At 71.0% G+C, this 57671-nt stretch carries 49 protein-coding genes and 2 tRNA genes (2 of these 51 only partly in view); 20 read left to right on the forward strand and 31 right to left on the reverse strand.

Features of this window, described 5'->3' with window-relative positions; translation table 11 throughout:
* The 5 genes in view from AB0G10_RS39320 to AB0G10_RS39340 are tightly spaced (at most 14 nt apart) and all read right to left on the reverse strand, a layout consistent with a single transcriptional unit that may run on beyond the window.
* Nucleotides 1-449: the beginning of a GTPase-associated protein 1-related protein gene (locus AB0G10_RS39320; RefSeq protein WP_360934234.1), read on the reverse strand. The gene continues 1978 nt to the left of window position 1, outside the view; only the first 449 of its 2427 coding nucleotides appear in the window; it begins with the start codon at nt 447-449; its stop codon lies beyond the left edge, outside the window.
* 7 nt (nt 450-456) lie between these two features.
* Nucleotides 457-1656 carry a hypothetical protein gene (locus tag AB0G10_RS39325; RefSeq protein ID WP_360934237.1) on the reverse strand — a complete coding sequence of 400 codons (1200 nt, stop codon included), beginning with the start codon at nt 1654-1656 and terminating at the stop codon, nt 457-459.
* Between the two features lie 14 nt (nt 1657-1670).
* Nucleotides 1671-4304 (reverse strand): hypothetical protein, encoded by a 2634-nt coding sequence (locus AB0G10_RS39330; RefSeq protein ID WP_360934240.1) that lies wholly within the window; start codon nt 4302-4304, stop codon nt 1671-1673.
* A 12-nt stretch (nt 4305-4316) separates the two neighbouring features.
* Nucleotides 4317-5942, reverse strand: coding sequence for an Hsp70 family protein (locus tag AB0G10_RS39335; RefSeq protein WP_360934243.1), 1626 nt, complete (start codon nt 5940-5942; stop codon nt 4317-4319).
* A 2-nt stretch (nt 5943-5944) separates the two neighbouring features.
* Nucleotides 5945-6469: a molecular chaperone GrpE gene (locus tag AB0G10_RS39340; protein ID WP_360934246.1), complete on the reverse strand. Its 525-nt coding sequence runs from the start codon at nt 6467-6469 to the stop codon at nt 5945-5947.
* Nucleotides 6470-6622: 153 nt separating this feature from the next.
* On the opposite strand from AB0G10_RS39340, the gene AB0G10_RS39345 reads away from it, so the two are divergent.
* A complete protein-coding gene (locus AB0G10_RS39345; protein WP_360934249.1) occupies nt 6623-11920 on the forward strand; it encodes a tetratricopeptide repeat protein in 5298 nt (1765 codons plus the stop codon).
* 3 nt (nt 11921-11923) lie between these two features.
* Here the strand turns inward: AB0G10_RS39345 and AB0G10_RS39350 are convergent, their stop codons facing one another.
* A complete protein-coding gene (locus AB0G10_RS39350; RefSeq protein WP_360934252.1) occupies nt 11924-13474 on the reverse strand; it encodes an Hsp70 family protein in 1551 nt (516 codons plus the stop codon).
* A gap of 453 nt (nt 13475-13927) precedes the next feature.
* Here AB0G10_RS39350 and AB0G10_RS39355 point away from each other — a divergent pair, with 453 nt between their 5' ends.
* From AB0G10_RS39355 to AB0G10_RS39405, 11 genes are all read left to right on the forward strand, one after another.
* Nucleotides 13928-15538 (forward strand): glycosyltransferase, encoded by a 1611-nt coding sequence (locus AB0G10_RS39355; protein WP_360934255.1) that lies wholly within the window; start codon nt 13928-13930, stop codon nt 15536-15538.
* Between the two features lie 32 nt (nt 15539-15570).
* The gene (locus AB0G10_RS39360; protein WP_360934258.1) at nt 15571-16344 is read left to right on the forward strand and encodes an HlyD family efflux transporter periplasmic adaptor subunit; all 774 of its coding nucleotides are present in this window, start codon (nt 15571-15573) and stop codon (nt 16342-16344) included.
* 17 nt (nt 16345-16361) lie between these two features.
* Nucleotides 16362-18491 (forward strand): glycosyl hydrolase, encoded by a 2130-nt coding sequence (locus tag AB0G10_RS39365; RefSeq protein ID WP_360934261.1) that lies wholly within the window; start codon nt 16362-16364, stop codon nt 18489-18491.
* A gap of 658 nt (nt 18492-19149) precedes the next feature.
* Nucleotides 19150-20448, forward strand: coding sequence for an urea ABC transporter substrate-binding protein (urtA, locus tag AB0G10_RS39370; protein WP_360934264.1), 1299 nt, complete (start codon nt 19150-19152; stop codon nt 20446-20448).
* Between the two features lie 80 nt (nt 20449-20528).
* Complete coding sequence (urtB, locus tag AB0G10_RS39375; protein WP_360934267.1) at nt 20529-21413, forward strand: urea ABC transporter permease subunit UrtB; 885 nt, start codon at nt 20529-20531, stop codon at nt 21411-21413.
* Entirely contained in the window at nt 21410-22507 is a 1098-nt protein-coding gene (urtC, locus tag AB0G10_RS39380) for an urea ABC transporter permease subunit UrtC (RefSeq protein ID WP_360934270.1), read from the forward strand. The genes urtB and urtC overlap by 4 nt, the downstream gene beginning before the upstream one ends.
* Nucleotides 22504-23307, forward strand: a complete 804-nt coding sequence (gene urtD, locus AB0G10_RS39385) for an urea ABC transporter ATP-binding protein UrtD (RefSeq protein ID WP_360934272.1) — start codon at nt 22504-22506, stop codon at nt 23305-23307. The genes urtC and urtD overlap by 4 nt, the downstream gene beginning before the upstream one ends.
* Nucleotide 23308: 1 nt before the next feature.
* A complete protein-coding gene (locus AB0G10_RS39390) occupies nt 23309-23992 on the forward strand; it encodes an ATP-binding cassette domain-containing protein (protein ID WP_360934275.1) in 684 nt (227 codons plus the stop codon).
* 6 nt (nt 23993-23998) lie between these two features.
* Complete coding sequence (locus tag AB0G10_RS39395) at nt 23999-25768, forward strand: cytosine permease (protein WP_360934278.1); 1770 nt, start codon at nt 23999-24001, stop codon at nt 25766-25768.
* Nucleotides 25768-26334 (forward strand): TetR/AcrR family transcriptional regulator, encoded by a 567-nt coding sequence (locus tag AB0G10_RS39400; protein ID WP_360934281.1) that lies wholly within the window; start codon nt 25768-25770, stop codon nt 26332-26334. Before AB0G10_RS39395 ends, AB0G10_RS39400 begins: the two co-directional genes overlap by 1 nt.
* Nucleotides 26319-26906 carry a TetR/AcrR family transcriptional regulator gene (locus AB0G10_RS39405; RefSeq protein WP_360934284.1) on the forward strand — a complete coding sequence of 196 codons (588 nt, stop codon included), beginning with the start codon at nt 26319-26321 and terminating at the stop codon, nt 26904-26906. The genes AB0G10_RS39400 and AB0G10_RS39405 overlap by 16 nt, the downstream gene beginning before the upstream one ends.
* 370 nt (nt 26907-27276) lie before the next feature.
* Here AB0G10_RS39405 and AB0G10_RS39410 read toward each other — a convergent pair whose 3' ends face one another.
* From AB0G10_RS39410 to AB0G10_RS39460, 11 genes are all read right to left on the reverse strand, one after another.
* Nucleotides 27277-27474 (reverse strand): hypothetical protein, encoded by a 198-nt coding sequence (locus AB0G10_RS39410; protein WP_360934287.1) that lies wholly within the window; start codon nt 27472-27474, stop codon nt 27277-27279.
* A 24-nt stretch (nt 27475-27498) separates the two neighbouring features.
* Nucleotides 27499-29859 carry a DEAD/DEAH box helicase family protein gene (locus AB0G10_RS39415; RefSeq protein WP_360934290.1) on the reverse strand — a complete coding sequence of 787 codons (2361 nt, stop codon included), beginning with the start codon at nt 29857-29859 and terminating at the stop codon, nt 27499-27501.
* Nucleotides 29860-29903: 44 nt separating this feature from the next.
* Complete coding sequence (locus AB0G10_RS39420; protein WP_360934293.1) at nt 29904-31043, reverse strand: hypothetical protein; 1140 nt, start codon at nt 31041-31043, stop codon at nt 29904-29906.
* Nucleotides 31040-31171 carry a hypothetical protein gene (locus tag AB0G10_RS39425; RefSeq protein ID WP_360934296.1) on the reverse strand — a complete coding sequence of 44 codons (132 nt, stop codon included), beginning with the start codon at nt 31169-31171 and terminating at the stop codon, nt 31040-31042. Before AB0G10_RS39425 ends, AB0G10_RS39420 begins: the two co-directional genes overlap by 4 nt.
* A gap of 368 nt (nt 31172-31539) precedes the next feature.
* Nucleotides 31540-31797, reverse strand: coding sequence for a Txe/YoeB family addiction module toxin (locus AB0G10_RS39430; protein ID WP_360934299.1), 258 nt, complete (start codon nt 31795-31797; stop codon nt 31540-31542).
* Entirely contained in the window at nt 31794-32069 is a 276-nt protein-coding gene (locus AB0G10_RS39435; RefSeq protein WP_360934622.1) for a type II toxin-antitoxin system prevent-host-death family antitoxin, read from the reverse strand. The genes AB0G10_RS39430 and AB0G10_RS39435 overlap by 4 nt, the downstream gene beginning before the upstream one ends.
* A gap of 235 nt (nt 32070-32304) precedes the next feature.
* Nucleotides 32305-32616: a hypothetical protein gene (locus AB0G10_RS39440; protein WP_360934302.1), complete on the reverse strand. Its 312-nt coding sequence runs from the start codon at nt 32614-32616 to the stop codon at nt 32305-32307.
* Between the two features lie 226 nt (nt 32617-32842).
* Nucleotides 32843-32919 (reverse strand) — tRNA-Ile (locus AB0G10_RS39445).
* A gap of 51 nt (nt 32920-32970) precedes the next feature.
* Nucleotides 32971-33141: a hypothetical protein gene (locus tag AB0G10_RS39450; RefSeq protein ID WP_360934305.1), complete on the reverse strand. Its 171-nt coding sequence runs from the start codon at nt 33139-33141 to the stop codon at nt 32971-32973.
* Nucleotides 33138-34403, reverse strand: coding sequence for an NAD(P)/FAD-dependent oxidoreductase (locus AB0G10_RS39455; RefSeq protein WP_360934308.1), 1266 nt, complete (start codon nt 34401-34403; stop codon nt 33138-33140). Before AB0G10_RS39455 ends, AB0G10_RS39450 begins: the two co-directional genes overlap by 4 nt.
* A gap of 208 nt (nt 34404-34611) precedes the next feature.
* A tRNA-Asn gene (locus tag AB0G10_RS39460) sits at nt 34612-34687 on the reverse strand.
* A 197-nt stretch (nt 34688-34884) separates the two neighbouring features.
* On the opposite strand from AB0G10_RS39460, the gene AB0G10_RS39465 reads away from it, so the two are divergent.
* Complete coding sequence (locus AB0G10_RS39465; protein ID WP_360934311.1) at nt 34885-35220, forward strand: hypothetical protein; 336 nt, start codon at nt 34885-34887, stop codon at nt 35218-35220.
* Nucleotides 35221-35282: 62 nt separating this feature from the next.
* On the opposite strand, the gene AB0G10_RS39470 is transcribed toward AB0G10_RS39465, so the two are convergent.
* From AB0G10_RS39470 to AB0G10_RS39500, 7 genes are all read right to left on the reverse strand, one after another.
* Nucleotides 35283-36290, reverse strand: coding sequence for a sugar phosphate isomerase/epimerase family protein (locus AB0G10_RS39470; RefSeq protein WP_360934314.1), 1008 nt, complete (start codon nt 36288-36290; stop codon nt 35283-35285).
* A 178-nt stretch (nt 36291-36468) separates the two neighbouring features.
* Entirely contained in the window at nt 36469-37359 is an 891-nt protein-coding gene (locus AB0G10_RS39475; protein WP_360934317.1) for a hypothetical protein, read from the reverse strand.
* A gap of 518 nt (nt 37360-37877) precedes the next feature.
* Nucleotides 37878-39062 carry a Gfo/Idh/MocA family oxidoreductase gene (locus tag AB0G10_RS39480; protein WP_360934320.1) on the reverse strand — a complete coding sequence of 395 codons (1185 nt, stop codon included), beginning with the start codon at nt 39060-39062 and terminating at the stop codon, nt 37878-37880.
* 17 nt (nt 39063-39079) lie between these two features.
* On the reverse strand, nt 39080-40117 hold the full coding sequence (locus AB0G10_RS39485; protein ID WP_360934323.1) for a substrate-binding domain-containing protein: 1038 nt from the start codon (nt 40115-40117) through the stop codon (nt 39080-39082).
* Between the two features lie 13 nt (nt 40118-40130).
* Nucleotides 40131-41156 (reverse strand): ABC transporter permease, encoded by a 1026-nt coding sequence (locus tag AB0G10_RS39490; protein ID WP_360934326.1) that lies wholly within the window; start codon nt 41154-41156, stop codon nt 40131-40133.
* Nucleotides 41153-42850 (reverse strand): sugar ABC transporter ATP-binding protein, encoded by a 1698-nt coding sequence (locus tag AB0G10_RS39495; RefSeq protein ID WP_360934329.1) that lies wholly within the window; start codon nt 42848-42850, stop codon nt 41153-41155. Before AB0G10_RS39495 ends, AB0G10_RS39490 begins: the two co-directional genes overlap by 4 nt.
* 41 nt (nt 42851-42891) lie before the next feature.
* Nucleotides 42892-44088 carry an ROK family protein gene (locus AB0G10_RS39500; protein WP_360934332.1) on the reverse strand — a complete coding sequence of 399 codons (1197 nt, stop codon included), beginning with the start codon at nt 44086-44088 and terminating at the stop codon, nt 42892-42894.
* A gap of 298 nt (nt 44089-44386) precedes the next feature.
* Here AB0G10_RS39500 and AB0G10_RS39505 point away from each other — a divergent pair, with 298 nt between their 5' ends.
* The gene (locus AB0G10_RS39505; protein WP_360934335.1) at nt 44387-45493 is read left to right on the forward strand and encodes a YihY/virulence factor BrkB family protein; all 1107 of its coding nucleotides are present in this window, start codon (nt 44387-44389) and stop codon (nt 45491-45493) included.
* A gap of 70 nt (nt 45494-45563) precedes the next feature.
* On the opposite strand, the gene AB0G10_RS39510 is transcribed toward AB0G10_RS39505, so the two are convergent.
* The 7 genes from AB0G10_RS39510 to AB0G10_RS39540 are packed head-to-tail and all read right to left on the reverse strand — an operon-like array spanning nt 45564 to nt 52112.
* Nucleotides 45564-46373: an ABC transporter permease gene (locus AB0G10_RS39510; protein ID WP_360934338.1), complete on the reverse strand. Its 810-nt coding sequence runs from the start codon at nt 46371-46373 to the stop codon at nt 45564-45566.
* 1 nt (nt 46374) lies between these two features.
* On the reverse strand, nt 46375-47124 hold the full coding sequence (locus AB0G10_RS39515; RefSeq protein WP_360934341.1) for an ABC transporter permease: 750 nt from the start codon (nt 47122-47124) through the stop codon (nt 46375-46377).
* A gap of 1 nt (nt 47125) precedes the next feature.
* Nucleotides 47126-48058, reverse strand: a complete 933-nt coding sequence (locus AB0G10_RS39520; RefSeq protein ID WP_360934344.1) for an ABC transporter ATP-binding protein — start codon at nt 48056-48058, stop codon at nt 47126-47128.
* 10 nt (nt 48059-48068) lie between these two features.
* Entirely contained in the window at nt 48069-48599 is a 531-nt protein-coding gene (locus AB0G10_RS39525) for a hypothetical protein (RefSeq protein ID WP_360934347.1), read from the reverse strand.
* The gene (dnaG, locus tag AB0G10_RS39530) at nt 48596-50461 is read right to left on the reverse strand and encodes a DNA primase (protein ID WP_360934350.1); all 1866 of its coding nucleotides are present in this window, start codon (nt 50459-50461) and stop codon (nt 48596-48598) included. Before dnaG ends, AB0G10_RS39525 begins: the two co-directional genes overlap by 4 nt.
* 34 nt (nt 50462-50495) lie before the next feature.
* On the reverse strand, nt 50496-51710 hold the full coding sequence (locus tag AB0G10_RS39535; RefSeq protein WP_360934353.1) for a deoxyguanosinetriphosphate triphosphohydrolase: 1215 nt from the start codon (nt 51708-51710) through the stop codon (nt 50496-50498).
* Between the two features lie 21 nt (nt 51711-51731).
* Nucleotides 51732-52112: a VOC family protein gene (locus AB0G10_RS39540; RefSeq protein WP_360934356.1), complete on the reverse strand. Its 381-nt coding sequence runs from the start codon at nt 52110-52112 to the stop codon at nt 51732-51734.
* Between the two features lie 306 nt (nt 52113-52418).
* Between AB0G10_RS39540 and AB0G10_RS39545 the strand changes: the two genes are divergently transcribed.
* The 6 genes from AB0G10_RS39545 to AB0G10_RS39570 form a co-directional block, all read left to right on the forward strand.
* Nucleotides 52419-52799, forward strand: coding sequence for a hypothetical protein (locus AB0G10_RS39545; RefSeq protein WP_360934359.1), 381 nt, complete (start codon nt 52419-52421; stop codon nt 52797-52799).
* A 33-nt stretch (nt 52800-52832) separates the two neighbouring features.
* Nucleotides 52833-53972, forward strand: coding sequence for a DUF4388 domain-containing protein (locus AB0G10_RS39550; protein ID WP_360934362.1), 1140 nt, complete (start codon nt 52833-52835; stop codon nt 53970-53972).
* A 48-nt stretch (nt 53973-54020) separates the two neighbouring features.
* Nucleotides 54021-54509, forward strand: a complete 489-nt coding sequence (locus tag AB0G10_RS39555) for a roadblock/LC7 domain-containing protein (RefSeq protein WP_360934365.1) — start codon at nt 54021-54023, stop codon at nt 54507-54509.
* 117 nt (nt 54510-54626) lie between these two features.
* Nucleotides 54627-54998, forward strand: a complete 372-nt coding sequence (locus AB0G10_RS39560; RefSeq protein WP_360934368.1) for a hypothetical protein — start codon at nt 54627-54629, stop codon at nt 54996-54998.
* Between the two features lie 535 nt (nt 54999-55533).
* On the forward strand, nt 55534-56583 hold the full coding sequence (locus AB0G10_RS39565; protein ID WP_360934371.1) for a DUF2786 domain-containing protein: 1050 nt from the start codon (nt 55534-55536) through the stop codon (nt 56581-56583).
* A gap of 157 nt (nt 56584-56740) precedes the next feature.
* Nucleotides 56741-57671, forward strand: the 5' portion of a protein-coding gene (locus tag AB0G10_RS39570) for an MFS transporter (protein ID WP_360934374.1). Its footprint extends 173 nt past the window's final position; 931 of the gene's 1104 nt are visible here — the first part of the coding sequence; the start codon lies at nt 56741-56743; its stop codon lies off the right edge, out of view.

Genomic DNA, 57671 nt, shown 5'->3' on the forward strand with positions numbered 1-57671 from the left:
GCGGCCACCGCGGCCCGGTCGAGGGCGCCGGCCGGCGGCGGTCCCGGCAGCTCGGGCAGCTCGGCGCCGCCGTTCTCCTCGCGGGCCCAGAACGGCGCGCGCCACAGCTCGATCGGCAGCACCGCGCCCAGATCGGCGCCGGGGTCGCGGCTGACCAGCGTGTGCGCGAAGTAGTTCCCGGGCCGCCGGGAGTAGTCCGCGCCGACGTAGACGACGTTCGCGACCAGGGTGACGCTGCCCGGCAGGAAGCACAGGTTCACCGGGGCCCGCCTGATGTTCTCCTCGCTGGGCTCCAGCGTGAGCGCGCGCGGCGGCTGGTACGACGTGAGCGCCTCGGCATCGCGCAGCACGTCCGGCTCGATGCCCGGGCTGACCGCGTGGAACTGGAAGCCCGGCGCGCCGGAGAGCCCGGTGCGGCACGAGGTGTAGTACATCTGACCGAACGCCATGCCGCGCCTACGCCTTCGTCGCCGGGATGGTGCCGAACGTGCTGAGCAGCCAGAGGAACGGGTCCTGGACGCGGCGCGGCTGGACCCCGTACCCGGACACCCGCTGCGCGTCGTGCTCGTCCCTGACCGGGCTCGCGCCCAGCGCGGAGAGGCCGAAGAACCGGTAGCGGTCGAAGTTCTGCTCGAGCACCGTCTGCATGCCCCCGCCCTGCCACTTGTCCAGCAGGGCGGCGATCTCCTCGTGCACGGCGAGGCTGTCCCGGTCGTCGAATCCACCGGCGTCCCGCGGCGAGTTGCAGAGCAGCGCGCTGTCCTCGGGCAGCGTCCCGTCGAGAGCGTCCATCTTGGTGAACGCCACCGCGATCGGCCGCTTGATCCGCTTGCCCCGGGGCGTCTCGAGGGCGTCGTGCAGGAGGTTGGTGATCCGGGACAGGACGCTGGCCGGGTCGTCCTGCGGCGCCCCCTGCTCGGGCAGCAGCGTCCCGGCGCCGGCGAGCGGGCGGGCGCCGCGCATCTGGAGAGGGTCGAGCAGCAGCACGATGCCGTCGGCGGCGCTGAGGTAGCGGACGTTCCGCTCGACGCTCTCGGCCGAGCGCAGATCCTCGCCCGCGGTGTCGAAGAACGAGAACACGCTGCGGTCGACCACCTCCCGGCCGATGCGGCGCCGGCGTACCCGGGAGATGCTGAAGACGAACGGCCGCCGGCCCCGGTCGCCCACCGCCGTACGGGTCTGCTGGTGCAGCCGCCCGTCCTGGTAGAGGGTGTCCTCGTACTCGGTGCGGAAGTGCTCCATGGTGTGCTCGTCGGCGCCGAGCACGGCGAGCCCGAACTGGCCGCCGACCCGGTGCTGGAGCTCGTGCAGCAGCACCGTCATGTAGACCGTCTTGCCGCTCTCCTTCGCGCCGACGAGCGCGATCAGCCGGGTGTCGGCGTCGCCGAAGTGGGTGGGCAGCTGGCTGTGGCAGTGCCCGCAGATCCGCAGGTACGTCTGCACCCGGCAGTCCGCGTGCACGGCCGACCGCTTGCCGCCGTCGGCCTTGAAGGCGGGGTGCCGCGGCGCGGTGTCGCCGGTGTGCGCCGCCAGCAGCGGGTCGACGGACGTCTCGCACCGGCGGCCGTTGCGGCCCACCCGCCCGGCGCAGCGGAACATGATCTGCTGCGGGCGCAGCGGGAGATAGCAGTAGGGGCAGTGCAGTCGCGTCGCCATGCTCCGATCTCCTCTCAGACCCGGCGCCGGGCCAGGACGATTCCGGGCGCCCGGGACGGCTCGGCCAGCTCGCAGCGCACCGACGGCACGAGCGGGGCCGGGACGGCCGGCGTGACGTCGACGGCGTACGGCCGGCCGGCGGCCAGCACCCGGCCGGGGATGTTCGTGAGCACGCCCTCCCCCGCGGTGAGCGCCAGCTCCGGCACCTCGCACGCCTGGTCGGCGCTGAGCAGCAGGGTCCGCCGCGGGCGGGGCAGCCGGGTGCGCTCGAGCCACCACAGGACCCGGGGCGCGCGGCCCGGCACCTCGGCGGTCACCGGCGCCGACAGCAGCTCGGCGTGGCGTTCGCGGACGACGGTGCGGACCGCGATCGACGCCGCGCCGGGGCCGAGCGGCAGCAGGACCCCGCCGCCGTCCCGGACCTCGCGGCGGCCGTACGCCCGCTCGCCCGCCGTCCCGGCCGCGGACCACTCGACCCGGACCTCGTGGGCGTCCTCCGGCCAGATCCACACCACGTGCACGTCGTCGCCGCGGCGGTGCGCGCGCAGGCCGCTCACCGGCGCCGCCAGCTCCAGGCTCACGGTGTTGCCGATGACCGCGACCCCGGTGCCCCGGGTGACGGCGGTCAGGAAGAACCGGCCCTGCCCGGCCGCGGCGGTGGCCGTGCACCGGCCGGATCCGTCCGGTTCGGCGGCGACGCCGACCACCTCGCCGTGCTCGTCGGCCCCGGCGGCCGGGACCGTCTCGCCCGGTCGCCAGGGCGGCTCGGCGGTCGCGCGCCGGATCTCGACCCGCCCGCCGGCCGGCCGAGTCCAGCTCAGCGCCAGGTGGGGCGCGCCCTCGCCGGCGACGACCTCGGCCCGCAGGTCGGGCACCGCGGCCGGGGCGTGGTCGGCGACGATGTGGCCGGCCACCGGCTCGGACTCCAGCAGCTCGCCGTCCGGCCCCTGGTAGTGCGCGGTGACCCGGTAGCCGTAGCCCACACCGATCTCGGCGTCCGGGTCGACGAACCCGGTCGCCGGGCCGGGCCGGGTGCCGACCGGCCGGGGCGGGCCGTCGCCGTCGAGCCGGGTGCGGGTCACCACGACCCGGGCCGCGGCCGGGTCGACCTGCCAGGAGCCGGCGATCGTACGGCCGTCGGTCGTCAGCGTCAGCCCGGTGACCGGCGGCAGCACGGTGACCGGGCCGGCCGTGACGCCCGCCGACACGGCGCTCCCGCGGACCGCGAAGACGGTGTAGCCGACCGGGCGGGCGACCGGCGGCTCGGTGTCCACCACGCCGGTCGCGGCCGCCCCGGTGACCGGGTCGCCGTCGTCCGGGGACACCGCCGGAGGACCGCCGCGGCGCACGACGCGGTACGAGATCTCGCCGGTCACGGCCGGGCTCGGCCGCCAGCGCAGGGCGACCCGGCCCGCGCCGGTCACCCCGGCCACCACGTCGGCGGGCGGCGGTGGCGGGATCCGGGCCAGCCGCGCGGTCAGGTCGGCGTCGTCGGCGGCCGGGCCGGCGGCCTCGGCGAGCAGCCGGGCCGCCTCCTCGGTCCGGCCGTCCCGCTCGGCCGCGCCGGCCTGCGCCACGGCCGCGTCGACAGTGGCCGCCACCCGGCCGACGCGGTCGCGGACATCGGTGTCGACCGCGTTCCCGGAGGCCGCGAGCTCGGCCTGGGCCGCCCGCAGGCGTCCGGCCGCCAGCTCGGCCAGGATGACGGCGTTGACGTCGTCCGGCCGGCCGGCGCCGCGGCCGGGACCGGTCGCGGCGACCGTGACGGCGAGCTCGAGCGCCTCGCCGCGCTCCAGACCGAGGTCTGCGACGGCCTCGGCGGCGAGCGTCGGCGGCAGCCCGTCGGCGAGCGCGGCCCGGACGATCTCGGCGGCCTCCCAGCGCATGAGCCGGTCCAGGGCGCCGGTCGAGTACGCCGTCAGCATCGTGGTCAGCACGGTCTCGGTGGCGGTCTTGCGGGTGTCGTGCGGCCGCTTGGCCTGCTCCTGCTTCGCCCGGTGCAGCAGGTCGGCGGTGAGCCGGTCGCCGTCGCCGCCGACCAGCCGGAAGCCGTCCTTGAGCCGGAACCCGCCGCCGAGCGCCTCGGCCGGGAAGACGACCTGCGCGGAGAGGCGCAGGCCGAGGATCCGCAGGTTGCGCGGCACCGCGCCGGCGGCCGGCACCGGCGGGTCGGCCGGCACGTCCCACTCCGGGTCGATCAGCTTCACGCCGCCGTCCGCGACCGCCTTCCGGACCTCCTTCTCGGAGAGCAGCCCGCCGCCGAGCCGGACGAAGTGGGCGAGGGTCGCCTTCGTCATGTACGGCACACCGGCCGCCACCGTGGCGATCCAGCCGGCGAGCCGCTCCGACGCCCGGGCGCGGGCCTCCTCCCGCAGCCGGGTGAACTCGGCCGGGTTGAGCGAGCCGGCCGCGTCGAGGCTCTTGTGCGCGGTCAGCAGCGCGTCGGCGAGCGGCTTGTAGACGCGGGTGTTGAGCAGCCTGTTCCAGTATTTGACGACCTCCTGGACCCGCGCTTCGAACCGGTCCGGGGCCTGGTGCGCGCCGGTCAGGCCGTACCTGATGAACAGGTCCTGCGGCAGCTCGTCGCCGGCCCTCTTGGCCGGCTCGAGCACCCTGGCCTTGTACTCCTCTTCCCACGCGGCGGCCACGGAGTCGACCCGTCAGGCGCCGACGGCGTACTTCGCCACGGCGGACCGGGCCTCGGCGAGGCGGTCCTCGCTGAGGCCGCTGATCGCCAGCTCCATGACCAGCTCCTTGTCGGTGAGCCGCTCGACCGCGTGGACCCGCAGGGTGCCCATCTCGTCCATCGCGAACGTCACCTCGACCGGGGAGTTCGCCGGCATCGGCGGCAGGTCGTCGATCCGGCCCTCACCGATCTTGGCGTTGTCGGTGAGCCGGCCCGACTCGGCCGCCCCGGCCTGCTCCCAGATCTCGACGGTGATGCCGGTCATCCCCTCGTACGCGGTCCCGTAGGTCTGCGCCGGCGGCTGGGCCGGCAGTGCGGTGTTGGCCCGGAGCAGGTGGTCGACCATGAAGCCCTCGGGGTCGGCGTCGGTGTCGTCGCGGGCCAGGACCTTCACGCCGAACGCGCGGGGCACCACGGCGGTCACCCGCTTGCCGGCCAGCTGCTTCATGCTGTCCACGTCGATGCCCAGGCCGGCGGCCGCGTCGGCCAGCGCCGCCCGCGCCGGTTCCCCGTCGAGCGCCGACTCGGGCAGGGCGACCCGGACCGACTCGATGAGCGCGTAGAGCGCGGCGCCCTTCGCGACGGCCAGGTCCGGGTCGTGGATCTTCGGCTCGAACCCGAACCGGGACCGCAACATCCCGGCCACGGCCGGCATCCGGGTGGAGCCACCGACGAGCAGCACCTCGTCGAACCGCTCGATCCCCTTCTCGCGGGCGGTCGTGACGGTCCGGAGCGTGATGTCGTGGGTGCGTTCCAGCAGATCGGCCGTGGCGTTCTCGAACGCCTCCCGGGTCAGCTCCAGCCGGCTGCTCGCGCCGTTCCACCGCATGTTCTGCCGCCGGCTCTCCAGGCTGCTCAGCGCCCGTTTGACCTCCTCGGCGGCGACCGCGAGCTCCTGCAGGAACTCGTCGCTGGCCGCGGCGTCCGAGCCGGGGTGGTCGGCGGTGAACCGCTGGAGCAGCAGCTCGGCGATCCGCTCGTCCCAGTCGGCGCCGCCGAGGCGGTGGTCGCCGTCGGTGCAGACGACCGTGACGTCCCGGTCGGAGATCCTGATGACGGTGGTGTCGAAGGTGCCGCCGCCGAGGTCGTACACGAGGATCGTGCGCTCCCCGCCCGCCGGGCCGAACGCGTCGTAGTGCAGCGCCGCGGCCACCGGCTCGGGCACGACGTTGAGCACGTTGAGGCCGGCCACCTCCCCGGCCGCCCGGGTCGCCTCGCGCTCCTTCACCCCGAAGTACGCCGGCACCGTGATCACCACATCCCGGACCGGCACGTGGCCGATCTCGCCGGCCGCGCGGGCCAGCTCGCGGAGGATGAGCGCCGAGATCGACACCGGGGTGTGCGTGACGCCGTGGAACTCGAGCTCGGCGTCCTCCTCGCCCATCCGGCGTTTGATCAGGGACACCACCAGCTCGGGATAGAGCCGGGCGGAATTCTTCGCCTCCCGGCCGACGACCACGTTCTCCGGCGTTTCGAAGAAGACCACCGACGGCGTGGAATCCTCGCCGATCGCATTCTTGATCACGACCGGGCGGCCGGTGTCGTCGACCTGCGCGATGCAGGAATACGTCGTTCCCAGATCGATTCCGAAAATCGCCATGATCAGTCGGCCGTCCCCGCGCCGAGCACCACGGCCGGCTCGCGGAAGAGCCGCACCCGCACCGGGCGGCGGACCGCGCCGGTCTCCTGGTCGACCAGCCCGACGGCGAGCGTGCAGGCGACGGTCCGGTCGGCCGCCGGGTCGGGGTTGTCGACGAAACCCGCGACCACGTGCCGGCCCCGCTCGTACGCCTCCCCCGGCTCGGCCGTGACGACGTCCGTCCCGTAGCGGGCCAGCGCCTGCGCGACGTCGTCCGCGAAGCCGGCCCAGAGCTGCTGGTCGGCGGCCCGATCGGGGTCGCCGGCGAGCCTCTCGGCCTGCTGGGCGAGTCCGTCGTAGAGCCTCGCGAGGTCGGTCAGGACGGGCTGGAGGATCGTGCGCGTCAATCCCGTACGCAGCACCTGGTTCTCCTCGTGCAACCGGTCGATCACCGCCTCGCGGCGCTCGGAGCGCCGATGGAACGCATCGAGGCTCTCGCTGATCGAGGCCAGCGTGCCGGCGATCGGGTCGTCGTCCTCATCGGACACGCGGCACCCCTTCCGGGTGATGGCGGAATCGGATGTCAGGCGGGGCCCACGCTAACGCCGCGGGCATTTCGGAAACCATCGGCGGAAGCGGCCGCCAGAAATGGCCGGAGATGCCTGCCATTCCGGCTGCGGAGCCCGAACAATGAAGCGCCGATGACGGGCGTCGTGATGGTCTATGTGGCGTGCTCGGCCGGCGACACCGGGCGGGCGACCCGGTTGTGCGAGGCGCTGGAGAGCCGGGGCCTGCGGACCTTCCCGCCCGGCCGGACCACGGTGACCGAGATGGACGCCGCGATCGAGCGGTGCGGCGCCGCGGTCGTGCTGCTCTCCGACGACGGCGACATCCGCGGATACGCGGCCCTCGTCGAACGGGCCGACCTCGGATCCCTGACCCTCGTGCCGGTGGTCTTCGACGGCGCCCCGATTCCGCCGTCGCTGAGCGGCCGGGAACGGCTCGACTTCACCACGGCGGGCACCCGCGAGGACCACGAACGGCGCTACGACGCCCTCGCCGCGGCCCTGCTCGGCGCCCCGGTCGCCCGGCGGGGCCTGGCGGCCGCGCCCGGCTTCGAACGGACCTCGGAGCGGCCGCTCGACATCCGGCTGGCGATCGGCCCCGGCGAGACGACGGTGGTGCCGCCCTCCGGCGAGCCGGTGGCCGCGGCCCATTCCGGGCTCACCGACGCCCTGCTGCCCCTCGCCGACAAGGTCGAACGACACCGCCGGCTCCGGCCGAGCCGGGTCGAGCAGGACGTCCACGACATCGGCCGCGAGCTGGGCCGGTGCTTCCTGCCCGGCCCGGTCGCCGCCGCGCTCGCCGGGCTGCTCGCCGGGGCCGCCACCCGCAACCAGGCCGCCCGGATCCGCCTCGAGACCGCGATCGCCGGCCTGCCCTGGGAGACGATCATCCTGCCCGGCGAGGAGGTGCCGCTGGCGCTGCGCCCGCAGGTGCGGCTCTACCGCGGCTCGGATCTGGGCCCGACGGCGCAGCCCGACATCCCGGGCCCGCTGCGGATCCTGGCCGTCGTGGCCGGCCCGGACGACGGCGACCAGGCCCTGCTCGACTACGAGCACGAGCTCAGCACCATCCTGCGCCGGGTCGACGGCGCCCGGCGCGGCGGCGCGCACGTCCGGGTGCTGAACTGGGGTTCGGTCGCCGCGATCCGGGAGGCCCTGCACGAGGAGCGGTTCCACATCCTGCACATCTCCTGCCACGCCGCCCCCGGCCGGCTGCTCATGGAGACGGCGGACGGCGGCGCCGACGAGGTGGACGCCGCCCGGCTGGCCCGCGAGGTGGTGCTGCCGGACCGCGGCGTGCCCCTGGTCGTGCTGGCCGGATGCGACACGGCCGGCGCGGCGTCGGCGCTGCCGGGGCTCGCCTCCACCCTCCTCGAGCACGGCGTCCCGACCGTCGTGGCGATGACCGCGGCGGTCGGCGACGTCTACGCCACCGAGCTGCTGTCCACCGTGTACGGCCGGCTGTCCCGCGCCGGTGAGCCGGCCGACCCGCTCGGCGCGCTCGCCGACGTCCGCCGGGAACTGGAGGTCGCCCGGGCGGCCAGGCCCGGCCACGTCCGGGTCCGGCATCCGCCGGAGTGGCCCACCGCCACGATGTTCAGCCGGGTCCGCGAGACCGTCCTCTACGACCCGCGCACCCGGGGATCGGTGCCGCGGCGGGTGCCGGCCGCCCGGGTCGCCGACGGGATCGCCCACCTCGACGACGGCGAGTTCGTCGGCCGCCGCGCCGACCTGCGCCGGCTGCTCGCGGTCCTGAGCGGCCGGGCCGCCGCCCACGGCGTGCTGATCCACGGCATCGGCGGGGTGGGCAAGAGCAGCCTCGCCACGCAGGCGCTGCGGATGGCCGCGACCGGAGGCGACACCGTCGTGGCCGGCCTGCACGGCCGCTGCACCACCGACGAGATCATGGCGGCGGTCGCGGACCGGCTGCTGGTGGCCGAGTTCCCGGACGCCGCCGGCGCGAAGCGGCTCCACCGGCGGCTGACCGACGCCGAGATCGGCTGGCACCTGCGCCTCGAGGTGCTCCGCGACGAGGTGCTCGAACAGGGCATGGAGGTGCTGATCCTGGTCGACGACCCGATCGGCGACATCCATCTCGCTCTCGACGCCGACGTCCGCGACTTCCTGAGCGCCTGGCTGCGGGTGGGCCGCGGCGCCCGGCTCCTCGTGACCGCCCGGCACGCCGACGCGCTCACCCACCCGAAGCTGCTCACCCACCACCTCGGGCCGCTGAGCCGGGCCGAGACCGAGAAGCTGATCTGGCGCCTGCCGGCCGTGTACGCCCTGGACGACGAGCGGCGGGCCCGGGCGTACCGCGATCTCGGCGGCCACCCGCGCACCCTGGAATACCTGAACGCCGTGCTCGGCAGTGGAGCTCTCCCGACCGGGTCCCGCCCCTTCGACCGGGTCGCCGAGCGGATGGAGAACGGCCTGCGCCGGCGCGGGGTGGCCGACGCACGGGAGTGGATGCGCACCGCGTCCGGCGACGTCGACGTGGCCACCGCGGAGGCGATCGCCGAGGCGTCCGCCGAGGTCCTCCTGGACGGCGTCCTGGAACGCCTCGCCGCCACGTTCCCCGAGGCCCGCGCCCTGCTCGTGGCCGCCTCGGTCCATCGCGTACCGGTCCCGGCGACCGCCCTCCGCTGGGTGGTGACCGAGCCGGCCGCGGCGGTCCCGGAGCGCGTGGACCGGCTCCGGCAGCACTACGACCGGCTGGCCCGGGCCCGCGCCGAGGACCCGGACGTCACCCTCGACGACCTCCCGGCCACCGCGGCGGAGCGCGCCCAGCGGAACCGGGATCTGGCGGCGCAGACGCTCCCGGCGGACGTCCCCTGGCTGGACGCGGCCTGCGCCGAGCTGACCCGGCTCGGCCTGCTGACCCCGGTCGCCGGCGAGGACGGCGAGCCCCGCTGGGTGGTCCACCGGTGGACCGCGTCCACGCTCGCCGCCGCCGCTCCCGCCGAGGTGCTTCGGGCGCACCGCCGGGCCGCCGCCTATCGACGCTGGTGGGCGCGTCTGAAGAGCCGAGATCCCGGGTACGACCACAGCGACCTGGAAGAGGCCCACCACCACTGCATCGCCGTCGGCGACCACGACCAGGCCGTCGGGATCGCGGCCGAGCTCTGCCTCGCCCTCGACGCCCGCAGCGCGTTGCGCCAGGAGCAGCGGATCTGCCTCGACACGGCGGAGCTGCTCGGCCCCGGGCAGCCGGCCGCCTGGCTCTTCCACCACCAGCTCGGGGTGATCGCGCTGCGGCTGGGCGACTACGACGACGCCGAATCGCACCTGGAACGCTGCCGCCGGCTCGCCGAGGACCAGGGCGACACCGTGGCCGAGGCGGCGGCGCTCCGGGAGCTCGGCGCGCTCGCCCAGCTCCGGGGCGGCCCGGACGTCGCCCGCGACCGCTACCTCCGGGCGGCGCAGCGGTGCCAGGAGCCGGCCGTCCAGGGCACGCCGGCCGCGCTCACCGTGCTGGCCTCCAGCTATCAGCAGCTCGGCGCCCTCACGCTGGCCCGCGGCGACCACGAGGCCTGGCGGTGGAGCATCGGCGCGCTGCGCATCGCCCGGGAGCTGGCCGGCACCAACGAGCTCGCGGCGGCCGACCGCGACCTGGCCCGGCTCGCCCGGGCCGTCGGCGACCAGCAGCTCGCCGACGAGCACGAGCTGGCGGCCGGCGAGTCCACCGCCGTCGGCCTCGACAGCGTCCGGCTGCTCGCCACCTCCGCGCTGCAGAGCGGCGCGGTCCAGCTGATGCGCGGCGCGCCCGGGATGGCGTCCCGGCACCTGGTGCACGCCTTCCGCGCCGCCCGGACCCTGGACGACCTCCCGCTGCTGGCCCAGTGCGCCCAGCACTACGGCGACGTGCTCTTCGAGGTCGGCGACCACGGGAACGCCCTCCGCATGTACCGGGATCTCGCCACCCTCGCCGACCAGCTCGAGGATCCGGTCCGGTGCGCCATCGCCGAGCAGCAGATCGGCCGGGTCATCGCCGAGCTCGGCGACGAAGCCCTCGCCGAACGCCACTTCGCCGAGGCCGACGCCATCGCCGCCCGGCTGCGCTCGCGCTCCCTGCGCGCCGCGACCAGCCTCTTCCGAGGATCGGCCGTCCTGACCCGCGCTTTCGCGGTGGATGCGGCCGCGGAATCTCTTGCCGGGCGTGCCGACCGGCTCGACACGGCGCGCGAACTCTTCGAGCGAGCGATGGCGGACGCCGAGGACACCGACGACGCCGTCTGGGTGGCGAGCGCGATCCAGCGGGGTGTCGTGGACGCGCGCCGGGGCGATCCGCCCGGCGCCGCCCACTGGTTCGGGCGTGCGCTGCACCGCGCCGCCGCGACCGGCAACCACCGTTCGATGGTGGCCTGCCTGACCGCCCTGGGCCTGCTCGCCCGGCAGGACGGCCGCGACGACGACGCCGTGCGGACGCTCCTCGAAGCGGTGGACGTGGCGACGTCCTGCGGCGACGAGCGGGCCGCCGCGGGCGGCCTCCTGCATCTGGGCCGCATCGCGGGAGACCGGGGGGATCTGGCGGAGGCCGAGCTCTGGTACGGCCGGGCCGTGTCCCTCGTGGATCCTCAGCAGGACGCGGACCTCGTGGCGGAGGCCCGTCGCCAGCGCGGCCGCTGCCGGCTCGAGCACGAACGCTACGAGGAGGCCCTCGCCGACCTCGGGGCGGCCGCCGGCCTGTACCGGGATCTGGAGGCGCCGGCCGCGCTCGCCTGGTGCCTGCTCCACCTCTGCCGGGGGCTGCTGAAGACCTGCGACGACGAGGGCGCCGAGGCCGCCGGGGCGGAGGCCGGTGAGCTGGCCGCGCGCATGCCGGACAGCCCGCTGCGGGTCGTGGCCCTGCTCGCGGCCGGTGAGCAGCGCCACGATCAGGGCGATCCGGAAGCCGCCGCGGTGACCTTCGAGGCCGCGCTGAGCTGCGCGAACCGCATCGAGACGCCACCGGCCGGGCTGACCGCCGACGCGCTGCGGATGCTGGCCCGGGCGTACCGGGCGGCCGGTGATCCGGCCGCGGCGCTGGCCCGGCAGCGGGAGGCGATCGCCGTCGCGGAGGCGCAGCACGACCGCATCGCGATCATGCACGACAGCCGGGATCTCGGCCGCCTCTGCCGTCTCCTGGGCCGGGACGAGCAGGCCCGGTCCTACATGGAGCAGTCCGCCGGGATCGCCGCGGGTCTGCACGACGGGGCGGCGCTGCGGGCGGCCACCGGCGCGGGCCCGGTCGACGCGGCCGACGGGACCTGGCGCGACATCCGGTGGCTGCGCCGGACCCGGCACATCGTGGGCGAGCGCCCGTTCGCCGACGGAACCCCCCGATATCTCGGCCCGTCGGTCGATCAGGTGCTGCGGGAGATGAGCCCGCGCTGGTCGGCGATCACCGGCGTGCCGCTGGTGTGCCGCCCGTTCCGGCTCTCCGCGCGGCCGTGAGCCTCAGGACAGTCGCGCCACCGCCTCGCGGGCCTGCTTGACCCGGCGGTCGTCGAGCCCGCCGATCTGCACCTCGATGAGGATCTTCTGCCCGGTCGTCAGCTCGCTCGCCTCGACGGTGAGCACCCCGGTCTCGTTCATCGCGAAGCTGATGTCGATCGGCGACCCCTTCGGCAGCACCGGCAGCCGCTCGATGACGCCCTCCCCGATCTGCTTGTTGAACTCGACGAGGTGCGAGGCTTCCGCGCCGGCCTGCTCCCAGATGGTGATGTGGATGCTCGTCTGGTTGCTCACGGCGGTGAAGAACTGCTCGGTGATCTTCGAGGAGGGCAGCGGCGTGTTCGCCTCCAGCAGGTGCCGGACCTCGGTCTTCCCGTCCTCCGGCTCGGTGTCGCGCGCCACCACCCCGACGCCGAACGCGCGCGGCACCACGATCGTCACCTTCGTGGCCGGCTTCTCCGGCACGTCCGCCGTCTCGTCCTCGGGACCGCGGATCCGGATGGCCTCCTGCAGGGCGAACATGGCGGCGCCCTTCGCGACCGCCAGGTGCGGATCGTGCACGCGCGGCTCCAGCCCCAGGCTCGCGCGCAGCGCACGGGCCACGGCGGGCATGCTGGTCGAGCCGCCCACGAGCAGAAGCGTGTCGGGCCGTCCGGCGCCCAGCTCCTCGGCGACCCGCAGCGTCCGGGCGGTGATCTCCAGGGTCCGGTTCAGCAGGTCGGCGGTGAGCTCCTCGAACATCTCCCGGCTCAGGTCGACGTTGAGCTTGGCCCCGCCGTGCTGGACGAGCTGCCGCTTGGAGGCCCGCGTCGAGAGCGACTTCTTGAGGTCCTCGGCGATCAGGCCGAGACCCTGCTGGAACGTCTCGCTCTCGTCAGCGCCGGCATCCGGGTGCGCGGCGACGAAGCATTCACTGAGGTACGTCACGACGCGGTCGTCCCAGTCGGCGCCGCCCAGATGATGATCGCCGTCGGTGCAGACCACCGTGACATCACCGTCGTGCAGCCGGATCACCGTGGTGTCGAACGTCCCGCCGCCGAGGTCGTACACGAGAATGGTCCTGTCCCCGGAACCCGGCAACGCCCCGTAGTGCAGCGCCGCCGCGACCGGTTCCGGCACGACGCTGACCACGTTGAGCCCGGCGATCTCCCCGGCCAGCCGCGTCGCATGACGCTCACTCAACCCGAAGTACGCCGGCACGGTGATCACCGCGTCGGCCACCTCGGACCCGGTGGCCTTCTGCGCCGACCGGACCAGATCCCGCAGGATGAACGCCGACACGCTCTCCGGCGTGTACGACACCCCGTCGAAGTCGAACTCGGTGTCCCGGTTCCCCATCTGCCGCTTGATCAGCGCGACGACCCGCTCGGCATCACTCTTCGCCGCGTCCTTGGCCTGTTCCCCCACGACCACGTTGTGCGGCGATTCGAAGTAGACGACCGAGGGCGTGAGCTCCTGCCCCTCCCCGTTCCGGACGATCACCAGCTCCCCATCGTCACCGACGTAGGAGATGCACGAGTAGGTAGTCCCCAGATCAATACCGAAGGTCGTCATGCCACTCCCCGCCGGCCGGTCCTCGCCGGCCTGCTGAGCCCATCGTGCCCGCCCCGCCGTCCTTCCACGACCGCCCGGAGAGCCTCACTTTCCGCCGTTTCGGTCCTCCCATTCCGGCTCCTCCCCTCGTTTCGCCGGCGTTTCCGCTGCATTGATAATTGTCGTCACGCTCACCGGCGAGCCATGTGACCTCACCCACTCACCCATCCGGGATAGTGAATAAAAGAGATCGGACGGTCACCGGGAATTAACGACGCTAATCGATTAGCCGCAGCTCAGATCGATTTCAAAAGATCATTTAATCGTACGCAGAACGCCGCCTTCATGAATCGGTAACCCGTGCCGAATGAAGATGTTCGACACCGATGGGTCGCGCGCCGGCAGATGTTCCTGTTCCCTGGTGCACGGCACCGAATTCACGGCGCTGGATATCGAGTTCTTCCGGGAGACGCCATGACGGCACCGCCGGTTCCGCCGGCCCGAGCAGCCCGCCTGGCATGGCGGCCGCTGCAGCGTTCGACGCGGGTAGCCATCATCGCGGCACTCGCCGCCACACTGTTCTATCAACTGTTCCTGCTCAACCCGGCGTACCGCGGGCCCGGCTGGCTATGGTTCGCCATGCTGGCGGCCGAGGGTCTGACCGCCCTGCACCTGATCGGCACCTGGTGGACCATCCTGGCCCACGACGACCGGGCCGAACCGGTGGACGCGACGGTCTGGCGCAACCGGTTGCGGGCCGGCGCGGACGTGCCGCCCATCGACGTCTTCATCACCGCGTACGGCGAGGAGCCCGTGCTGGTCCGGCAGACCATGCTGGCGGCCCGCGACATGGTCCTGCCACATCGGACGTTCCTGCTCGACGACGGCGACAGCGACGAACTGCGCGAGATCGCCGACCAGGTGGGCATCGGCTACCTGCGCCGGCCCGGCGGCGCGCATGCGAAGGCCGGCAACGTCAACGCCGGGCTGCTCCGCACCGACGGCGAGTTCGTGGTCATCTTCGACGCCGACCACGTGCCCGACCCGAACTTCCTGCTCAGCATCCTGCCGTACTTCCATGACCCGGACGTGGCCTTCGTCCAGTCGCCGCAGTTCTACACGAACAACGTGAATCTGGTCGCCACCGGCTCCGCCGAGGCACAGCGCATCTTCTACGAGCTGGTCTGCCCCGGCAAGAACCACTTCAACGCCGCCTTCTGCGTCGGGACCAACGTGATGTTCCGGCGGACCGCCCTGGACGACATCGGCGGTATCTGGACGGGCAGCAACTCCGAGGACATCTGGACGTCGATCGAGCTGCACAAGCGCGGCTGGAAGTCGATCTACGTCCCGCAGGTGCTGGCTCGCGGGCTGGCCCCGCAGGACGTCCCGTCGTACCTGAAACAGCAACTGCGCTGGGCGAGCGGCGGCTTCGAGGTGCTGCTCCGCGGGCGGCTGTTCAAGCGGGGTATCGGCCTGACCATCGACCAGCGACTGCAGTACCTGTTCTGCGGCACGCACTACCTGCTGTCCCTGGCAATGCTGATCTTCATGCTCTTCCCGGCGCTCTACCTCCTCTTCGCGCTGAGCCCGATCCGCGCCGACGGCCTCGCCTGGGCCACCCACTACCTGCCGTTCCAGGCGGCCGTGCTGCTGGTCACCTGGCTGCAGTCGGGCGGGTTCAAACTGTCGGCGATCGTGGCCAGCATCGGCGCGACGCCGGTCCATCTGCGGGCGCTCGGCGGCGTGCTGCTCGGCCGGCCGGCGAAGTGGAAGGCCACCAACGCCGGGGGCGACGGCGCCCGGTCGCTGTGGGCGGTGATGCCCCTCTTCGCCCTGCTGCTGCTGAACGTCACCGCCATCGTCGTCGGCGTGCTGGTGATGGCCGATCCGGCGCCCACCTGGCTGTCCGTCGGCTGGGCTTCGATGATCGTACTGATCCTGGGCCGGATGATCCTCGAATCGGTCACCGGTGGCCGCATCCGGCATGGCGCGGAGCCGCCGGCCGGATCGCCGGAGGGCCCGCTCCCGCTCACCGGCGGCCGAGCCGTCACCCGGACGCAGCACCTCGCGGCCACCGCCTGACCCGTGTCACACCGCCGAAAGGTGTACGAACCATGAGCGCCACCACCGACCACGCCACCACCTTCGACAACGGCTCGACCACTGTAATTCAGCGCCCCGAACCGGCGGCCCCGCCGCCGAAGCGCCGAGGACGCAGCGCGCTGCGGGTCATGCGCACCGGCCTGGTGGTGCTGATCCTGCTGACAGCGGCCGGCGCGGGCGGCACCCACGTCGTGCGGCAGCGCCTCGCCGAACGCACCATGGTGGACGCCGGCACCGCGGTGCTCACCGCGCAGCCGATCACCGCCGGTTCGGCCGACGCCGCCGTCGTCAACGAGGTCCTGACCACCGAGCGCACGAGCGTCGCCGCGGGCGCGGTCCTCGCCACCATCACCCTGACCGCCGACGGGGAAGGGCCGCGGGTGCAGAAGCTGCGGGCGCCCGCAGCGGGGATCATCACCAGGATCGACGTCGCGCCCGGGCAGGTCGCCCGCGCCGGGGAGCCGATCGTCACCCTGTACGACCCGGCGAAGGTGGCCTTCGCGGTCGACGTGCCGCTCGAGAAGCTGCGGAGATTCCGGCTCGGGATGACCGCCTACGTCACCGGCCCCGGCCTGTCCAGCCGGATCACCACGACGCTGGAGAAGGTCGAGCCCAAGGTCGACGCCGGCCGGCAGGCGAGCGGCGCGGACGAGCTGACAGTCGTGCTGAGGCCCGATCCGGCGGCCCGGGCGACCGTCCGGACGCTGGTGCCGGGGCTGCAGTTCGCCGTCGTCGTCGACACCACCACGGCCGCCGGCAGCACCCCTGCCGTGAACAGCGCATGAGCCGCCGCATCCGGTCCATGACGGGGATCGTGGCGCTGGCCGCGCTGACGGCGTGCACCTCCACGCCGGACACCACACCGGACACCGCGCCTGCGGACCGGGTCCCGGCCGGGCCGGCGCGCGCCGCCGGCACGGTCATGGAGGACGCCGCCGCGTCGCCTCTCGCCGTTCCGGCGGTGGGCGGCAGCGGGAGCATCGCCGGGGAGCTGCCGGCCGGCCTGGCCCCGACCAGGGCACCCGCACAGGCCGGCGCCCTCACCGGCCAGGCGGTGCCGACCAACCAGTGGTGGAGTTCCGCGCTGACCGGGCCCCGCACCCAGCCGATCTGGACGCACCCGGTCGCCGTGCAAGCTGCCGCCGGCGGCCTGCAGATCAGTGGCACGGCCCTCACCGCCTCGGCGAACTCCGTGATCACCCCGTTCGTGCCGGCCCTCACCGTCGGCGCGGCCACCGGCGACGTGACCGTCGCCGGCTACGGCGCCTTCCATGTCGTCCTGCGGGTCGGGCTCGCCGGCGGGGGCCGGGTCGACGTCACCCTCGCGCAGGGCAGCCCGGTGGTGTGGCTGCGCTTCGACGGGGCCGCACCGGCCCTGAACGGCGCCTTCCGCGACGTCGGCAGCTCATCCACCCGGGCCCGGCTCGACATCGCGGGCGGGCGATGGGACGTGCTCGGCGCCGATCTGACGCAGACCGCGACCACCGTCACCGGATCGGGCGAGAGACTCGCCGTCGCCCGGGTGCCGGCCGGCGAAGACCGGGCGAGCTGGGAGAAGGCCAGCACCGCCGACCCGATCGTGCGGACCACGGCCACGACGGCGTACGACGCCGCGGCCGGGACGGTCACGCAGACACTCACCGCACGCCGGGCCGGCGGCGGAACCGGAGCCTGGGCCCTGCTGCCGCACCACCGGGCCGGCCTGGTCGCCGGACCGGCGCCGCTGGCCGGCTCCTATCCGGACGCCCGGGGGACGATGTCCCTGGTCACCGCGGACGCGGTGCAGGTCAGGACCGCTATGCCAGGATTGCTCACCGCGGTGCCGGAGGTGGCCCTGGGCGGCGCCGCGCGCAAGGCCGTGCTGGCCGACCTGGACCGTGACCTGGCCGACCCACCGGGCGCCGGCGGCAGCTACTTCGGGCTCAAGGAGCTCGGCCGGCTGGCCACCGTCGCCGAGGTCGCGGCCGCCGCCGGCGCGGACGCGCAGCGCACGGCGGCGCTCGACCGGCTGCGCCCGCAACTCGTCGACTGGCTGACCTGGACCGGACCGTCCGACGGGCGGTACTTCGCCTACGACCGGACCTGGGGCGGGCTGATCGCCGTCCCGCCCGAGTTCGGCGCACAGGACTACAACGACCACCACTTCCAGTACGGCTATCTGGTCCGCGCCGCAGCCGTGCTGGCAGCGGCCGACCCCGGATTCGCCCGTGCTTACGGCGACGTGGTCGACCTGATCGTCCGCGACTACGCCGGGTCGCTGGCGATCGGCCCACCCAGCGGCCTACCGCCGTTCCGCGCCTTCAACGCCTATCTGGGCAGTTCGGCAGCCTCCGGTTTCGCCCCCTTCGCGGACGGCAACAACCAGGAGTCGTCCAGCGAGGCGGTGGCGTCCTGGGAGGCCGTGGTCCGGTGGGGAACCGTCCGCGGCAACGCCCAGATGATCGAGTACGGCGTCACCCACTACGCCCTGGAGGCGGCGACGGCCCGGATGTACTGGCTCGGCGAAGGCCTGACCCGCGAGCCTGGGTACGCGCACACCACGGCGGGCATCGTCTGGGACGCCAAAATCGACTATGCCACCTGGTTCGACCCCAAACCGGAGTCCGTCCTCGGCATCCAGCTGCTGCCACTGACCGCCGGCGCGTTCTACCGCGGCCCGTCAGCCGCCCGCCAGAAGGAGCTGGGCGACAGGCCCGCGATCTGGGGCGACCTCTTCGCCGCCGACCTCGCCCTCTCCGATCCGCAGGCCGCCCGCCGCCGGCTCGACGCGGGAGTCTCCCGGGAGGAGAGCACCAGCCGGGCGATGGTCCGCTACTGGGTCGAGGCCCTGGCCGTGCTGGGACCTCCCCAGCCCGCTGCCGCCGCGCCGGTGGGGTCGCTGACCTTCGGCCCCGCGAACGCCCCGCGAGTGATCCGAGCGCCCGGCGCCTGACGAACCAGCGATGGGCTGGGCCGGCGCCGTTGCCGCCGGCCCAGCCGGTCCGGGGCCGGCGACGGGCGCCCCGGCGGCGCCGCGGCAGGACCGACGCCCTCGACGCCGAAGCCGCAACACGAGCGGTCCTACCGCCGTCGCGAAGACAAGCGACGGCCACGTCGAGCGGATCCGCCTGTACAAGCGCGCCAAGACCTCGGCCTCCGCGTACACCCTGGCGACAATGCCGCAAATCGGATGCCGTCTGACCATCGCGACGGCCGCCCAGCACGCCCGTCTGATCGCCTGCGGAGGCCGACCGAGGACCCCGCGCGGCGCACGCTCTCGCCATCGCGCCTCGCGGCCGGGACCGAGCCGGCTTCACCCGCTCGCGCGATGTCAAGACCGTGCCATACGCGTCGCATCTTCATCGGGGATGGCAGAACCCTGACATCGCGGGTCCGCGGGTTTTCGCGTCTTTCCAGGGAACATGCCACTCGATCGATGCCGTGGCTACAGAGTTGGAACATCGGAGAAATGTCAGAGCAATGACTCACGGTCAGTCTGCTCTCACTAGCGACAACCGACGGCACCGGGTGGGAGTCCGGGACAACGGCGGCTCGCCCTGAACATTTCATCCGCACGATCACCCCCTTCACCAGGAACGGAGTTCTCACATATGTCCAACTCCAGCAAGCGGATGCGCGCGCTCATGGCGACGGGCGCCCTCGGTACTGCCATGGCTGTCGTGCTCGCCGGCTGTGGCGCCCGGGCCGGTGACGACACGGCCGGCGCCGGGTCGTCACCGGCGGCCAGCTGCGTCGACACATCCGGAGACACCGTCAAGCTCGGCTTCCTCAATTCCCTCACCGGCGGCATGGCGATCTCCGAGAAGACCGTCTCCAATGTGCTGCACATGGCCGCCGACGAGATCAACGCCAGCGGCGGCATTCTCGGCAAGAAGATCGAATACGTCCAGGAGGACGGCGCCACCGACTGGCCGACCTTCGCGGAGAAGACCGAGAAGCTGCTCACTCAGGACTGCGTGGCCGCGATCTTCGGCGGCTGGACCTCGTCCTCCCGTAAGGCCGTCAAGCCGGTCGTCGAGAAGCTCAACGGGCTCTTCTTCTACCCGGTGCAGTACGAAGGCCTCGAGTCGTCGCCGAACATCTACTACACCGGCGCGACCACCAACCAGCAGATCATCCCGGCGATGGACTTCCTCGCCTCCAAGGGTGTGAAGAAGCTGTTCCTCGCCGGCAGCGACTACGTCTTCCCGCGGACCGCGAACGCGATCATCAAGCTGTACGCGGCCAAGCTCGGCATCGAGATCGTCGGCGAGGAGTACGTGCCGCTCGACAAGGACGACTGGACCAGCCAGGTGGCGAAGATCGTGGCGGCCAAGCCCGACTTCATCTTCAACACCATCAACGGCTCGTCGAACGTCGGCTTCGTCAAGGCGTACTACGACGCCGGCCTCACCCCCGCAACGACGCCGATCATCTCGGTGTCGATCGCCGAGGAGGAGGCGCCGGCGATGGGCCACGAGGTCACCGGCAACTACGCGTCCTGGAACTACTTCCAGTCGCTCGACACCCCGACGAACCCGAAGTTCATCGAGAGCTGGAAGGCCTACCCCAACAGCAGCGGCGTCACCTCCGACCCGATGGAGGCCGCCTACATCTCGATGTACATCTACAAGGCGCTCGTCGAGGCGGCCGGCTCGTTCGACGTGGACAAGGTGAACGCCGCGGCGAAGTCGAACAAGATCACGTTCGACGCGCCGGAGGGCACGGTCACGCTCGACGGCGACAACCACCACATCTCGAAGCCGGGCCACATCGGCCAGATCAACAAGGACAACCAGTTCGACGTCGTCTGGGCCTCCGACAAGTTCATCGAGCCGGACCCGTACCTCGAGGGCTACGACTGGTTCCCGGCCGACATCCGTACGCAGCTGGTGGACGCAGCGGGCTGAGCGCCCGGTGGGGTCGTGTGCCGCCCGCGGCACGCGACCCCGCACTCGGACAACATCAACCCGCTACAGGGAGAGAGCACGTGGACGCACTGATCGCCCCACTGCTTAACGGCAGCGCACAGGGTGCGCTGCTCCTACTCGCCGCGCTGGGCCTCTCGCTCACCTTCGGCCAGATGGGCGTGATCAACATGGCCCACGGCGAGTTCCTCATGCTGGGCGCCTTCGCCGCCTACCTCGTCCAGCAGGTGATCGACGCGAGCAACCTGTCGATCCCGGTCGCGCTGCCGGTCGCGTTCGTCGTCGCCGGCCTCTTCGGCCTCCTGCTGGAGGTCACCATCATCCAATGGATGTACCGCAGGCCCCTCGACACCCTGCTCGTGACGGTCGGCGTCAGCCTGATCCTGCAACAGGCAGCGCTGCAGATCTTCCCGTCCCAGGGTGTGCCGGTGGAGAAGCCCTCCTGGCTCGACGGGCAGCTGACCGTCCTCGGTTACCACTGGCCGCTGCGGCAGCTGTTCACCATCCTGCTCGCGACCGTCTGCGTCGCCCTGCTGGCGTCCTGGCTCAAATACACCTCGTTCGGCCGCCGCATCCGGGCGACCGTGCACAACCGGGACCTCGCCGAGACCGCGGGGATCTCCACCCGCACCGTCGACCGCCTCACCTTCTTCGTCGGGTCGGGCCTGGCCGGAGTCGCGGGCGTGGCCGCGTCGCTCATCGGCGGCACGAACTCCCAGATGGGCGCGCAGTACATCATCCCGGCCTTCCTCGTCGTCGCGGCCGGTGGCATCGGCCAGCTCAAGGGCACGATCGTCGCCGCGTGGGCGGTGGGTGTCGCCCTCGCGTACTTCGCCTACTGGACGACCGGCAGCCTGGCGCAGGTGCTCGCCTTCATCCTCGTGATCGTCTTCCTGCAGCTGCGCCCGCAGGGCCTGTTCACGGTGCGAACCAGGAGTCTGGCATGACCAAGTCGAAGTCATGGCTTTCCCTCAGCGGTATCGGGCTGTTCGCCGTCCTGCTCCTCGCGGTGGCGCCCCTCATGCTCACCGATCACTGGCTCAACAATCTCGGCAAGTACTGCTGCTGGGCCATCGCCGCCGTCGGCATCGGCCTGGCGTGGGGCCGGGGCGGGATGCTCGTGATGGGACAGGGGGTGTTCTTCGCCCTCGGCGCCTACTCGATGGCCATGCACCTCACGCTGGAGACCGCCGGTGACCGGGTTCCCGGGTTCATGGTGCTCTACGACCCGCTCGCGCCGCTCCCGGCGTTCTGGGAGCCGTTCCGCAGCGGGACGGTCACCCTGCTGGCGATCGTGCTGCTTCCCGTGATCGTGGCCGGCGCCCTCGGGTACGCCCTGTTCAAGCGCCGTGTGAAGGGCGCGTACTTCGCGATCCTGACGCAGGCGCTCGCCGTCGCGCTGGCCGTTCTGATCAGTTCCACGATCCGCGAGACCGGCGGCGACACCGGGCTCAGCGACTTCAAGTACTTCTTCGGCTTCGTGCTGAACGACCCGGCGAACAAGGTCATGGTGTACCTCATCGCGGCCGCGCTGCTCATCGTGTGCCTGCTCGCGGTGTGGCAGCTCTACCGCAGCCGCTTCGGTGAGCTGCTCGTCGCCACTCGGGACGCCGAGGAGCGTGTGCGATTCCTCGGGTACGACCCGGCCAACGTCAAGCTCGTCGCCTTCGTCGTCTCCGCGCTGATGGCGAGCGTCGGTGGCGCGCTGTTCGTGCCCATCGTCGGCATCATCACTCCCGCCGAGATCGGCGCCGCCGCCTCGATCCTGATGATCGCGGGGGTCGCCTTCGGCGGTCGCGCGTCACTCTTCGGCCCCGCGCTCGGCGCGATGGCGGTCGGATGGGGGCAGTCGAGCCTCGGCTCGACCTGGCCCGAGGGCTGGACCTACATCCTCGGCCTGATGTTCATCGTCGTCGTCCTCTTCCTGCCGAACGGGCTGTCGTCGCTGCCCGCCCGGTTCGCCACTGCTCGCCGGAAGCCGGACGAACTGCCCACCCCGCCGGCGATCGCCGCCGCAGAACTCGAAGAGGTGCGGTCATGACCGACGCTTCGCTCGTCGTCACCGATCTCCGCGTGGAGTTCTCGGGCTTCGTCGCGGTCGGCGGCGTCTCCTTCGACGCGCACCCCGGCGAGGTCCGGTTCCTCATCGGCCCGAACGGCGCCGGCAAGACGACCTGCATCGACGCCATCACCGGGCTGGTCAAGGGCACCGGATCGGCGAGGCTCGGCGAGAAGGAACTGCTCGGCAAGCAGGTGCACAAGATCGTCCGGCTCGGGGTCGGCCGCACGTTCCAGACCGCGAGCGTCTTCGACGAGCTCACCGTGCTGCAGAACCTCGACATCGCCGCCGGGCGCCACCGCTCTTCGTTCGCGCTGCTGCGGGCCCGGCGGGGCGTCGACCCGTCGATCGAGCGGGCGCTGGAGGAGACCGGGCTCGGCGGCGAGCTCGCCACCCCGGCCGGCATCCTGTCGCACGGGCAGAAGCAGTGGCTGGAGATCGCGATGCTGCTCGTGCAGGACGCGAAGGTGCTGCTGCTCGACGAGCCCGTCGCCGGCATGAGCCAGGACGAGCGCACCGCGACCGGTGAGCTTCTGCAGCGCATCGCGGCGAAGCGGATCGTGGTCGTGGTCGAGCACGACATGGACTTCATGCGCCGTTTCGCCACCCGGGTGACGGTGCTGCACCAGGGCAAGGTGCTCTCCCAGGGCGCGGTGGCCGAGGTTCAGGCCGATCCCAGGGTGCAGGAGGTCTACCTCGGCACCGCGGGCGCCGCCACCACGGCCGCCATGTCGGCCGTGCCCGAGCCGGTGGCCGTGACACACAAGCTGACGGAGGACTGACATGCTGGAGCTCACCGACATCGAGGCCGGTTACGGTCGCACGCGGGTGCTGCACGGTGTGACGGTGCCGGCCGGCAAGGTGGTGGCGGTGCTCGGCCACAACGGCGCCGGCAAGACCACCCTGCTGCGCCTCGCGATCGGCCTCATCAAGCCGACGAGGGGCCGCGTGGTGTTCGACGGCGAGGACGTCACCTCGCTCGCCCCGAACCAGCGCGTCGCTCGCGGCATGGCGTACGTGCCCCAGGGCCAGCAATCGTTCGGCCAGCTCACGACGTTGGAGAACCTGCAGCTCGTCGCCGACGGGCGCCGGAACGGCAAGGCGCTCATCGAAGCACAGATGGCTCGCTTCCCCGCTCTGGAACAGTTCGCCGCCCGTAAGGCCGGCCTGCTCTCCGGCGGGCAGCGCCAGCAGCTCGCGATCGCCCGCGCCCTCATCACCCAGCCGAAGCTGCTCATCCTCGACGAGCCCACCGAGGGCATCCAGCCCACGATCGTCGCCGAGATCGAGCAGACCATCGTGCAGCTCGCCGAGGAGGGCATCGATGTGCTGCTCGTCGAGCAGCACATCGGCTTCGCCCTCGAGGCCGCCGAGCGTTATGTCGTGCTCGCCTCGGGCTTCGTCACGCAGACCGGGGTGGGTGGCATGGCAGCCACGTCCACGGTGCGAGCCGCCATGGCGATCTGAGCCGTCATGACCCACGTCCGCAATGCCGTCGTAACACCGGATAGGGAGGATGCCCCCACGCAAGGTGCCTTAGGGGATGCCACTGTGTCGACGGACAACGCGCGCGCGGCCGCAGAGGACAGCCTAGAGGACTACGCCTTCCGATATGTCCCGCGGACCTTCCGGCGCTGGAGCGCAGCCTCCGTCGGCGCGACCGCGCTCGGATCCATCGCATTCCTCGCCGACTTCTCGATCGGCGCGAGCATCGGCATCGACCACGGCACCTCCAACGCCGTGCTCGGCATCGTGTTCGCGTCGGTCATCATTCTCATCGTGGGTGTGCCCGTCGCCTACTACGGCGCCCGCTACAACCTCGACCTCGATCTCATCGCCCGCGGCGCGGGATTCGGCTACTACGGCTCCATCATCACGACGGTGATCTTCGCGGGCTTCACCTGCATCTTCTTCGCCCTGGAAGGCGCCATCATGGCGCAAGGCCTCCAGCTGGCGACGGGGATGCCGCTGTGGCTCGGCTATCTCATCTCGACGGTCGTCGTGATCCCGATCGTCATCTACGGCATGCGTGCGCTGGAGCGCCTGCAGTTCTGGACCACGCCCCTGTGGCTCGCCCTCGCCCTGCTGCCGCTGCTGTGGATCGTCGTCTCCGACCCCGAGGCGGTTCGCGCCTTCACGTCGTTCACCGGCGAATCCGACGGTTCGATCAGCTTCGGCGCCGTGATCTCGAGCGCGGCCGTGTGCTTCGCACTCACCCCACAACTCGCGGAGCAGATCGACTATCTCCGCGCCATGCCGCCGCGAACGCCGTCGAACACCCGCTCGTGGTGGGCGTCGTTCGCGTTCGCCGGCCCGGGCTGGATCGTCTTCAGCGGCACCAAGCAGGTGATCGGGGTGTTCCTCGCCGTCTACCTGCTGGTGAAGGTCGAACCCACTCTCGGGCACGAGGCGACCGAACCGGCCAAGCAGTTCGTCGTGATGTATCAGACTCTCCTGCCCGACTGGCTCGCGATCGTCCTCGCCCTGGTGCTCATCGTGGTCGCGCAGGTGAAGATCAACGTGACGAACGCGTACTCGGGCTCGCTCGCGTGGTCGAACGTCTTCACCCGGGTGGCGAAGCACTACCCGGGTCGCACGATCTTCGTGCTGTTCAACCTCGTGATCGCCTACGTGCTCATGATGCTGGACGTCTTCACCCTCATCTCCTTCGTGCTGAGCCTCTACGCGAACGTCGTCATGGCATGGCTCGTGACGATTGCCACCGATATCGCGATCAACAAGTGGGTGCTGCGTATCTCGCCGCGTTTCCCCGAGTTCCGCCGCGGCATGCTGCACGACTGGAACCCTGTCGGGCCCGTCTCGGTGGGGCTCGCCTCGGTGCTGTCGCTGCTCGCGTTCGCCGGGGTGTTCGGCGCCGCGGTCAAGCCGTTCTCGGTGCTCATCGCGATCGGCGTCGCGGTCGTGGCCACGCCGGCCGTGGCACTTGCCACACGCGGCCGCTACTACCTGCGCCGTCGCTCCGACGGGATCGACTCCCCCCGGTTCGACGACAACGGCAACCCCTCGGGTGAGCGGCTCCGCTGTCATGTCACCGGGTACACCTTCGAGCGGCCGGATATGCTGGCCTCGGCTGAACGGGGACCGCACGGCGAAGTGCAGTACGTCTCGTCGCTGGCGCTCACGCTCGACGATTCCGATCACTACGTGCTCCCCCCGGAAGTCGCCGGGCCCCTACGCCGAGCAGCCACCCGCAGGGCATCCCAACGACGGGGAGAGACGTGATGGAGGAGCCGGTCGGCACCGCGACCGCGATTCTCGCGAGCGCTGCGGTGCTGCTGCGTGAGTGCACGTTCGACGACATCTCCTACCGTGCCCTCGCCGACGAGGTCGGCATCTCGGAGCGTACGATCTACCGCCAGTACCCCACGCGCGCGCACCTGCTCGCCGCCCTCTCGAACTGGATCGAGCAGACCAGCTTCCCGCTGCCGCCGTTCGTGACCGTCTCCGATTTCTGCGCCGCCGCGCACGAGCGCTTCCACGCCTTCGACGCGCTACCGGCCTATGCGTACGTCGGCGCGCGGGCGTCCGCGATCTCACCGACGATCGACACCGAGCCCGCCTACATCACGCGAGCGATCGACGCGATGCTCGAGGTGGCGGCGCCGACACTCAACCGGCGGGACCGGCAGCGGGTCGCGGCGTCGCTGCGCTACTTCTCGTCGTCGATGTTCTGGGCGCGACTGCGCGCCAGCTTCGACCTGGACGCCGACGAGATCTGCGACGCGTTCGACCGGGCGGTGGGCACCGTGCTCGCCAGGCTGCCGGACGCGACGTGGGCGAAGCCGTGACCGAGCCGGCGGCGGTCCCGGCGCTGAGCGGCACACAAGCGGCGATCCTCGCCGCCTACGCCGAACTGATCGAGGAGCTCGGCAGCGACGACGTGTCGTACCGGGTGATCGCGCGCCGGGCCGGCATCGCCGAGCGCACGGTGTTCCGCAACTATCCCACCCGCGTCGATCTGCTGCTGGCGACGGCGGCCTGGATCGAGGCGACGCTGTTCGTCCGCGAGGAGTCGCACTCGATCTTCGACATCCCCCTCGCGATCAGGGACGCGATGCAACGGTACGACGCACGCCCGGAGCTCGCGCACGTCGTCGCCGAGACCGCGATGCGCGGCGTGAGCGGTGCGGCGCCCTCGCCCGGCCGGGCGCACCTCGAACGCCTGCTGGACGCCGAGGTGCCGTCCCTCGACAAGGCGGAGCGCCGGGCGATCATCGCGGCGCTGTCGCACCTCGACTCCGCCGGAACCTGGGTGACGTTCCACCGCGAGTTCGGTATGGACCGCCGAGACATCGCCGACGCCGCTGCCTGGGCGGCGGAGGCGGTGCTCGACAGCATCCGCGATCGCGTCGCCTCATAGCGGGAGCACCCAGCTCGCGGGATGTCCGCGAGCGTGGACGGCTCTCAGACGACTCCGTCAGATAGAAGCTGCGTCTCCGCTACGGCTCGGCGAAGCCCAGCGCCGCCTCCGCGCCCTGCTGGCGAGACCCGGACCGACACCCACAAGCAGCGCACCATGAGCGACTCCGACCACCACCTGACAGGCCTGATCACCTGCCCACGCTGCGGCAATGAACTCAACGAAGCCCGGCGCACGGCAGCACCCGGCCGGCGCAGTGGATCAGCGGGCCGTCCAAGGAATGCGGCCCACCCAGGACCCGTCCGGCAAGGAGCGCGTCCAGAACGTCAGTCACGCTCCTTGGCGAAGACCAACGCAACGTCGTCGACGATCAGAGATCGGTGACCAAGGCGTCGGGAAATGACCGGCTCATCCTGCCGAGCCGCCGATCGACCCGATCCGGTGGCAACCCGCGGCCGATGAGGTTGCGACGCAGTTCGGCGAAGACGTCGGCCGACCAGAGCGGCCGGTACGCGGAGGCTTCGGCGAGGCGAAGCAACGTGTCGCACAGGTAAGCCGGGTAGAGCACGCTATTCGAAAAATCCGAAAGCCGCTACGACTTGGCGAAACCCAGCGCTCGATAGCCGGGCATACGGCGCTGCAGTGAAACGGCAACGATCGGCGTCGCCGGGTCGTGGTAGTCGTGCACCTCCGCGACGTCCTTTCCAGGCGCCGCGCGGATGACCCTGCCTGCGCACTGGACCAGAAGACCGTCGAAGGAGATCGGCCCGGCCAGGAACAGGGTGTCGAGTGCGGGTGCGTCGAACCCTTCGCCGATGAACGGCGTGGTGCCGATGACCAGGATCCCGTCGCCGGCCTTCGCCTCGGCGAGCCGGTCGACAGCCGCACGCCGATCCGCAACGGTCATGCCGCCCTGTAACCGGAGTGCTTGGTGTCCGCGATCCGCGAGGAGCGAAGCCAGCGTTTCGACGTGGGCGACGCGGCGGGTCAGCACGAGACAGTTGCGCCCTTTGGCGAGTGCTGCCGCGACGTCGTCGACGATCTGGGTGTTTCGTGTTTCATCCCCGATGAGGGATCGGTGTACGGCCGCCAGTGCGCCCGGTGACGCCAGGTCCTGCTCATCAGCCCGGAACTGGGTCTCGTGCACGAACAACAGGCGGCGCGGACCGACCTCCTCCTGCCAGACGGCGGCGAGCGTATCCGGGTCCTCGTCGGTCACGGTGTGCCGGACAGGGCCGAGCTGCCAGGTCACGAGTTCGCCCAGGCCGTCACGGCGGGACGGCGTCGCGGTGAGCCCGAGCCAGAACTGCGCACCGATCCGCTTGACCGCATGGTCGTACGCGGCCGCAGCAAGGTGGTGACATTCGTCGACGATCACGTGCCCGTACCCGGCGGTGAGGTCCACGACGTCGACATGCCGAGCCAGCGAGGGCAGCATCGCGACATCCACCACACCGGTGAGCTTGCGCCGGCCGCCACCGATCTGACCCGGTCGTACGCCGAGGAACTGCTCGATGCGCGATCGCCACTGTTCGGCCAGCGCTTTGCGATCGACGAGGATCAGGGTCGAGGTGGCACGCTCCGCGATCATCGCGCAGGCCATGACGGTCTTGCCGGAGCCCGGTGGCGCCACCAGCATGCCGTCGTCGTGGGCGAGCATCGCACCCACCCCGGCGCTTTGCCTGGTGGTCAACTCGGCGGTGAAAACAACCTCGATCTCACGGCCGGCATCCCGCGTATCCGTGATCACCAACCGGGATCCGGCATCCTCGACGATTCGCCCGACGGCGTGCCGCAACCCGCGCGGCAGGACCAGGCGACCGTCCAGCGTGATGTCGTACCCACGAAGAAATCGTGGCGTGTCCCAGGTCGACTTGCGGAGCCGCTGCAACTCGTAGAACTTCGGATTGGACAGTGAGGCCGCATGCTTGAACGTGGCCAGCGCGGCCGCCGGCAGTTGCGAGATGTCGATACTCAGGCCAGCCGCGAGGTCTGCCTGCACCGTCATCGGCAATGGCGGGTGGACCCTCGTTGCATCCGACCTGCTCATCTTCGCCACACCGGCGCCCACAACGGCCTGTTTGGCACGGCGGGCGATTCTTTCCGCGTCGCCGGGGCTGAGCCGGTCGAGGACCGACAGGAAAGCCCACTGGTCCTCGTATGGTTCCAGGGTCGCAAGGTCGAGGAAGAGCGTGAGACCGTCCTTGCGGCGCCGGCCCTGCAGCGGGGCCGCGATCAGGTTCCCAAGACCTCCGTCAGGCAGGACGTCCTGGTTCGGGAACAGGCGGTCGTACGAGCGCAGATCCATCGAGCCGCGCAGCACCATGGCCTCGTGCAGGAGGACCGTCCCGATTGCCCGGGCCGTGGCAGCTGGAATCGGGTGGGTGAAGAAGATCCAGGCGTGCGCCCCGCGTCCCGACTGGGAGATCTCCAGGGCCGCCGGGGTGCCGCTGGCTCGGGCGGCTTTGCAATATGCCAGCGCATCGAGCATCGCGGTGCTGCCGTCGAAGTCCGCGGCCAGGAATTGGCAGGTGTTGTCGGTGAGCAGCGGATACAGGCCCACAAACACGTCGCCGACCAAATGGGCGGCAACCACCTCCTCGGTGAGCGGCAGATAGGCAGCCGTGCGCCGGTCCATCCCCTTGCGCCAGCCGCCCGCCACCGCGGGAGACCAGCCCGCCGTACCGAGCCGGTTGTTCTCCCACCGCTTCGCATAAGCATCCCGCCGCGCCTGGAACAGGTTGGCGTAGAACGCGAGCTTCTCCCGCACCGGCGACGCCATCGTGACCGGTCCTGGCGTGGCCGTCGCGGCGAGTTGCTCCGGGGCAGGAGCGGTGTCCTGGCCCCGCAGATCCAGCAGACGCGACAGCCGCTGGTTCTCCGTCCGTAACCGCTCCAGCTCACGACGCAGCCGAGCGACCTCGTCCTCTGTCACCGCGTCAACGGACACCACCGGCCAATCTTCACACGCCGGTCGCCGCGAGCCCGACAGCCGACTCAGTCAAGCCGGGCTCGGTCAAAACGGTCGATCAAGCTCGGCTTGCGCGCATGCCGCTCCCGCAGCCGCATCATCTGCTCCGCGAACGCGAAGATCTCGCCCTCCCGTACCGCCAGCGCCTGAAGATCCAAAAGCAGGATCACCGCCAAGTCGTAGTCCTTCGGGCGTTTCGTTGCGATCAACTCGTCCACCTCGTTCCACGTGCGGACCGGGTTCCGTGCCATCTTGTCCAGACGTTGTTCGCGGGCCTCGGCGGCCGCTTCCTCACGACGCTTTCGCTCGGCCGCCTCACGCTCCCGCTCTTGCTGTTGCCGTGCAGCGCAGCGTTCCTCGGCGGCGGCGAGCAGGCCCCCGGCGGTCCGTCCTTCCACGGCAGACGACTCCTCTGTCGCACCGTGGAACCGCCGCAGCAACTCCGACCGCAGCAACCCGGCATCGCCACGCAGCACCCGCACCAACATCTCGTCCTTGTCCGCCATCGGCAGGGCCTTCACCCAGAGGCGTAGCGCGGCGGCGGAAGGCTCCTTCTCGGTCAACGGCTGGCTCGCCGCTGCCGCCGCGTTCAGCAGATCAGGGTCCAGGCGAAGGAAGTCGGCCAATGCCCGCAACGGTCCGCTCAGTGTGGCCAATCCGGCCGGGACCGGAGGCTCCGGCTCGTCATCGTCCAGTTCCCGGTTCTGCACGCACAACAGCCAGGCCAGATACAGCAGCCGCCGATCACCGCCGGCCAGTTCCGTGCGGACCGGCACGATCGCCGCAAGCCGTCCCTCCTCGTCCCACCAGTCCTCGTCGCCGTCCTCGTCCTCACTACGAAGATCGATGACCACATGTGTACGGGTCGCCCAGGAGGTAGCCGACTCACCGGCACAGAACCGCGTCGCCGTCTCCGGTGCCAGCGACGCTCGGGGCAGCCGCAGCATGATCCGCCGCGTGCCCCAGTTCGCCAGATACAGATGCGCGTCGAAGTACCGCTCCATCCACTTGGCCGGGTCAGCCTTGAGGTCGCCCCACTGGTAGTCGTTGACGAAACCCGACGACGTGATCCGGCCCCGAGACGACACCGCCCGCAACTCGCCCTGCTGCTTCGCCGTCAACGCCTGGTCGAGCGCTACGAACTCGTAGTACTGGTACTCGCTCACCGGCCCACCGCCCACCACTGGTACGCCTCGATCCCCGACGAACGCAGATCCACCTTCCGGACCACCACCGGAACTACGACCGCCTCGGCGACCAAGGCATCGATCTCGGTATCACTGAGCGAAGACACCCGCGCAGGATAGAGAACCGCCTCCAGCTCTGCACCAGCAGCCGACGACCGCTAACGCCGACCCACCCCGCGCAACCACCGCAACGTGGGGTCTGGGGGTCGCCCCCAGGCAGATATGGTGGGCCGGACGTTGCACCATGCGAACCACTGGGCCGTCACCGGCAACCCGCTGGAGGGACGCTTGACCAGCTCACGGGCCGGTCGGGAGGCAACGCTTCCGTCGGCGTGACGACGCGACAGCCGCCTGATCCGTGTCATAACCGCCGGCACGGAAGACGGTCAAGAGTTAGCCCCGTGACCCTCGGCTCGCCGGGCTGCGCTAGGAGAAGTTGTCGCGAGACGACGTCTCGACCAGGCTCCGGCCGGATTCACCTGTCGCCGTAGTGGTATTTGCAGGCGACGATCTCGACGTCGCCATCCTTGATCCGATAAACGAGCCGGTGCTCACGGTCAATCCGCCGCGACCAGAGGCCGGACAACTCTCCACGAAGCGGTTCGGGTTTACCGATGCCTTCGTAGCCGTTGCGCATGACGTCCGCGATCAGGTCGTTGATTCGCTTGATCAGCTTGCGGTCCGTGTGACTGAGGTACTGCGACCAAGCTGTCGCGGAAAAGATCAGCCTCACGCCACATCCTGCGCCACGGCCGGGTCGATGAGCGCCCGCTCATGGCCCTCGCCTCGGTCCAGCTCGGCCATCGATCGGCGCAGAGCTTCAGCGTTGCTGGGGCTACGGAGCAGGTACTCGGTCTCTTTCATCGACTCATACTCGGCCAGCGGCACGATAACGACGGGTTCGTGCCCGGAGCGGGTCACTACCAGCTCCTCGGCATCGTCGACCACGCTGTCGAGCTCCGCGGCAAGGTTCTGTCGCAGCTGAGTGAAGTTCACCGTTCGCATCTCCACCTCCATGGGACGTACATAAAACTGTACTCCCATGGATAGCAGGCGACAGGGTGCTGACCGCCGAACGTTCTGGGCTGATCGGTGTGTGGGTTGCACCCATGGCACCCGATAGAGACGGGCGAGGCCGGTCTCGCCGCAGCGCCGCGGCTGACATCTTCACGGCGCGTCGCAGCGCCCCACGCGCAGGTGGGCATCCGGGCAGGCAACCTCGCCGTCGTCAGTGCCGTTGTCAGCGCTGGAGGATCTCCACCTGGATCGCCCCGCCGACGCAGCCGGCGGGGCAGATCATCACGAGAGCCGTCATGACGGCGAGGAGGATCCTCGGGCCGCGCTCGATGTGCTGGCGAAGACGACAGCCCAGGAGCAGACCAGCGGAGTTGTTCCGACAGAACTCCACCTCCGCACCACGACGTCGGTTGATCGCCCCGCAGTAGGCCGGCGCTTGGAAGAGGACGAAGAAGATGAGCAAGCCGACGAGGACCGGGTAGATGCCTGGTCCGAATGCATTGCTACCCAGGGACAGGAGCAGAACCGCAAGCACACCGCCATCGAGGACGAACCCACCGCACCCTCGCCCGCGACGATCGAGTACATCCGCGAACACCTGGCCCGCATCATCGCCGAGGGCACCTCGGCAGAACGCAAGTCCACTGTGGAACAATTGATCGCGGAGATCCGGATAACCGAAAACGACAAGGTCATCCCGATCTTCCGGGTGCCCAGCCAGCAGACCGCGCCCGGCGGCGCGGTTCGCGCAATGCCACAACTGGTGGGGCGGGCGGGACTCGAACCCGCGACCGAGGGATTATGAGTCCCCTGCTCTAACCCACTGAGCTACCGCCCCGTACCGGCGGCGATCCTATCCCGTGCGCCACGCCCACAGCTAGGCGATCTATCACTGCACCAGGGATTTCGGCAGGAGGACTATCTGCCGGGACGGGTCGACGACCATGTCCGGGGGCTGTAGGTCCTCGATCGCCGGTAGATCGTCGTCGCCCACGCTCGGCTCCTGAGGGCCGTCCTGCGTGGTGAATTCGGCGTAATTCTCCGGATTGAAGTCGCTCATGACGTGACTCGCGCCCCCAGTGAGGACAGGACCGCGCCGGCCGCCCGCCAGCCGCTGGCGAGGGCGCCCTGCGTGGACGGACTGTCGCGATGATCACCCGCTACGAAGAGGCCGTCGCCGAGGGCTACGGGTTTGCGGAGGCGGGTCTGCGGCACCGGGGCGGCGGGGAGGGCGTGCGGGATGGCGATCACTTCGAGGAGTTCCCAGTCGTCGGTGGGGGTGCCGTAGATGCGGGACAGCTCGACCCGGATGACGGTCTCGGAGGCGCTGGAGGGTGCGGAGACGCCGACGACGTTGGCGGCGATGAGGCTCATGCCGCCGGGGGCGTATTCCGGTGCGGCGTTGCTCATCACCACGGTGCTGGCGACGATCTCCCGGCGGTCGCCGTCGAGGAGCAGGATCGGCTCGTCGATGGGGGCTCGCGGGGCGCCGAAGTAGAACGTGGTGAGGCCATGGGTGTCGGGGCGCGCCAGCAAAGAAGGAAGCAGCTCGGAGGCATGCAGAGCGTCAGTGGCTACGATCACGGCTCGACACCGGATCTCGCCGCCTTCGGTGACGACCATGCCGGGCCCGATGGAGAGGGTGCGCGCCCCGATCAGGAGTTGCGGGAACGGCAGCGGCCCGGCGATCGCGGCCGGCAGGGCGGCCATCCCGGCGGAGGGCACGCCGATCCGCCCGCGGGTGAAGGAGCGCAGTGTCATGGCGGCGACGTGGTTCGAGGTGTCGAGGGCCCGGTCGCCGAAGACGCCGGAGAAGAACGGCCGCAGCACCTCTTCGATCATCCGGTGCGAGATGCCGGCCCTGCGCAGCATCTCCTGGGTGGTGGTCTCCGGCATGTCGAGGAGTTTGTCGACGGGTGTGGTGGCGCATCGGGTGGCGAGGGCCGCGAACTTCAGCCGGTCGCCGAGTGAGCCGACGCCGGAGAGCAGCGTCTTCGGGGTGCCGAGCGGTTCGCGCAGCGGGTTCTCGAGGCGGTGCAGCGCGTTGCCGCGGCGGACCAGGACCCCGGAGGTGAAGTAGCGCATGTCGAGCGCGTCGACGTCGACGAGGGCGGCGAGCCGGGGGTAGGACGTGTTGATCGTCTGGAAGCCGCGGTCCAGGTGCCAGCCGTCGATCACGTCGGTGGCGACGCGTCCGCCGATCCGGTCGGAGGCCTCCACGAGGAGCCATTCCACTCCGGCACGGTCGAGCCGGCGGGCGGCCGACAGTCCGGCGAGCCCGCCGCCGACGATGACGACGTCCACCTCAACCGGCTGCGACATAACCACCTCACTGGCTGCATTCAACGCGGAACTCAGCGTAACCGGGCATGAGGGGCCGAGGAGGCGAAAGGAAAACACCATCAAGATCAAAAGCGGGCGAGCGTACGAGTGTCAGATACGCGTCACCGGGCGGGGGCCGGGCGGGCCGCCGGACTATACAGAGTCGAACAGCAGAAAACCCCAGGCCATCAGGCCTGGGGTCCGGAGGTGGCTCCCCGAATTGGACTCGAACCAATAACCTGCCGGTTAACAGCCGGCTGCTCTGCCAATTGAGCTATCGGGGATTGCTCTGTTCCGCGCCGCCCGGTTTCCCTGGCGACGGAGAACAGACTACATGACCATCCCGGGTCCTCAGCAACGGGGATACCCACCCCTGGAGGGCGACATCGGGGAAACCCGGTGAAGGGGAGTATCGGCCCGACAGGATGGGTATGCACCCCTCCAAGACGCACGCGCGTCATGAACGGAAGGAGCCGCCACCATGCGCGGAAAGCTGATGTTCCTCACCGGTCTCGCGGCGGGCTTCGTCCTGGGCAGCCGTGCCGGCCGGGAGAAGTACGAGGAGATCCGGGCCAACGCCCAGAAGATCTGGGAGAACCCGACGGTTCAGGAGGCGGCCGGGGTCGCCCAGGCGCAGGCCAACAAGCTCTACTCCGAGGGCAAGGACAAGATCCAGTCGTCCAAGCTCGGAGAGAAGCTGAGCACCACGGGCACGACCGGCAGCACCACGAGCTCCGACTCCACGGACGAGCTGCTGGCCCCCAGTGACTCGCTCGCCGGGTCGAAGGGCAGCACCAGCACCGGCACCACGTACTGAGCCGGTTTTGCCGTAGGGCCGTCCCGCACCGACTGCGGGACGGCCCTACGGCATGAAGAGGGTCAGGACGACGACGAGAAGGCGGCGTCGAAGGCGGCCGACGGCGTGTCGAACGCCAGCCCCCGCACGAACTTGAGGGCTTCCGGCGCACCCACGAGACGGTCCATCCCGGCGTCCTCCCACTCGATGCTGAGCGGCCCCTCGTACCCGATGCTGTTCAAGGCTCGGAAGCAGTCCTCCCACGGCACGTCGCCGTGCCCGGTCGACACGAAGTCCCAGCCGCGCCGCAGGTCCGCCCAGGGCAGGTGGGAGCTGAGCCGGCCGCGCCGCCCGTCGCCGGTGCGCACCTTCGCGTCCTTGCAGTCCACGTGGTAGATCCGGTCGGCGAACTCGAGGATGAACCCGACCGGGTCGAGGTCCTGCCAGACGAAGTGCGACGGATCCCAGTTGAGGCCGAACGCCGGCCGGTTGCCGATCGCCTCGAGCGTGCGCCGGGTGGTCCAGTAGTCGTAGGCGATCTCGCTGGGGTGCACCTCGTGCGCGAACCGGACGCCGACCTCGTCGAAGACGTCGAGAATCGGGTTCCAGCGGTCGGCGAAGTCGGCGTACCCGCGCTCGATCATCGAGGCGGGCACCGGCGGGAACATCGCGACGGTGTGCCAGATCGACGATCCGGTGAAGCCCACCACGGTACGAACCCCGAAGCGCGCCGCCGCCCGCGCGGTGTCCTTCATCCGCTCGGCGGCCCGCTGCCGCACCCCCTCCGCGTCGCCGTCGCCCCAGATCGCGGCCGGCAGGATGTCCTGGTGCCGCTCGTCGATCGGGTGGTCGCAGACGGCCTGGCCGACCAGGTGGTTCGAGATCGCGAAGCACTTCAGGTTGTGCTTGGCGAGCTGCTCGTGCTTGCGGTCGAGATACCCGTCCTCGCCGAGCGCCCGGTCCACCTCGAAGTGGTCGCCCCAGCAGGCGATCTCCAGACCGTCGTAGCCCCACTCGGACGCGAGCCGGCACACCTCTTCGAACGGCAGGTCAGCCCACTGACCGGTGAAGAGCGTGATGGGTCGTGCCATTGATCCTCCCTCAGATGAACCGCAAAGGCCGGGCCGGCGAGGGAAGAACCGGCTCATGCGGGCACGCGGGCGGACGGGTGAGAGTCCGGCCGGGTCTGCGCCACCCGGGCCGGCCCGCCGCGTCGGCGATGCCCCACCCGAACTCTACGGCCGCACGCGGCCGGGAGGAAAGACCGGATCAGGGCGCGATGCAGGGTTGCTGCTCCGGCACCAGGCCGAGGGTGGTGAGCTCCTCCAGGACGTACGGGAGATCGGCCGCGCTGTTCGCCGTGTCGACGTCCACGTACTCGGTGCGGGCGGTGTCCGCGGCCAGCAGGTGCCGCAGCACCGGCTGCCAGCCCGCGGCCGGGTCGGTGATCCGCGCGGTTATCACCGAGAGGCCGGCGTCGGTGATCCGGTCGATGCCGGCGGCCGGGTCCGGCCAGTCGCGGACCACGCTCGCGAGGTCGAGGCAGACGCCGAGGCGGTCCTTGTCGACCCGGGTGAGCGCCGCGACGGTCTGCTCCGGGCTGTCCAGGACGCCGCCGGGACCGGGCTGGAAGCCGCACCGGACCGCGCGGCCGACCCGCCAGGCGAGGTCGGCGAGGCCGCCGGAGAGGCGGGACAGGTGCCGGGCGCCGGCCTTCTGCCGGTTCTCGTCCCAGTCCGCGTGCCGGCCCAGGCCGATCGTCGCGATCGCGCCGCGGACCTCCTCGAAGGGCAGCAGATCGACGAGGATCCGGGCGAGGTCGAGCGTGTGGCGGACCCGCGACGTCTCGGACCAGTCCCCCGGGGTGTTCTCGCCGCCGCCCTCGGCGTCGGGCACGCCGCTCAGCGTGACGACCTCGAGCCCCTTGGCGTCGAGGTCGGCACGCAGCCGGGTGCGGGCACGCCCGTCGTCGGCGAGGGCGGCGGCGAGAGGGTACGGAAGCCGGAGGGCGACGCCGAGAAGTCCGGTCCCGAAGCGGGATCTGAGGTCGGAGGCGGCCGCGTCGAGCAGTTCCAGCCCGGCGGACGGCGACTCAGCGTGGTCTAGGCTGATGCCGCAGCTGAGATGCACGATCCGGCCGGAAGGATGGCGCAACCGCATCAATATCCTCCCCGGACGAGGTCTCCCGTGCAGGTGCACGTGCATTCGCTCGTGCTAACGCCTCCAGTATGGACCATCCGGGGACCTGTCTCGGATCGACCGCTGCCGTACTGCCGGGTCGCCATAGCCGCCTCCATCCGTGGAATGCATGTCCTCGGATACGAGAGTGCGTCGCATCACGGATCATCGGCGCACCCCCCGTGCGACACCGTGACCGGCCACAACATGATCGAAATCGGGCGTCACGATTGACATAAGTCAATACACGCGACATGGGTGACCAGCGAGTAGGTTTCGCCGTCACCCCAAAGAAGAGCAGAGTCGGACACCGTTCGTGTTCAGACTCTGAACAAACGGACATGCACCGGCCGCCTGCCCGTGCGTTCGGCGCGTGCCGCGAACCGGTGCGAATGCACACGGGCGGTTCCGCGAAGAGCAGCCCAGCCCGCCACGGCCGGCCGGCGCGGGGCGCAGCCGCGCCGTCCCTCGCCGACCCTGGCGGGACGTTCAGTGAGCGTTCAGGCGGGCTCCAGCACCGTCTCGACGCCGGTCCAGGAACCGGTCGAGGCCGAGCGCTCGACCGCGTCCAGGACGAGCTGCACCTGGAGCGCGTCGGTGAACGACGGCGCCGGCTCCCGGCCCGCCGCGATGTCCTCGATCAGGTCACGGACCTCATGGGTGAACGAGTGCTCGTACCCGATCCCGTGTCCCGGCGGCCACCAGGCCCCGACGTACGGGTGGTCCGGCTCGGTGACCAGGATCCGGCTGAACCCCTGCTCCGGGCCGGGCCGGGTGCCGTCGTAGAACTCCAGCTCGTTCATCCGCTCGAAGTCGAAAGCGAGCGAGCCGAGCGCACCGTTGAGCTCGACCCGCAACGCGTTCTTGCGGCCGGTCGCGAAGCGGGTCGCCTCGTACGTGGCGACCGCTCCCCCGTCCAGCCGGGCCAGGAAGAGGGCGGCGTCGTCGACGGTCACCTCGCCGGCCACCGCCCCGTTGGAGGAGGCGGCCAGGCCCGCCGACGCCGACGGCAGCGGGCGGGACCGCACGAACGTCTCGGTCAGCGCCGACACCGTCGTGATCGACTGCCCGGTGACGAACTGGGTGAGGTCGACGATGTGCGCGCCGATGTCGCCCAGCGCCCCGGATCCGGCGATCTCCTTGCGCAGCCGCCAGACCAGCGGGAACTCCGGATCGACGATCCAGTCCTGCAGATATTGCGCGCGCACGTGCCGGATCGGCCCGATCCGGCCGGCGGCCACCAGGTTCCGCATGAGCGCGACCGCCGGCACCCGCCGGTAGTTGTAGCCGCACATCGCCCGTACCCCCCTGGTCTGTGCCTGGGCAGCGGCCGCAGCCATCTCCCTCGCCTCAGCCACCGAGTTGGCCAGGGGTTTCTCGCAGAGAACGTGCTTGCCGGAGGCAAGCGCCGCAAGAGCGATCTCGGCGTGCGTGTCGCCCGGCGTGCAGATGTCGATCAGATCGATCTCGTCGCTCTCGACCAGCGCCCGCCAGTCGGTGGTGTGGCCCTCCCAGCCCAGCCGGGTGGCCGCACGGGCCACCTCGCCGGCGGAACGGCCGCAGACCACCGACATCCGGGCGCGCAGCGGAAGGTCGAAAGCGTGGTTGACGGTCCGCCAGGCCTGCGAGTGCGCGGCCCCCATGAACGCGTAGCCGACCATGCCGACTCGCAGGTCCTGAGACATGTCGCCTCCTGTTTCGGTCAGAATCCCAGCTTGGCGTACTGCGCGGCGTTCTCCTTGGTGATCGTCTCGGAGGCGAGCGTGATCTCCTTCGGCACCTGCAGCTCCACCAGGTCGGCCATGCCCTTGCCCTGGGCGATCAGCCGGGCCAGCGAGACGGCCGAGGAGGCCATCGACGGGCTGTAGGTGACCGTCGCCTTGAGCACCGAGTCGTCCGCGGCGATGTGATCGATCGCGGACTTCGCGCCGGCGCCGCCGACCATGAAGAACTCGTTGCGGTTCGCCTGCTGGATCGCGGCGAGCACGCCGACGCCCTGGTCGTCGTCGTGGTTCCAGAGCGCGTCCATCCTGGGCAGCGCCTGGAGCAGGTCGGTCGCCGCCTTCTGGCCGCCGTCGATGGTGAAGTCGGCGGGCCGGCGGTTGGCGACCTTGAAGCCGTAGATCGCGAGCGAGTCGTTGAAGCCCTTCGACCGCTCCTGGGTCAGCTCCAGCGAGTCGATGCCGGGGATCTCGCCGATGATCGGATTGCTGACGCCCTTGGCCTTGAGCTGCTCGCCGATGTACGCCCCGGCGGCCAGCCCCATGCCGTAGTTGTCCCCCTTGATCTGCAGCCGGTACGCGTCCTGCGAGGGGAACGCCCGGTCCAGGTTGACCACCGGGATGCCGGCCCGCATCGCCTCCTCGGCGGAGGAGTTCAGCTCCTTGCCGTCGTGCGGGAGCATCACGATGATGGTCGGCTTCTGGGCGATCATCGTGGAGATCGCCGCCCGCTGCGCCGCCGCGTCCGCGCCGGCCTCGGTGACCTTGAGCTCGACGTCTTCGTACTGGGCGGCCTGGGCCTTGGCGTTGTTGGTGATCGCGGCGATCCAGCCGTGGTCGGCGGCCGGGGCGGTGAAGCCGATGACCACCTTCTCGCCGGGAGCGGCGTTCTCGTTGCCGCTGTTCGTGTTGACCTGAGCGTTGTTGGAGGTGTCGTTGCTGGTGCAGGCGGTGAGCAGGGCGCCGGCGCCGACGGCGGCGCCGCCGAACAGAACGCGCCTACGGGACAATGAGGACATTATTGCTCCCGTCTCAGTTCTTCTTCTTGAACAGGTTGGTTAGCGAGGAGAAGCGGAACTGCTGGACCAAGACGGCGGCCACGATGATGGCGCCCTTGACCATGTTCTGGACCTCGGTGGGGAGGTTGTTGATGGCGAAGAGGTTGGTGATGGTGGAGAAGACCAGCACCCCGAAGAGGGCGCCGATGATGGTGCCCCGGCCGCCGCTGAGCAGCGTGCCGCCGATGATGGCCGCGGCGATGGCGTCCAGCTCGTAGAGGTTCGCCATGGCGGCCTGGGCGCTCGTCGCCTGCGAGGTCAGCATGATCGCGGCGATGCCGCAGCAGAAGCCGGAGAGCACATAGAGCAGCAGGGTCTGCCGCTTCACGTTGATGCCGGCCAGGCGGGCGGCCTCCGGGTTGCCGCCGACCGCGACGGTCCGGCGGCCGAACGTCGTGCGGTTCAGCAACACCCAGCCGGCCGCCACCACGACGCCCAGGATGATCACGAGCATCGGGATGCCGAGGATCTTCGTGGTGGCGATGCTGTTGATCACCGAGCTCTCGGAGATCTGGGTCTGCTTCCCGGAGATCTGTGCCGCCAGCCCCCGGGCCGCCACCAGCATGGCCAGGGTCGCGATGAAGGGCACAAGCCTTCCGTACGCGATGAGCACCCCGTTGACGAGACCCACGCCGATCCCGACCACCAGGGCCGTGAAGATCATCCCGGCCGCGCCGAAGCTCTGCGTCGCGACCGTCGTGCTCCAGACCGCCGCGAGCGCGATGATCGCGCCGACCGACAGGTCGATGCCACCCCCGATGATCACGAAGGTCATCCCGACCGTCACCACGCCGATGGCGGACGCCTGCTGCAGGATCGTCAGGAAGTTGTTCCGCACCCAGGTCGGGTCGCTGTAGAGCTCCGGCCTCGTGATGATTCCGATGATCACCAGGATCACCAGGACGGCGACCAGGCCCAGGTTGCGGATCGTGCCCTCGTCGAGGTGCCGGCGCTCGCGGCCGGCGCGCTTCTCGACATGCGCGGTGTCAGTCGTGGTCATGCCGGCTCCCCCTCCAGAAGCGACCCCGCCATCACGAGGTTGAGAACGGTGTCTTCGTCGATCTCCCCGGCCGGCGCCTCGTGGACGAGCCGGCCCTCCCGCATCACCAGCACCCGGTCGGCCAGGCCGAGCACCTCGGGCACCTCGCTGGAGACCAGCAGCACCCCGACGCCCCGCGCGGCCAGGTCCCGGATCACCTGGTAGAGCTCGGCCCGGGCGCCCACGTCCACGCCCCGGGTCGGCTCGTCGAGCAGCAGCAGCCGGGTGTCGCCGATCAGCCAGCGGCCCACCACGACCTTCTGCTGGTTGCCGCCGGAGAGCGTCCGGACCGGCCGGGCCACGTCCCGCGGGCGCAGCTCCAGCGAGTCGGCGGTGCGCTCGGCGGCCGTCCGCTCCCCGCCCGCGTCGGTGAATCCGGCCTTGGCGAACCGGGCGAACGAAGCGAGCGTCATGTTCCGGTAGACCGGCTCGTCCAGCAGCAGCGCCTGGCTCTTGCGCTCCTCCGGTGCCATCCCCATGCCGGCCTTCACGGCGGAACCCACCCCGCGCACCGGCTTGCCGCCGACCCGCACGGTCCCGGTCTCCGGGCGGCGGGCCCCGTAGATCGTCTCGAGCAGCTCGGACCGGCCGGAACCGACCAGGCCGGCGATCCCCACGATCTCGCCGGGCCGCACCGTGAGGCTCACCTCGGCGAACTCGCCGTGCCGGGTCAGGCCGTCGACGACCAGCAGCGGCTCGCCGGCCGGGGCGCCCTCCCGGGGCGGGAAGACGTATTCGATGGAGCGCCCGGTCATCCGGCCGACCAGCTCCCGGGTCGGGGTGGTGCGGGCCGGCAGGTTCGCCGCCGTGGTCCGGCCGTCCTTCAGCACGGTGACCCGGTCGCCGATCTCGCGGATCTCGTCGAGCCGGTGCGAGATGTAGATGACCGCGATCCCGTGCGCGGTCAGCTCCCGGATGATCCGGAACAGGTTCTCCACCTCGTCGTGGGCGAGCACGGCGCTCGGCTCGTCCATCACGATGAGGCGGGCGTCGTGGGACAGCGCCCGGGCCATGCTCACGACCTGCTTAGCGGCGGCCGGCAGAGTCCGGACCATCCGGCGCGGTGCGATCTCGGCGTGCCCGAGCCGGGCCAGGATCTCCCTGGTCCGGGACGCCGACACCCGCCGCCGGGTGAACCCGAACCGGCTCGGCTCGTGCCCGAGGAACGCGTTCTCCGCCACCGACAGGTCGTCGACGAGGTCAAGCTCCTGATAGATCGTCGCGATCCCGGCCCGCATCGCGGCCTGCGGCGTGGCCGGCGCGAACGGCTCCCCCAACCAGGTGATCTCCCCGGCGTCGGCGTGGTGCACCCCGGCCAGCGTCTTGATCAGGGTCGACTTGCCGGCGCCGTTCTGCCCGAGCAGGCAGTGCACCTCGCCGGCCCGGACCTCCAACTGAACGCCGTCGAGGGCCCGTACCCCCGGAAAGACCTTGACCACGTCCTCGAGCCGCAGCACGACCTCGTGGTCTCCCCCCACCCGGCCGGCGTCCCCCACGTCCCCGCCACCCGCCTCACCCACCGCGCCCCGCGCCTCGGCCGCGCCCCGCGCCTCCGCTGCGCCCTGCGTGCCGCCGGCGTCGTGCGTTCCCGCTGCGCCCTGCTCCTCGGCCGCGCCCATCTCCACACTCGCCTCCGCCCTCGCCCCTTCCGGCATTTCCGATTTTTCGCCCGACGGGCGAATCGGCTCCGGGGCGGTCATGACGCGGCCTGCTCGAAGAGGGCGTCGCTGGCCAGCACGGCGGCGCCGGTCACCCCGGCCCGGCTGCCCAGTTCGGAGAGGACGACCGGCAGGTTGCCGGTGGCGAGCGGCAACGAGCGGCGGTAGACCACGCTGCGGATCTCGGCGAGCAGCACGTGGCCCAGATTCGCCAACCCGCCCCCGATGACGATCATCGACGGATTGGCGAAGGAGACCAGGGTCGCGAGCACGCTGCCGACCCGGCGTCCGCCGTCGCGGATCAGTTTGATGCAGGTGATGTCCCCCTCGGCGGCGCCGTCCGCGACGTCCCGGGCGGTGATCACGGCGGTGCGGCCACCGGCGTCGAGGCGGGCGGCCAGGGCCGGTGACTCGCCGGAGCGAGCCGCGGCGGTCGCGTCCCGGGCCAGCGCCGCCCCGCCGAAGAGCGCCTCCAGGCAGCCGGCGTTGCCGCACGAGCAGGCCGGGCCGTTCGCCTCGACCTGGATGTGCCCGATGTCGCCGGCGCAGCCGTCCACCCCCCGGAAGACGCCGCCGGCCAGGTGGATGCCGCACCCGACACCAGTACCGATCTTGACGAACAGGAAGTCGTCGACGGAGTGCGCGACGCCGCCGTGCCGCTCCCCGATCGCCATGATGTTCACGTCGTTGTCGACCACCGCGGGGCAGCCGTATTCCCTGGTCAGAAGCTCGCGTACGGGATAGCGGTCCCACCCCGGCATGATCGGCGGAGAGACCGGCACCCCGTCGCGGTAGCTCACCGGTCCGGGGACGCCGATGCCGACGCCGTCGAGGCGCTCGTAGGCCGCCTCGGTGCGCGCCTTCGCCAGCAGATCATTGACGCGCTGGAGGATCACCTTGGGCCCGGACCGGATGTCGGCGGCTTCCTGGTACGCCACGACGGGCTCGAGCCGCCCGTTCGTGATCTCCACGTCGATCGAGGTGGCGCCCAGGTCGACGGCGGCGAACCGGAGCCGGGGATGCAGCTCGACGAGGGTGGAGCGACGGCCACCGCGCGAGGCCGCCATCCCCGCCTCGACGATCAGTTCGGCGGCGACCAGGCGTTCCACCTCGGCGAGCAGGCGGGGCCGGCTCAGCTCGAGGCGGTCACCCAGCTCGGCACGGGACACCGGACCCTGATCGCGGAGCAGGCGCAGGAGACGCAGGTGGGGAGCTGCTGGCAGGAACACGGGCACCTCCTCCTTCGCGGAAGAACTGGCGTTAACGGCGTGTTACGCCGGTCACACTAGGGCGGTTCCGCCACATCGAGCCATACCTTTTTCTTGATCAACAGAAACTTTTGCAAATCCTGGCGAAAGTCGGGCTTCGTGATCGACAAGTGACCTTGGGCGGATGTTCGCGATACGGCAGAGGGGTGACCGGCCGGGTTAGCACCGGGTACCACGGGGAACCCAGGCGGTAAGGCCGTCGTCGCACGTGAGCGATCCACGGAACGGCCACGTGCAGCCGGTTCTCGCCCGTAGGAGGTCCTCGATGAAACTTCGCCCCACCCATCACGAGCAGTCGGCAGAAGACCAGACTGCCGAGGCGCGCGACAAGGGCGCCGCCGACTACGACACGGCCGCCGCCGCGACCACCAGGACCGCCGAGGACCGCGACCCCGATCTCGCCGCGCCCGGACCCGACGCCGGGCCGGACGGGCCCACGAAGCTGCGGGGCAAGGGCCTGATCGCCGCGGTGAAGCGGACTTTCAAGCAGTTCTCCGAGGACAACATCTCGGACTGGGCCGCCGCGCTCACCTACTACGGTGTGCTGTCGATCTTCCCCGGCCTTCTGGTGATCGTCTCGATCCTCGGTCTGATCGGCTCGGACGGCCAGAAGACGGTGCAGGACGCCGTCGCCGAACTGGCGCCCAACCAGCAGCTGCGCGATCTCGTCGACACCGTGCTCACCCAGGTGCAGGGCACCGGCAAGGCCGGCCTCGCCGCGATCATCGGTATCGTCGTGGCCTTCTGGTCGGCGTCCGGCTACATCGCGGCGTTCATGCGGGCCTCCAACGCGATCTACGACGTGCCCGAGGGCCGTCCGATCTGGAAGACCCTGCCGATCCGGGTCGGCGTGACCGCGCTGGTCGGCGTCATGCTGATCGCCTCGGCCGCCATCGTCATCTTCACCGGTGACCTCGCCCAGGTCGTCGGCGAGAAGATCGGGCTCGGCGACGTGGCCGTGACGGTCTGGAGCATCGCCAAGTGGCCGGTCCTGATCGCGCTGGTCAGCCTGATGTTCGCGGTGCTCTACTGGGCCTCGCCGAACGCCAAGACCGGCGGCTTCCGCTGGGTGAGCCCGGGTGGCATCTTCGCCGTCATCCTCTGGGTGATCGCCTCCGCCGCCTTCGCGATCTACCTGGCGAACTTCGCGAACTACAACGCGACCTACGGCACGCTCGGTGGTGTCATCGCCTTCCTGGTCTGGCTCTGGATCTCCAACATGGCGATCATGCTGGGCGCCGAGCTCGACGCCGAACTGGAACGCGGGCGGGCCATCGCGGCCGGCCACCCGGCCGACGACGAGCCGTTCCTCCAGCTGCGCGACGACCGCAAGCTCAAGAAGGGCAGCGAGCAGGGCCTCTCGCAGGGCTAGCAGCAAACCTCGCCGCGATCGTGGCGAGTTCGGACGTCATGGCGACCCGAACTCGCCACGATCGCGGTTTTCACTTGCAGAGCATGCTGCTCATGCGGCGGCCGGCGACCGTCAGGCCCAGCGCCGTCAGGGCCAGCAGGTAGAGCACGTCGAGGACCTGGACCACGCCGACCGTGCCGGTCGTGACGGCGCGGACCAGGTCGACGGCGCGGTAGAGCGGGGACAGCTCGACGAGCCAGCGCACCGCTTCCGGGTAGGCCGCGGCCGGCACGAACGTCCCGGAGAAGAGGAAGAGCGCGAACTGCGCCGACCCGATCAGGTCGAACTCCTGCCAGGTGCGGATCAGCGTGGCCGTCGCCATCCCCACCGCCCCGAACGCGAAGCCGGTCAGGACGGTGGCCGGGAACGCGGCGAGCGCCCGCAGCGGCGTCGTGAGGTCCATCAGCACCATGATCACCAGGAAGGCCGCCGAGTAGATCGCTCCGCGGATCATCGCCCAGGTCAGCTCGCCCAGCGCGATCTCGATGGGCCGGATCGGCGTGGCCAGCATGCCGTCGTACAGCCGCATGAACTTCATCTTCCCGAAGAAGTTGAAGGTGGTCTCGGCGAGCGCGCCGCTCATCGCCGAGGACGCCAGCATGGCCGGGGCCACGAACGCGGCGTAGGCCACCACCTCACCGCCGGGCAGGGTGATGTCGCCGATGAGCTTGCCCACCCCGATCCCGATCGAGAAGAGGTAGAGCACCGGCTCGAGCAGGCCGCTCAGCATGACGAGCCAATATGCCGAGCCGAGCGCCGCGACGTTCCGCTCGGTCACCGAGGCAGACCGCCGGCCCGCGCCCTCGAAGGAGGCGAGCCTGGGCATCACGAAGGTCAGCACGTCACACCACCAGTCGGCGACGGAAGCGGCGCAGCGCCAGGAACCAGCCGGCCGCGCACCACAGGAGCAGGTAGAGCAGCTGGCCCAGGCCCTGCCAGCCGGGGTTGAGCCCCAGCGTGGCGGACCGGCTCAGGTCGACGCCGTGCCAGAGGGGCAGGGCGTAGGCCACCGCGCGCAGCACCGGGTGCAGCGTCTCGACCGGGAAGAACACCCCGGAGAAGAGCGACATCGGCAGCACCGCGAACCGCATCAGGATCGCGAGGTAGCTGTCGGTGGAGACCGAGGCGCTGTACGCCGTCACCGGCGCGGCCACCGCGAACCCGGTCAGCACCCCGATCGGCAGGACGGCCACCGCCCACGGCGACGCCAGCGCGCCGAAGATCGCCGCCACCAGCGCGAACGCCACCACGCTGAGCAGCACCCGGAACATCATGAAGGCGAGGTGGCCGCCGAGGATGGCGGAGGTCCGCAGCGGTGCGGCGGCCTGGGCGAAGTAGACCTTCAGCCACTCGAAATAGCTGAGCACCGGCCAGGTGGACTCGCCGATCGCGGTCTGCACGGCGGTCGAGGCGATCAGCCCCGGCACGACCCATTCGAGGTACGGCACGCCGTCGATGCCGCCGTCCACATAGCCGCCGACGCCCACCCCGAACCCGACCAGGGTCAGCAGCGGCAGCACGAACGTGGAGAGCACGCTGGCCCGCCACGTCCGGCGGTAGTGGACCAGGTGGTATTCCAGGACGTACGCCATCTCAGTCCACCAGCGTCCGGCCGGTGAGGTGCAGGAAGACGTCCTCGAGGCTGCTGCGCCGGACCAGGGCGCTGGCCGGCTCCAGCGAGCGCCGGCCCACCTCGGCCAGCGCCTCGTCGCCGTCGGCCACGTAGAGCAGGATGCGGTCGGGCAGCACCTCGATCCGATCGGCGAGGCCGGCCAGCTTGTCCGCGTAGCTCCCCTGGTCGTCGGTGGCGAAGCGGAGCTCGACCACCTCGCGCGTGGAGAACTGCTCGATGAGCGAGCGCGGCGAGCCCTCGGCCACGATCCGGCCGCCGTCCATCACCACGAGCCGGTCGCAGAGCTGCTCGGCCTCGTCCATGTAGTGCGTGGTCAGCACGAGCGTGACGCCCTGCTGCTTGAGCCGGAACAGCCGCTCCCAGACGAGGTGGCGGGCCTGCGGGTCGAGCCCGGTCGTCGGCTCGTCGAGCAGCACGATGTCGGGCTCGTTCACCAGCGCGCGGGCGATGGTGAGACGCCGTTTCATCCCCCCGGAGAGCGGGTCGACCAGGCTGCCGGCGCGCTCGGTGAGCTGGACGAACTCGAGCAGCTCGTCGGCCCGGGCACGGGCCACCTTGCGCGGGATCCCGAAGAAGCGCGCGTAGGTGGTCAGGTTCTCCCGGACGGTCAGCTCGGCGTCGAGGTTGTCGAGCTGCGGGCAGACGCCGAGCCGGGCGCGGATGGCCGGGCCGTCGCGGCGCGGATCCATCCCGAGGATCTCCAGCACGCCCTCGCTCGGTGGGGAGACGCACCCGATCATGCGCATGGTCGAACTCTTGCCCGCGCCGTTGGGCCCGAGGAAGCCGAACGCCTCACCGGCGCGCACGTCGACGTCGATGCCGTCGACCGCCGTGAACGACTCGAACCGCTTGACCAGACCGCGCGCGTGGATCGAAGACGAGGAAGGGCTCACGCCCTCGACCCTAGGCGGGGGGTGCGACAGAATTTCGCGCTGCGCCGACCAGCTCGTCGGTCGCGGAGACCACCTCGTCGCGCTCCACCGGGGTCCCGGCGTCGTAGCGGACCGCCCAGGTGAGACCGTTCCGGCCGCTCACCCGCCGCCCGACCACCCGGACCGCGCCCTCCGGCAGCGGGTGGTGGTTGGTGTAGGCGACCGACTTCGTCACCCGGGTCCGCACCTGGTCGGGCACCTCACCCGGCTCCAGCAGCAGGTACGTCACGGCCGGCCCGTCCTCGAGCACGGTGTAGTCGTCCCGCACCCCGGCCACCACGGCCGGGATGATCCGCAGCTCCCGGCCCGACCAGGCCACCTTGTGGATCTCGTGCCAGCCCAGCCGTTTCTCGGCGGCCGGCAGCCAGAGGCCGTGGTTCGTCGCGACGACCACGGCGTCGGCCGACTCGCCCACCGGGCACCACGCCACCACCCGCTCGGAGTCCTCGAGCGGTGGCCGCGACGCGGACGGCAGCGCGGGTCGACGTCGGAAGAGCTTCACAATCCACCTGCCGCCTGATCACGCAGGGCACGGGCCTGCTGTTCCAGCGAGAAGAGCTCCCCGGCCAGAGCCAGGTACTGATCCTTGTTCGCGACCGGGTTGAGCCGCTGCACCTTGGACTTGAGGTCCCGGATCCGGGTGGCGAGCGCCGCCCCCTGGAGCCGGGCCAGGGTGACCTGCACGTACCGCGGGTCGACCTGGCCGTCGACGTAGAGCGGCTCGACCGCGAGCTCGCTCACCAGCATCTGGCCGCCCATGTCGGCGCAGCAGTCCCGGACCTTCTCGATCCAGACCGCGCCGCCGGTGGCCGAGGACGCGCCGCCGGCCTCGCCGACCGCCTCCCGGACCGCGGCGAGCACCGGGTCGGCGTAGTTCTCGGAGCCGAGCGCGTCGAACATCGGGCCGGCCAGCACCGGCTCCTGGAGGGCGAGCTTCAGCGCCTCGCGCTCGACCATGCGCTGTGGCGAGTCGGCCGGGGACTGCGGGGCACGCTGGGGTGCGGCGGCGTCCTGGGAGCCGCGCAGGGCGTTGTTGACGGCCCTCTGCACCGGTTCCAGGTCCATGCCGAGGTCGCCGGCGAGCTTCCGCGCGTACTCGGGCCTCTTCTCCCTGTCTTTGATCTTGGCGACCAGAGGCGCGGCGCGGCGCATCGCCTCGACACGGCCCTCGACCGAATCGAGGTCGTACTTGGCGAGCGTCTGCCGCAGCGCGAAGTCGACGAGCGGCTCCCGGCCGGCGATCATGTCCCGGACGGCGAGGTCACCCTTGGCGAGACGCAGCTCGCAGGGGTCCATGTTGTCGGGCGAGACCGCGATGAAGGTACGCCCGACGAACCGCTGATCCTCCTCGAACGCCCGCAGCGCCGCCTTCTGCCCGGCCGCGTCCCCGTCGAACGTGTAGATGATCTCGCCGGTGAAGCTGTCGCTGTCCATCAGCAGGCGGCGCAGCACCTGGATGTGGTCGACGCCGAAGGCCGTCCCGCAGGTCGCCACGGCGGTCGGCTCGCCCGCCTCGTGACAGGCCATCACGTCGGTGTAGCCCTCCACGATCACGGCCCGGCCGCGCTTCGCGATCTCCCGCTTCGCGTGGTCGATGCCGTAGAGCACGTGCGACTTCTTGTAGATCGGCGTCTCCGGCGTGTTCAGGTATTTCGGGCCGTCGTCGTCCTCGAACAGCTTGCGCGCCCCGAACCCGATCACGTCGCCGGACAGGTCCCGGATCGGCCAGAGCAGCCGGCGGCGGAACCGGTCGATGAGCGAGCCGGACCGGGCCGGCTTGGCGAGCCCGGCCGTGGTCAGCTCCTCGGCGGTGAAGCCCTTGAGGCGCAGGTGCTTGGCGAGCGCGTCCCAGCTGTCCGGCGCGAAGCCGCACCCGTACTTCTCGGCGGCGTCCCGGCCGAACCCGCGCTCGGCGAGGAACTCCCGGGCCTTCCGCGCGCCCGGCGACCCCAGCTGATCGCGGTAGAAGTCGACGGCGGCGGCGTGCGCGGCGAGCAGGCGCTGCCGCTGACCGGTCTGCGGCCGGGGCAGCGTCGAGCCGGGCGCGTCGGTGTCGTAGCGCAGCTGGATGCCGGCCTTCGAGGCCAGCCGCTCCACCGACTCGATGAACGACAGGTGCTCCGCGTCCATGAGGAACTTGATCGCGTCGCCACCCTGCCCACAACCGTGGCAAAAGTAGACATTCCGGGCAGGCGAGACGTTGAACGACGGCGTCTTCTCGTCGTGGAAGGGACACAGGCCCTTCAGGTTGCCGCCACCGGCCGACCGGAGCGTCACCGTCTCGCTGATCACGTCGACGATCGAGGACCGGTCCCGGACCAGTGCGATGTCTTCGTCCTTGACCCTGCCCGCCACGGCATACATCCTGCCTCGCTGGAGGGCGGACCCGCCAGCAGGGTCAGCGGCGCGGCGTGACCAGGTCCTTGTGCCAGGCCACGGCCGCCGGGTCGGTGAGGGACGCCACCTGGTCGATCACCACGCGCAGCGCCGCGGCGTCATCCGCCGCGGCGGCGAAGCGCGGGCCATAGAGGGGGTCGAGCCTTTCCGGGGTACGCAGGAGCGCCTCGACCAGCTCCACCAGGATGACGCGCTGCTCGGAATACCACTCCTCGGCCGCGCGCGTCCGCATGACGTAGCGGAACGCCATCCCCTTGAGCAGCGCGCACTGGTTCCGCACGGTCCGCGGCACGATCAGGTCGGCGTCGTACCGCCGCATCGGGTCGGTGCCGAACCGGCTGTGCGTGGCGCCGACCGCCGAGGCCACGAAGCGGCCGGTCAGCACGCTGGTCATCCGCTTCAGCGCGACCTGGGCGGCGTAACCCCCGTCGTACCCGGCCACCGCGGTCACCGCCGGGTCGGCCAGCAGCTGGTCGAGGGCGGCGCCGAGCTCGTCCGGGCTCTCCTCGGAGTAGGTGGCCGCGACGTCCCGGCACAGCTCGGCCCGCTCGTCCGCGTCGTGCAGCAGCGGGCCCAGATCCAGGTATCCCCCGTGCACCCCGTCCTCGACGTCGTGCACCGAGTAGGCGACGTCGTCGGCCCAGTCCATGACCTGCGCCTCGAGGCAGCGCCGCTCGTCGTCGCGGCCGTTCCGGAGCCAGGTGAAGACCGGCTCGTCGTCGGCGTAGACGCCGAACTTGCGGTAGCCGGGCTTGCGGAACCACGGGTACTTCGAGCAGGCGTCGAGGGTGGCCCGGGTCAGGTTGAGGCCGGCGCCGGCGACCTTCGCCTCGAGCCGGGTGAGCACCCGCAGGGTCTGCGCGTTGCCCTCGAAGCCGCCGCAGGCCCGGGCCGCCTCGTCGAGCGCCGCCTCGCCGTTGTGCCCGAACGGCGGGTGGCCGAGGTCGTGGGCGAGGCCGGCCACGTCCACGACGTCCGGGTCGCAGCCGAGCCGGGCGCCCATCTCCCGGGAGATCTGCGCCACCTCGAGCGAGTGGGTGAGCCGGGTACGCAGGAAGTCGTCCGACCCGGCCGTGTGCACCTGGGTCTTGGCGGCGAGCCGGCGGAACCCGGCCGAGTGCAGCACCCGGGCCCGGTCGCGCTGGTACGGGGTCCGCCCGTACCCGCTGTCCTTCGCGGGCTCGGGCGCCCATCGCTGGGCGTCGTCACCCGTCATGATCCCAGCCTAGGCCGAATGTCAGGCGGGCAGGACGCAGAACTCGTTGCCCTCCGGGTCGGCGAGCACGATCCGGCCGGGGTCGGGCCGGCCGGGATCGGGCCGGCCGGGATCGGGCCGGCCGGGGTCGACCAGCCGGGCGCCCATCCCGACGAGGCGCTCCACCTCGGACTCGTGGTCGTCCGGGCGCAGATCGAGGTGCAGCCGGTTCCGCACCGTCCGGGCGCCGGTGCCGGTCACCGGGACGAACAGCAGGGCGGGCAGCTCGGACGGCGTCCGGCGGATCTCCACCCGGTCCGGCGACTCGGCCACGATCACGTAGCCGAGGGCCTCGGCCCACCACCCCGCCAGCCGCGGCGGATCCTCGGCGCCGACCACGACCTGCTCCCAGCGACTGGGCATCGTCGGACCCCCATCCGGACAGACATCGACAGGTGACGATCAGGTTACGCGACCCGGCCGGGTGACCCCGGGCGGAACAGCGCACCGGAGGTGCGACGGCGCCGGCCATCCGGTCGCAGGATGACGATCCGTGAACCGCCCTTCACACGCGCTCGCCAGCCACTGGACCATGACGCACAAAACGTGCGACTTGTCGGCTCAGTGTCACCGGAGGATGGCCCACGGTGGCGGCGAGGGATCGATGAGACGCCACCGGGGCAACGGAGCCCGGCCGGAACCGGGAGCCACCAAACGCTGAGGAGAGACGTGCCCGGCGTCGACCACTGTCTACAGGAGGCCATGACGATCCCCGGCGCGGTCGGGGCCAGCATCGTCGACTACACCACCGGATTCCCGGTCGCGACGACCGGGGCCGCACCCAACTCGGACCACGAGGCCGCGGCGGCGGGAACCGCGGAAGTGGTCCAGGCCGCGAACAGCCGCTCGCTGTTCGTCTCGGCCATCCCGCACGACCTGCTCGAAGACCTGATCATCACCACCGCCGGCGGCTACCACCTCCTGCGGGTCGTCCAGACCGATTTCGACAGCCGGCTGGTGCTCTACGTCTGGCTGGACCGGGTTCGCGGCAACCTCGCCGTGGCCCGTCGCAAGATGCAACGCCTCGCCGACGAGTTGGTCACGACGTAACCAACCGCACTATCACCCGAACAGGAGTAACTGGTGGCCTCCACGACGACCGCATCGCCCGGGGATCTGCTCACGCAGGTCGCCGGCGAGCGGCAGACCGGAGCCCTGGTGGTGAACGGCCAGCCCGGCGGTGCGGTCTACGTCTTCGAGGGGCGGATCATCTACGCCGAGTCGCCGGCCGCGCCCGGCGTGGGCGAGATGCTCACGTCGTCCGGGCGGCTGGCGGCGCGCACCTGGCAGAGCGCGCTGGACCTCGGCACCTCGACGGCACGGGTCGGCCGGATCCTGGTCGACCAGGGCCATCTCACCCAGGGTGAGCTGGAACTCTGCGTCCTCGGCTCCACCTACGACGCGGCCTACTTCGTGCTGGCCCAGCCGGCCGCCACCGTCGAGTTCCTGCCCGGTGCCACCCACTGGCTCGGCGCGGTCGTCGCCATCGACGCCGCCGCCGTGGCCCGCGAGGTGCTCCGCCGGGTCAAGCTGCTCGACGACATCTTCCCCAACCCGAGGATCGACGTCGCGCCGGTCATCCCGGTCACCCGGGCGCCTCGCGAACGGATCACCCTGACCGCGCCGCAGTGGGAGCTGCTGGCGCACGCCGACGGGCAGCGCACCCCGGCCGACCTGGCTCTGCTTCTGGGGCGCGCGGGCTACGCGACCATCCAGGAGCTGCGGCGCCTTGCGGCGCTGGGGATGATCGAGATTCCCCGGGTACGGGCGGAGTCCACCGATTTCGTCCGTCTCCCCCAGCCACGCGGCGCCACGGTGCCCGTGGGGCGGCCGGTGGCGCCGCAGCCGGTGAGCGCTCCGCCCGTACCCGTGATCAACGGCCTGGACCAGGCAGCGGGCCGCAGCCGTCCCGCCCACGGTGAGCCGGCGCATGCCCGCGCCGCACCACCCGGGCCCTTCGATCCCAAGCCTTTCGATCCCGACCCTCCCGACGCGGATCTGCCGGCGGCTCCGGCGGCTTCGTTGCCGGCGGCTTCTTCCCCGGCCGAGCTCAACGGCTCCCCGGCTGATCACAACGGCGGCCTCAACCGGCCGCGGCTGGCCCGCCGAAAACCCGGCGCGAAGCTCCCCAAGGAGATCGCGACCGACAACGCGCCGGTGCATCAGGGCACCGACGAGGTCCTGCTCAAGCGCATCCGCACCGCACTGAGGGCCCTGCGATGACGCGCGCACCCCCGGCAGCACCCGACAAGCAGAAGGAGCGAGGAGAGGATGACGGTGGATCCGGCGGTACTCGAGGAACTCGGCCGCCTTCGCAGCAAGGTGCCCGAGCTCTCCGGCAGCGTGCTGGCCACCGCCGACGGGCTGGTCGTCGCGCACGACTCGCACGGCCTCGAATCGGACACCCTCGCCGCGCTCGCGGCGGCGCACCTGGCGCTGGCACGCCGGTTCGCCCACGCGGTCAACCACGGTGAGCTGCGTGAATCCGTGGTCGAGTGCGACGGCGGATACATCACGACGTACGCATGTGGCCCGAACGCCCTGCTGACCCTGGTCACCTCGGGCGACGCCAATCTCGCGATGGTGCACCTGGAGGCCCGCCGGTGCGTACGCCGGCTCACCAAGATCATGGCCCTGCAATCCGCGCCGCAGCTGCGGCCGGAGATCCCGCAGCAGGCCGGACCTCCGAGTCCGCTGGCCCGGCGCACTCCGATGTCCACGTTGTCGAACGTCGCGCGGCGGCGTCAGGCGACGAGCTGACCCATTCGTGCAACCCATCGACCTCAGCCCCATCGACCTCAACCCCATGGACCTCAGTCCCATGGACCTCAGTCCCATGGACCTCAACCCATCGACCTCAACGGAGGAATGAAACCCATGCCCGACATGGACACCGCACTCAAGGAAATCATGGAGATCGACGGCTGCATCGGCGTCGCGCTCGTGGACCACACCAGCGGCATGGCCCTGGGCACCCTCGGCGGCGGCAAGGAGCTCGACCTGACGGTCGCGGCCGCCGGCAACACCGACGTGGTCCGCGCCAAACTCCGCGCGATGGAGATGCTCAACCTCTCCGAGAAGATCGAGGACATCCTCATCACCCTCGACACGCAGTACCACATGATCCGCCCCCTCACGAGCCGCTCCGGCAAGGGACTCTTCCTCTACGTGGCCCTCCGCCGCGACCGGTCGAACCTCGCCATGTCCCGCCACCAGCTACGCCGTATCGAGAACGACCTCGACGTCTAGCCCAGGCCTGAAGTCGTGATCGCCACCCCTGGGCGGGGAGGGCCGCACCTCCCTCCCCGCCCCTTTACTTGCCTGGGGGCGACCCCCAGACCCCACGGTGCGGCGGGCGCGCATCGAGGTCCGGCGTCCGCGTCTCGACCTGCGGAGCCCGCGGCTCGTCTTCCCCGGCCGGCCCCGGCTGCCGGAACCGTAATCAAGGTTTCCGACTTGTTTCCCCTTGCCGTCCGATCGACAGGCGTGCATGCTGTCTTTGCAGCGCTGCAAAGACACATTTCCGGCGCCCGGTGTGCCAGCACCGGGGCGTCGGCCTGTGAGGACCCACCAGCCGACTCCGTGACCGTCCGGCCGCTCGGCGATCACGGCGCCGTGGTCCCGGCCGGGAACCGGGACCACGGCATCCATCCCTCGCCGCGGCGGCCGGTCGATCGGGCCCGGGCCGGCGGTTACTCTCGCCACGTCGGCCGGGGTCAGGGGCGGGATTCGACGGGCCGGCGACTACCATTCGATGGTGTCCGCGCGGGAGATCATCGATAGCGTGCGTCGGGGAGCGCTCGATTTCGAGACCGCCCTCGACGTGCTGACCGGCGTACCCGCGGCGGAGGTCGACACCGTCCTCACCGACGCGCTCGAGACCGAGTTCGATCGGCTCTTCCGGAACGGCTGGCAGCCCGGCGAACTGCACCGCGCCGTGGCGCGCCGCGGCAATCCGATCCAGGCCGGGCTGGTGGCCGACGCGGCACGCGACTTCCAGCGGAACCGGTCGCCGGTCGACGACCGCTGGCGCGCGCAGGCCGAGTCACTCCCCCCGTTCCAGGGCCGCCGCCCCGACCGCATCGCCGTCCTCGACGCGTCACTGGCACTCCTCGACGAACTGCGCCGGCTGCCGGCCATCGAGATCCTCGTCCCGCCGCCCGGTACCCCGCTCACCACCATCCCGCACCACTCCGACCAGCGGATCCTCGACCGGGTGCGCGCCCTGCTGGCGAAGGCCGAGGCGACCGACTTCGCGGCCGAGGCGGAGGTCTACAGCGCGAAGGCCCAGGAGCTGATCACCCGCTACCGGATCGAGGAGATCACCGCCCCGGCCGTCGACCTCACGCCGTTCGCGCGCCGGATCGGCGTCGACCACCCGTACGAGAATGAGAAGGCGAGCCTCCTCGACGCCGTCGCCCGCGCCAACAGCTGCCGCTGCGTCTGGTCGCCCGAGCTCGGCTTCAGCACGGTCTTCGGCTTCGACGCCGACATCGACGCGGTGGAGCTGCTCTACACGTCGCTGCTCGTCCAGGCGAACCGGGCGATGACCCGCGACGAGCCGGCCAAGGGCAAGGCCCGGGTGAAGGCGTTCCGCCGCTCGTTCCTGGTCGCTTACGCCTACCGGATCGGCGAGCGCCTGCGCCAGACCACCGAACGCGAGATGGCCGCGCACGGCAACCTGCTCCCGGTGCTTCGCAACCGCGACATCCAGGTGCGCGAGGCGATGAACAAGGTCTTCCCGACCACTGTCAGAAGCCGCGTCAGCCGCGTCGACAGCCTCGAAGGCTGGGAGTCCGGCCGAGCCGCCGCCGACGAGGCCCAGCTCCGCTGACCCGCCCCCACTGGTCCGCCCCGCCCGCCCCCACCCCCACCACCACCGAGGCGCCACCACCGCTGATCGGTCGGTGCGGCGCAATTGCGTTGACTGGTCGCCAGCCTTGGATGACGCTGGGTCCATGCACCCAATTTGACGCTGACGCCTCTATGCGGTGCGCGCCTGTGCCGAAGGCGTGCTGCTCTACCCGGTCTACGCGCTCCTCTTCGCGGACGCCGGGCTCACGACTGCCGAGATCTCGTCGCTCTTCGCGATCTGGTCGGTGGTCTCCTTCGCCTGCGAGATCCCGGCCGGCGCGCTCGCCGACATCTGGTCTCGCAAGCGCCTCTACGCGCTCGGCGAACTCCTCACCGCGACCGGTTTCGCCCTCTGGCTTGTCTGGCCCTCCTTTCCCGGGTTCGCACTCGGTTTCGCTCTCTGGGGACTCGGTGGCGCGCTGAGCTCGGGCACGCTCGAATCCATCGCCTATGACGAGCTCGGCGACTCCACCACATATGCGCAGGTCATCGGGCGCGCCGACACGATCGGCCTGCTCGCCATGCTCGCCGCCACACTCCTGGCCGCCCCGGCGCTCGCCCACGGCGGCTATCCCCTGGTGGGGATCATGAGCATCGCGTCGGTCACTCTGGGCGGTCTGCTCGCGCTTCGATTGCCCGACACCGATCGTACGAAGGACCGCACCGAGGGGACTTCCTCGTATCTGACAACTTTGCGCTCGGGTCTGACAGAGGTGGCCGGCAGCACCGTGGCCAGGACCGCGCTCGTCGCCGCGGCGGTGCCCGGCTTCAGCGCGCTCGACGAGTACCTTCCGCTGCTCTCCGGCGACAAGGGGGCCGGCCCCACCGACGTACCCCTGCTGTTCGCCGTGACGGCGCTGGCCATGGCGGCCGGTAGCGCGCTGGCCGGCCGCGTCTCCCCCGCGTCCCCGCGCCCGCTCGCCGCGTCCCTCACGCTGGCCGCGCCGGCCCTCGCCGCCGGCGCCCTGATCCCGCACCTGACCGGCATGTTCCTGGTGTCGGCCGCGTTCGGGCTGCTCCAGTTCGCCATGGTGCACGCCGAGTCCCGCCTGCAGGAGGCGATCACCG

The organism is Actinoplanes sp. NPDC023714 (assembly GCF_040639855.1).
Classification (GTDB): Bacteria; Actinomycetota; Actinomycetes; order Mycobacteriales; family Micromonosporaceae; genus Actinoplanes.

Bases quoted from the DNA above. Each gene is read 5' to 3' on its own strand.
- AB0G10_RS39540 (WP_360934356.1), bottom strand. From the start codon at position 52,112: ATGCCCAGTCGCTGGGAGCAGGTCGTGGTCGGCGCCGAGGATCCGCCG.
- AB0G10_RS39345 (WP_360934249.1), top strand. From the start codon at position 6,623: ATGACGGGCGTCGTGATGGTCTATGTGGCGTGCTCGGCCGGCGACACC.
- urtC (WP_360934270.1), top strand. From the start codon at position 21,410: ATGACCAAGTCGAAGTCATGGCTTTCCCTCAGCGGTATCGGGCTGTTC.
- AB0G10_RS39495 (WP_360934329.1), bottom strand. From the start codon at position 42,850: ATGCCGGAAGGGGCGAGGGCGGAGGCGAGTGTGGAGATGGGCGCGGCC.
- AB0G10_RS39390 (WP_360934275.1), top strand. From the start codon at position 23,309: ATGCTGGAGCTCACCGACATCGAGGCCGGTTACGGTCGCACGCGGGTG.
- AB0G10_RS39365 (WP_360934261.1), top strand. From the start codon at position 16,362: ATGACGGGGATCGTGGCGCTGGCCGCGCTGACGGCGTGCACCTCCACG.
- AB0G10_RS39470 (WP_360934314.1), bottom strand. From the start codon at position 36,290: ATGGCACGACCCATCACGCTCTTCACCGGTCAGTGGGCTGACCTGCCG.
- AB0G10_RS39515 (WP_360934341.1), bottom strand. From the start codon at position 47,124: ATGGCGTACGTCCTGGAATACCACCTGGTCCACTACCGCCGGACGTGG.
- AB0G10_RS39480 (WP_360934320.1), bottom strand. From the start codon at position 39,062: ATGTCTCAGGACCTGCGAGTCGGCATGGTCGGCTACGCGTTCATGGGG.
- AB0G10_RS39350 (WP_360934252.1), bottom strand. From the start codon at position 13,474: ATGACGACCTTCGGTATTGATCTGGGGACTACCTACTCGTGCATCTCC.
- AB0G10_RS39555 (WP_360934365.1), top strand. From the start codon at position 54,021: ATGACGGTGGATCCGGCGGTACTCGAGGAACTCGGCCGCCTTCGCAGC.
- AB0G10_RS39400 (WP_360934281.1), top strand. From the start codon at position 25,768: ATGGAGGAGCCGGTCGGCACCGCGACCGCGATTCTCGCGAGCGCTGCG.
- AB0G10_RS39435 (WP_360934622.1), bottom strand. From the start codon at position 32,069: ATGCGAACGGTGAACTTCACTCAGCTGCGACAGAACCTTGCCGCGGAG.
- urtD (WP_360934272.1), top strand. From the start codon at position 22,504: ATGACCGACGCTTCGCTCGTCGTCACCGATCTCCGCGTGGAGTTCTCG.
- AB0G10_RS39360 (WP_360934258.1), top strand. From the start codon at position 15,571: ATGAGCGCCACCACCGACCACGCCACCACCTTCGACAACGGCTCGACC.
- urtA (WP_360934264.1), top strand. From the start codon at position 19,150: ATGTCCAACTCCAGCAAGCGGATGCGCGCGCTCATGGCGACGGGCGCC.
- AB0G10_RS39325 (WP_360934237.1), bottom strand. From the start codon at position 1,656: ATGGCGACGCGACTGCACTGCCCCTACTGCTATCTCCCGCTGCGCCCG.
- dnaG (WP_360934350.1), bottom strand. From the start codon at position 50,461: ATGTATGCCGTGGCGGGCAGGGTCAAGGACGAAGACATCGCACTGGTC.
- AB0G10_RS39505 (WP_360934335.1), top strand. From the start codon at position 44,387: ATGAAACTTCGCCCCACCCATCACGAGCAGTCGGCAGAAGACCAGACT.
- AB0G10_RS39335 (WP_360934243.1), bottom strand. From the start codon at position 5,942: ATGGCGATTTTCGGAATCGATCTGGGAACGACGTATTCCTGCATCGCG.
- AB0G10_RS39465 (WP_360934311.1), top strand. From the start codon at position 34,885: ATGCGCGGAAAGCTGATGTTCCTCACCGGTCTCGCGGCGGGCTTCGTC.
- AB0G10_RS39475 (WP_360934317.1), bottom strand. From the start codon at position 37,359: ATGCGGTTGCGCCATCCTTCCGGCCGGATCGTGCATCTCAGCTGCGGC.
- AB0G10_RS39395 (WP_360934278.1), top strand. From the start codon at position 23,999: ATGACCCACGTCCGCAATGCCGTCGTAACACCGGATAGGGAGGATGCC.
- AB0G10_RS39455 (WP_360934308.1), bottom strand. From the start codon at position 34,403: ATGTCGCAGCCGGTTGAGGTGGACGTCGTCATCGTCGGCGGCGGGCTC.
- AB0G10_RS39450 (WP_360934305.1), bottom strand. From the start codon at position 33,141: ATGAGCGACTTCAATCCGGAGAATTACGCCGAATTCACCACGCAGGAC.
- AB0G10_RS39535 (WP_360934353.1), bottom strand. From the start codon at position 51,710: ATGACGGGTGACGACGCCCAGCGATGGGCGCCCGAGCCCGCGAAGGAC.
- AB0G10_RS39490 (WP_360934326.1), bottom strand. From the start codon at position 41,156: ATGACCACGACTGACACCGCGCATGTCGAGAAGCGCGCCGGCCGCGAG.
- AB0G10_RS39485 (WP_360934323.1), bottom strand. From the start codon at position 40,117: ATGTCCTCATTGTCCCGTAGGCGCGTTCTGTTCGGCGGCGCCGCCGTC.
- AB0G10_RS39355 (WP_360934255.1), top strand. From the start codon at position 13,928: ATGACGGCACCGCCGGTTCCGCCGGCCCGAGCAGCCCGCCTGGCATGG.
- AB0G10_RS39560 (WP_360934368.1), top strand. From the start codon at position 54,627: ATGCCCGACATGGACACCGCACTCAAGGAAATCATGGAGATCGACGGC.